A 56,823-nucleotide genomic window follows, 5' to 3' on the forward strand; every position below is an offset into this window, starting at 1 on the left:
GTCGATGACGGCAGATTTACAGTCTGCTCCCTTTGGCCGCTCGGGAACCCCACCACGGGGTAATGCTATTTACTGGCCTGCTTCCTGCTGGAAGCGGGGCGCATCATATCAAATGAGACGCCCCTGTAAAGCATTCCTTTAGGGAAATGAAGCTGTTTGCCTGCTTTTTATCCGTAAAGGTGCAAAGCTAATCAATTCATTTCCCTGAGATTAAAGAATAATCGTCCGGTTACCGTAAACAAATACCCGCTGAGCAAGAACCTGATACAGCGCGCGGCTCAGAACGTTTTTTTCGACGTCGCGGCCAGCGCGCATCATATCTTCCGCGGTGTAGGTATGATCGACGTGAATGACGTCCTGCATAATGATTGGGCCTTCATCCAGATTATCGTTCACGTAGTGTGCGGTGGCGCCAATAATCTTCACCCCGCGGTCATAGGCCTGGTGATACGGACGCGCGCCGATAAAAGCCGGCAGGAATGAGTGATGAATATTAATAATTTTATTCGGGAAACGAGAGACAAACTCTGGGGTCAACACCCGCATGTATTTCGCCAGCACAACGTAATCCGGCTCAAGGGCGGCGATCGCGTCGCCCATCTGTTTATCATGCTCTTCGCGAGTTAAACCCTCATGGCTCACCAGCTGGAAGGGGATATCAAACCGTTCAACCAGCGAGCGCAGCGTTTCGTGATTGCCGATGACGGCGGCGATTTCTACGTCCAGGCCGCCGTAGTTAGCTTTCATCAGCAGATCGCCGAGGCAGTGCGCCTCTTTGGTGACCAGAATGACGACCCTGCGGCGCCCTGCTGGATTGAGTTCACGAATTGAACCTTCCGGCAGCGCGCTGTCGAGGTCTGCCAGCAGGATTGAATCATTGAAAATACCCTCGAGCTCGGTGCGCATAAAGAAGCGGCCGGTTCGGTGGTCAACAAACTCATTGTTCTGCACGATATTCAGTTCGTGCTTGTAGCAGATATTAGTGATACGCGCGATGAGGCCTTTCTGATCAGGGCAAATAGTGCGCAGTACTTTACGTTGTTGTGAATGCATCGCGGGGAAAATCCTGTAGTGTTTGCTATTTCTGCTGCTGGCTTACTGACCGCAGCATTTTTTAAATTTTTTACCTGAACCGCAAGGGCAGGGATCGTTACGACCGATTAGCGGTCGCGTGCCGTCAATATAATACCACTGTCCGTTTTCTTTTAAGAATCGGGATCGTTCAATAATGGCTCCGGAGCGGTTATCGTCAGCGTAACGAGCGATAAAGCTGACAAAGCCTTCATCCGGGTTCTTGCCCGTCTCGGCGGCAAAGACGGTGAGACCCTGCCACTGTGTGCGGGTAAAACCGTTTTCCAGGTCTGCGCGAAACTGCTGCGCTTGACAGGAGGGGTGCCAGGTTTTAATCAGATAGTCGGCGTCTTTCATAACAAACGCGCTATAGCGGGAGCGCATCAGCTGTGACGGATCTGGCGCCAGCTGCGCGCCAGCCAGATAAGGCTGACAACATGAGCTATACTCCAGAGCGCTGCCACAGGGGCATAATGGCGACAAAACGGCCTCCACAGGAAAAAGAAAGACGGCGCTACGCCGCCAAAGCGCATTATGTTAACTGAGGTATGGCGATGATGCCATGCCCGGAGGGGAAGGATATGTTTCGGTACTCATGAGAAAGCTTAAAATTGGCCTGGCGTTAGGGGCTGGCGCCGCTCGCGGGTGGTCGCATATCGGCGTGATTAATGCCTTACGGCGGACGGGTATCGACGTCGATGTTATCGCAGGGTGCTCCATTGGCTCGCTGGTCGGAGCGGCGTACGCCTGCAATCGGCTTCCGGCCCTGGAGAAATGGGTATGCTCCTTTAGTAACTGGGACGTACTGAAGTTAATGGATCTCTCCTGGCAACGGGGTGGCCTGCTGCGGGGGGAGCGCGTGTTTAGTCAATACCGCAAACTCATGCCCGTCAGCGAGATCGAGCGCTGCGAACGTCCGTTCGCGGCGGTCACAACGAATTTAAGCACCGGTCGTGAACTGTGGTTTACGGAAGGGGATCTGCATCTGGCGATCCGTGCGTCCTGCAGTATGCCGGGTTTGATGGCGCCGGTGATGCATAATGGCTACTGGCTGGTGGATGGCGCGGTGGTTAACCCCGTGCCGGTGTCTCTGGCTCGCGCCATGGGCGCGGATATCGTCATTGCCGTTGATTTGCAGCACGATGCGCATCTGATGCAGCAGGATTTGCTGTCAATGGAGGTGCCTCGTCCGGAGAGCGAGGAAGATTTTTCGTGGCATTCACGGCTGCGCACGCGCCTGGCGCGTATGACGTCACGTCGGGCGACGAGGGCGCCAACGGCGATGGAAATCATGTCGACGTCAATTCAGGTTCTGGAGAATCGCCTCAAGCGAAATCGTATGGCGGGCGACCCGCCTGATATCCTGATTCAGCCCTTTTGCCCGCAAATCTCCACGCTTGATTTCCACCGGGCCGGCGAAGCTATCGCCGCCGGACATCTGGCAGTGGAAAAGAAAATGGATGAACTATTACCTTTAGTGCGTACCCCCGTGGAGCGCATTTGATGCATACTTAAGTAAATTCTGACAGGCGGTAGCGTGAATATCATGCCACTATTAAATTATCGTCAGTCAGGGGAGAGATCATGACGCAGCCATTGGCGGGAAAACAGATTCTGATAGTTGAAGACGAACCCGTTTTCCGCTCTCTTATGCACACCTGGTTAGCTTCACTTGGTGCGACCATCGTACAGGCGGAAGATGGTATAGATGCACTGCAAAAAATGGCGGAGTCAAAACCTGATTTGATGATTTGCGATATCTCCATGCCGCGAATGAACGGCCTGCAGCTGGTAGAACATGTGCGTAACCAGGGCGAGCAGTTGCCGATTCTGATGATTTCAGCGACGGAAAACATGGCGGACATCGCCAAAGCGTTGCGCCTGGGCGTTCAGGATATCCTGCTCAAACCGGTTAAGGATTTCGATCGCCTGCGAGAAACCGTGTATGCCTGCCTCTATCCCAATATGTTTAATTCGCGTGTCGAAGAAGAAGAGCGCCTGTTTGAGGACTGGGATGCGCTGGTAAGCGATCCTAGCGCGGCGTCGAGGCTGCTTCAGGAGCTCCAGCCGCCGGTGCAGCAGGAGATGTCGCGTTGCCGTATTCACTATCGCCAGCTTGTCTCTGTCGATAAGCCAGGGCTCGTGCTCGATATTGCGCCGCTATCAGAAAACGATCTGGCGTTTTATTGTCTGGATGTCACACGAGCAGGTGATAATGGCGTTCTGGCGGCCCTATTGCTGCGCGCGCTGTTTAATGGGCTACTGCAGGAGCAGCTCGCTCATCAGGGGCAGCGTTTGCCGGAGATGGGCAGTCTGCTAAAACAGGTTAACCAATTGCTGCGGCAGGCAAACTTACCCGGGCAATTCCCATTATTGGTAGGGTATTACCACAGCGGCTTGAAGAATTTAATTTTAGTCTCCGCGGGTTTGAATGGCACCTTGAATACGGGAGAACATCAAATTCAGATTAGTAATGGCGTTCCGTTAGGCACTTTAGGTAATGCATACCTCAACCAAATTAGTCAACGCTGCGCATCATGGCAGTGCCAAATTTGGGGGGCTGGCGGACGTTTACGCCTGATGTTGACCACGGAGTGAACAATTGTGCTTATTTTTAGGCTCGTGGGATTACCACGCGATCTTTTGTGGTGGTACTATCGCCGGGTTTAATGCGTAAAATTCCTAATTCGAAGATATCTAATCCTTTTCGGAACAGCTTTGACTGAGCAGGCTGATATACTCGATACCATATTATTAACGAGAAGTTTAAAAAACGAACAGTCCAGGAGATTTCAATGGCTGCGCTTAATTCAAAAGTAAGAAAAGCTGTCATCCCGGTTGCGGGATTAGGCACCAGGATGTTGCCCGCTACTAAGGCTATTCCGAAAGAAATGCTGCCGCTGGTAGATAAGCCATTAATTCAATATGTTGTTAACGAATGTATTGCCGCCGGGATTACTGAAATTGTTCTGGTTACGCACTCTTCGAAAAACTCGATTGAAAACCATTTCGATACCAGTTTTGAACTGGAAGCGATGCTGGAAAAACGCGTAAAACGCCAGCTGCTGGAAGAAGTCCAATCTATTTGTCCGCCGCACGTGACTATTATGCAAGTCCGTCAGGGGCTGGCTAAAGGTCTGGGCCACGCTGTGCTTTGCGCGCACCCGGTAGTGGGTGATGAGCCGGTCGCGGTTATTTTACCGGACGTTATCCTTGATGAATATGAATCCGATCTGTCTCGCGACAACCTGGCCGAAATGATCGCTCGTTTCGATGAGACCGGCGCAAGCCAGATCATGGTTGAACCGGTTGCTGACGTTACCGCATACGGCGTTGTCGATTGCAAGGGCCTGGCCCTGCAGCCGGGTGAGAGCGTACCGATGGTTGGTGTCGTCGAGAAACCGAAAGCGGACGTAGCGCCTTCTAATCTGGCGGTTGTCGGTCGTTACGTGCTGAGCGCGGATATTTGGCCACTGCTGGCGAAAACCCCTCCGGGAGCCGGCGATGAGATTCAGCTGACCGACGCTATCGATATGCTGATCGAAAAAGAAACGGTAGAAGCCTATCATATGAAAGGCAAGAGCCACGACTGCGGTAATAAGCTGGGTTATATGCAGGCTTTTGTTGAATATGGCGTACGCCACAAGTCCCTGGGCGCTGAATTTAAAGCCTGGCTGGATAAAGCCGTAGCGAAGTAATCGTTCGCGGCAGAATGCGAAACCGGGAGCGAGATTCGTTTCCCGGTTTTTTTATGCCCGCCCGGAACCGGTCCCGAATAACGGATAAAAAAAATCCCGCCGCAGCGGGATTTTTAAACGAACAGGATGGCTTATTACAGCAGGAAATCGTCCAGGGATTTACCTTGCTCATCCATCGCTTTCTTGATCACTGCCGGAGTACGACCCTGACCAGTCCAGGTTTTAGTTTCGCCATTTTCGTCAACGTAGCTGTATTTAGCCGGACGTGCAGCGCGCTTGGTTTTAGTTCCCGCTTTAACTGCCGCCATGGTGCTCAGCAGTTCATTAGGATCAATACCGTCAGCGATCAGCATTTCACGGTATTGCTGCAGTTTACGAGTGCGTTCTTCAATTTCCGCAGCCGCAGCGCTTTCTTCTTCGCGACGTTCGTTAACGACAACTTCTAATTTTTCCAGCATTTCTTCGAGCGTTTCAAGGGTGCATTCTCTTGCCTGCGCACGAAGAGTACGGATGTTGTTCAAAATTTTAAGTGCTTCGCTCATTGTAGTAATCTCAAACTTATATTGTGGGGTGGTTTGTTGGACTAATAATAGAGCGATAAATTCAGATGTGCAATAGGGGAGAATGTAAGGAAGTCAAAATAACTTGTTATTTGTCTCGGGAATTAATTCATTTAACTTAAATTTTATGTGCGGGTTCACATCTTTTTCGCTTATAGGATGATGGAGAGGATAAGCTAAAACCCTGAGATAGTATGCTTTTTCCGATGCGCGGTGGGAAAAATTATACTTTGCATGGATAAATATCATTGTGGGTATTAGCGCAGCAGCGACGATGATGTTTAATATAAAACACTTGTCCAGGGTGGTTATAGCTATCCGAAAAATGGCAGATAAGCACAAAAGGGCAATAGTGGCGCCTGCGTGGCCGCCTGGGTCGTACGAATAGCAGGCATTACCATTCAATTAACAGGCTTAATCTTTCAGGTCTCCGCCGAGTGAGCGTTCCCGACAATACCCACACGGCGAGGGCTGATAGCGCGTGAATATATGATACAATTTTACTGCTAAAAAACACATTGATTGGGGTTACGCGGCCGATGGCACAACTTTATTTCTACTATTCAGCAATGAATGCAGGCAAGTCCACCGCTCTGTTGCAGTCATCATACAATTACCAGGAGCGAGGGATGCGCACGGTGGTTTATACGGCAGAGATTGATGACCGCTTTGGTTCCGGGAAAGTGAGTTCAAGGATCGGTCTCTCATCGCCGGCGCGGTTGTATAATACCCAAACTGCCTTATTTGCCGACATTGCAGACGAACATAAGCGTCAACCCATCCACTGCGTATTAGTTGATGAGAGCCAGTTCTTAACGCGGGAACAGGTGCGCGAGCTGTCTGAGGTGGTGGACCAGCTCGATATTCCCGTATTGTGCTATGGATTGCGGACAGATTTTCGCGGCGAACTATTTACGGGCAGTCAATATTTGCTCGCGTGGTCCGATAAGCTGGTTGAATTAAAAACTATCTGTTTCTGCGGCCGTAAGGCGAGTATGGTTTTGCGCCTCGATCAGGAAGGTAGGCCGTACAATGAGGGGGAACAGGTGGTGATTGGCGGCAATGAGCGCTATGTATCCGTATGCCGTAAACATTATAAAGAGGCGCTGAGCGAAGGCTCTCTGACCGCGGTGCAGAACAAACAGCGCAGCTGCTAATACCCACCCTTTAAATCGTCTCAGGCGCTTTTACAGCGCCTTTTTTCATTTACTAAGCCTTTGCACATGATTATACGTTTCGGCTGTCTGAGGCGTTTTGTCGGCTGCTGAACGACAGAGACAAAAAAGCCCCATCAAAAGATGGGGCTCAGCGTTACTGACTTTACGGCTGTGGAATTAAGCGGATTTTTTCGCTTTCTTCTCAGCTTTAGCCGGCGCGGCTTCTTTTTTCTCTTCCACGCCGCCTTCAACGTAATTACGTCCGTAGAAGGTATCCAGCAGAATCTGCTTCAGCTCGGCGATCAGCGGGTAGCGCGGGTTAGCGCCGGTGCACTGGTCGTCAAATGCGTCTTCAGACAGCTTGTCAACATGGGCCAGGAAGTCAGCTTCCTGCACGCCAGCTTCGCGGATAGACTTAGGAATACCCAGCTCAGCTTTGATTTCGTCCAACCAGCCAAGCAGTTTTTCGATTTTCGCTGCGGTGCGGTCACCCGGTGCAGTCAGACCCAGATGGTCCGCGATTTCAGCGTAGCGACGACGTGCCTGCGGGCGGTCGTACTGGCTGAATGCTGTCTGTTTAGTCGGGTTGTCGTTCGCGTTATAGCGAATAACGTTGCTGATCAGCAGGGCGTTCGCCAGACCGTGAGGAATGTGGAACTGAGAGCCCAGCTTGTGCGCCATTGAGTGACATACCCCGAGGAAGGCGTTCGCAAACGCGATACCGGCGATGGTCGCAGCACTGTGCACACGCTCACGCGCTACCGGGTTCTTAGAACCTTCGTGGTAGGACGCTGGCAGGTTTTCTTTCAGCAGTTTCAGAGCCTGCAGCGCCTGGCCGTCAGAGAACTCGGAAGCCAGTACGGAAACGTAAGCTTCCAGGGCATGAGTCACCGCATCCAGACCACCGAAAGCACACAGTGACTTCGGCATTTCCATGACCAGGTTGGCATCAACAATCGCCATATCCGGAGTCAGGGCATAGTCTGCCAGCGGGTATTTCTGACCGGTTGCGTCATCGGTAACAACGGCGAACGGCGTAACTTCAGAACCGGTACCGGAAGTCGTGGTGATGGCGACCATTTTGGCTTTCACGCCCATTTTCGGGAACTTGTAGATACGTTTACGGATATCCATAAAGCGCAGCGCCAGTTCTTCGAAGTGGGTTTCCGGGTGCTCGTACATAACCCACATGATTTTCGCCGCATCCATCGGGGAACCGCCGCCCAGCGCGATAATCACGTCTGGTTTGAACGAGTTCGCCAGCTCAGCGCCTTTACGGACGATGGTCAGCGTCGGGTCAGCTTCTACTTCAAAGAAAACTTCAGTTTCAACGCCAGCCGCTTTCAGCACAGAGGTGATCTGGTCAGCATAGCCGTTGTTGAACAGGAAGCGGTCGGTCACGATCAGCGCGCGTTTGTGACCATCAGTAATCACTTCATCCAGCGCGATTGGCAGTGAGCCACGACGGAAGTAGATAGATTTCGGAAGTTTGTGCCACAACATGTTTTCAGCTCGCTTAGCAACGGTTTTCTTGTTGATCAGGTGCTTAGGACCAACGTTTTCAGAGATGGAGTTACCACCCCATGAACCACAACCCAGAGTCAGGGAAGGTGCGAGTTTGAAGTTATACAGGTCACCGATACCACCCTGAGAAGCAGGGGTGTTGATCAGGATACGTGCGGTTTTCATCAGCTGACCGAAGTAAGCAACGCGTTCTGGCTGGTTGTCCTGGTCGGTATACAGGCAAGAGGTATGACCGATACCGCCCATTGCCACCAGTTTTTCAGCTTTATCAACCGCGTCTTCGAAGTTCTTCGCACGGTACATTGCCAGCGTCGGAGACAGTTTTTCGTGGGCAAATGGTTCGCTTTCATCAACGTCGGTGACTTCACCAATCAGAATTTTGGTGGAAACAGGGACGGTGAAGCCGGCCAGTTCAGCGATTTTATACGCCGGTTGACCTACGATCGCGGCGTTCAGGGCGCCGTTTTTCAGGATGATATTCTGAACAGCCTTCAGCTCCTGGCCCTGCAGCAGATAGCCGCCGTGGCTGGAGAAACGTTCGCGAACGGCATCGTATACGGAATCCACAACCACAACGGATTGCTCAGAAGCACAGATAACGCCGTTATCGAAGGTTTTAGACATCAGGACGGAAGCAACGGCACGCTTGATATCAGCCGTTTCATCGATAACAACAGGCGTGTTACCTGCGCCTACGCCGATGGCAGGTTTACCGGAGCTGTACGCCGCTTTAACCATGCCCGGACCGCCGGTCGCAAGGATCAGGTTGATATCCGGATGGTGCATCAGCGCATTTGACAGTTCAACGGAAGGCTGGTCAATCCAACCAATCAGATCTTTCGGCGCACCGGCTGCGATAGCTGCCTGCAGTACGATATCAGCCGCTTTGTTGGTCGCATCTTTAGCACGCGGATGCGGAGAGAAGATGATGGCGTTACGGGTCTTCAGGCTAATCAGAGATTTAAAGATAGCGGTTGAAGTTGGGTTAGTGGTCGGGACGATACCGCAGATAATACCAATCGGCTCAGCGATGGTGATGGTACCGAAGGTGTCATCTTCAGACAGGACGCCGCAGGTCTTTTCATCTTTATAGGCGTTATAAATGTATTCGGAAGCAAAGTGGTTTTTGATCACTTTATCTTCGACGATGCCCATGCCGGATTCGGCAACGGCCATCTTGGCGAGAGGGATTCGAGCATCTGCAGCGGCCAGAGCGGCGGCGCGGAAGATTTTGTCTACTTGTTCTTGAGTGAAACTGGCATATTCACGCTGGGCTTTTTTTACGCGCTCGACGAGTGCGTTAAGTTCAGCGACATTAGTAACAGCCATAATGCTCTCCTGATAATGTTAAACTTTTTTAGTGAATCAGTAGCTCGATTCGACAGTATAGACAGTGTGTTAACGGCTTGCATTTAAATGTTAACGTAAAGAATTTTGTGCTTCTGACTTCACCGATTGACTAAAAAAGCTTTTGTTTTTTCTTTCAGGTACCGCTGCTTTGCCTCCTCTTCTGGGTGTAAACAAGGTTACTCACTTCTGAGTACAATTTATGTGATCTAAATCAATAATCAGCCAAGCTGATACCTTTCAGCAGTTCATTTTTTGACCTGTTCGATCAAGTGTAATGATACGGTATGCTAATTAAAGACTTAAATAGCATTGCAGAAACAAATAACTAACATCCGAGCTTAAATTATGCACTTATGCGTCAACAGGGATGAATTATGCTTTCAAACAGCGTATCTTCTCGCGGATATTTTATGCTGGTAACTGTCAACAGCCATTTTTAATGATGCTGCGGAGCACCCTGTGATTCAATCATTGTTTGATTTTTCAGCCTACTTTAAATTTTTCATTGGGCTATTTGCGCTGGTAAACCCGGTTGGCATTATCCCGGTTTTTATCAGTATGACCAGCTACCAGACGGCGGCGGTGCGTAATAAAACCAATCTGACAGCCAACCTGTCGGTCGCCATCATCTTGCTCACGTCGCTGTTTTTAGGCGATGCGATCCTCCAGATCTTCGGTATTTCCATTGACTCCTTCCGTATTGCGGGTGGGATTCTGGTGGTCACCATCGCCATGTCGATGATCAGCGGCAAGCTCGGCGAGGATAAACAGAACAAGCAAGAAAAATCAGAAACGGCCATTCGTGAAAGTATCGGCGTCGTGCCGCTGGCGCTGCCCCTGATGGCGGGACCCGGGGCCATCAGTTCAACCATTGTCTGGGGCACGCGTTACCATAGCATCGCCCATTTTGTGGGATTTTCAGTTGCGATTGCGCTTTTCGCGCTGTGCTGCTGGGGCATTTTCCGTATGGCCCCCTGGCTGGTTCGCCTGCTTGGGCAAACCGGCATTAACGTGATTACCCGTATTATGGGGCTGTTGCTGATGGCTCTCGGCATCGAGTTCATCGTTACCGGAATAAAGGCGCTCTTTCCTGGCCTTGTGAATTAACCTGTGTTGCCGCGCGGAACAACGTGTTCCGCGTTTGCGCATTATCAGCAAAACATATCAATAAAAGTGATTTATCGACCTGCAATACTATTTTCTAATGTTTTGATATTGTTATTTATTATCAATAAGTTATCCATTTCATTTGCCACGAGTGCGGCCTTTTACCCACATTAATCACTGTTATTTTCCTCACACCATTCTCTGGTGCTTGCCGTCTGATAATCGAAATGATATTAGTAATTTCACTCATGAAGCAGATGAATGTGCTAAATAATAAGCGATTGTTAATTTTTCGTACAAAAAAGCATCTATTCGGCGATGCAGGGCACATAGTGCGAGACATTTATACTAATTGATTGATAAATAGAATATTAATCATTTTTGGCATGCGCGAGGGGTGATAAATATTCGCCGCCAGAAGGCCACAAAAGAGAATCCGGTAACATATTTGCAAATTGCATTGGCGGACAATAAAGCGTTTTGGTACTTTCCGGCGTGATCTTTAGCGGAATATGTACGCAAATGAGAATTTTTATTATATAGCCCATCGGGACTACATCGCCCCCGGACAGGGGGGCAAGAATCGACGTCAAGACTGCCGTTTGAGCGGTCGTAATAAATAAGTCGGTGATAGCAAGCAGTACTCTCTGACAGCAGCATAAACTCCTGCACTGTTCAGAATCCAGAAAAGAGAAAACAGGCTGGTTAAATAGCCAGTAATTATAATGATTGGAGTAACAAACACATGACCATCATCACGAAAAAAAGCCTGGTTGCCGCAGGAGTCCTCTCTGCGTTAATGACCATCAACGCCGCCGTTGCGGCAGATGTACCGGCAGGGGTACAGCTGGCGGACAAACAAACGCTGGTACGTAACAATGGCTCCGAAGTGCAGTCTCTCGATCCGCACAAAATTGAAGGCGTGCCGGAGTCCAATATTAACCGCGATTTGTTTGAAGGGCTGCTGGTGAGCGACCTGGACGGCCATCCGGTCGCGGGCGTTGCGGAAAAATGGGACAACAAAGATTTTAAAGTCTGGACCTTCCATCTGCGTAAAGATGCAAAGTGGTCCGACGGCACGCCGGTCACGGCACAAGATTTCGTTTATAGCTGGCAGCGTCTGGCGGATCCGAAAACCGCGTCTCCTTATGCAAGCTATCTGCAGTATGGCCATTTAGCCAACGTTGATGACATTATCGCCGGGAAAAAACCCGCGACCGATCTGGGCGTAAAAGCGCTGGACGATCATACCTTTGAAGTGACCCTCAGCGAGCCGGTGCCGTATTTCTACAAACTGCTCGTTCACCCATCCGTTTCACCCGTACCTAAATCCGCTATTGAGAAATTTGGTGACAAATGGACCCAGCCGGCCAATATCGTCAGCAATGGTGCGTATAAATTAAAAGATTGGGTTGTTAACGAACGCATTGTTCTGGAGCGTAATACCAACTACTGGGATAACGCCAAAACCGTGATTAATCAGGTCACCTTCCTGCCGATTTCTTCTGAAGTCACCGACGTCAACCGCTACCGCAGCGGCGAAATCGATATGACCTATAACAACATGCCGATCGAACTGTTCCAGAAACTGAAAAAAGAGATCCCGAAAGAAGTTCACGTCGATCCGTATCTGTGCACTTATTATTACGAAATCAATAACCAGAAAGCGCCATTTACCGACGTTCGCGTGCGTACTGCGCTGAAGATGGCGCTGGATCGCGACATTATTGTCAATAAAGTGAAGAATCAGGGCGACCTGCCAGCCTACAGCTATACGCCGCCGTACACCGATGGCATGAAGCTGATTGAGCCTGAATGGTTCAAGTGGTCGCAGGAAAAACGTAATGAAGAAGCGAAAAAATTGCTGACCGAAGCTGGCTATAGCGCTGATAAGCCGCTGACTTTCAATCTGCTCTATAACACGTCCGATCTGCACAAAAAACTGGCTATCGCGGTGGCGTCTATCTGGAAGAAAAACCTCGGCGTAAACGTGAAGCTGGAAAATCAGGAATGGAAAACCTTCCTCGATAATCGCCATCAGGGCACCTTTGATGTTGCGCGCGCCGGCTGGTGTGCGGACTACAACGAACCGACCTCCTTCCTTAATACGATGCTGAGCGACAGCTCAAACAATACCTCGCATTATAAGAGCCCGGCTTTCGACAAGATTATCGCTGAAACGCTGAAAACCAGCGATGACGCGAAACGCGCGGACCTTTACGCGCAATCTGAGCAGCAGCTGGATAAAGACTCCGTCATCGTACCGGTCTTCTATTATGTCAACGCCCGTTTGGTTAAACCGTGGGTCGGTGGCTATACCGGCAAAGATCCGCTGGATAATACGTATACAAGAAATATGTACATTGTGAAGCACTAATGGCAATACGTGGGGCAGGCGTTACCGCTTGCCTCACGGTGTCTTATTTCATCGCACTATTGAAGGCACACGCCAGAAGGTACGGGCAATGTTAAAATTTATCTTACGTCGCTGTCTGGAAGCGATTCCGACGCTATTTATTCTTATTACTATCTCTTTCTTCATGATGCGTCTTGCGCCCGGAAGCCCCTTTACCGGTGAACGCACGCTGCCGCCAGAAGTCATGGCGAATATTGAAGCAAAATACCATTTAAATGACCCCATCATGACCCAGTACTTCAATTATCTGAAGCAGCTGGCGCACGGTGATTTCGGTCCTTCCTTTAAATATAAAGATTACTCGGTCAACGATCTGGTGGCGTCCAGCTTCCCGGTGTCCGCCAAATTAGGCTTCGCCGCGTTTTTTCTCGCGGTGGTGCTTGGCGTGAGTGCCGGGGTGATTGCGGCATTGAAGCAAAATACGAAATGGGACTTTGCCGTAATGGGGGTGGCAATGACCGGGGTTGTGATACCGAGTTTCGTGGTCGCGCCCTTACTGGTCATGATATTTGCCATTACGCTGCACTGGCTGCCGGGCGGCGGATGGAACGGCGGGGCGCTGCAATATATGATTTTGCCTATGGTGGCTCTGTCCCTGGCCTATATCGCCAGTATCGCGCGTATTACCCGCGGCTCGATGATCGAAGTGCTGCACTCTAACTTCATTCGCACCGCCCGGGCAAAAGGCTTACCGATGCGCCGCATTATTCTGCGTCACGCGTTAAAGCCCGCGCTGCTGCCGGTGCTCTCCTATATGGGACCCGCGTTTGTCGGCATTATTACCGGCTCGATGGTCATTGAAACCATTTATGGCCTGCCGGGAATTGGTCAACTGTTCGTCAACGGCGCGCTGAACCGCGACTACTCGCTGGTACTTAGTCTGACCATTCTGGTTGGCGCATTGACCATTCTTTTTAATGCGATTGTTGACGTGCTGTATGCCGTTATCGATCCGAAGATCCGTTACTAACGCTGGGGTTCGCCATGATGTTAAGTAAGAAAAACAACGAGGCGCTGGAAAACTTCAGTGAAAAGCTGGAAGTCGAGGGGCGCAGCCTCTGGCAGGACGCCCGCCGCCGCTTTATGCATAACCGTGCTGCGGTTGCCAGCCTGATTGTGCTGGTGATCATTGCGCTCTTTGTCACCATCGCGCCGATGGTATCGCAGTTTTCCTATTACGATACCGACTGGGGCATGATGTCCAGCGCCCCGGATATGGAGTCCGGACACTACTTTGGGACCGACTCTTCGGGTCGCGACCTGCTGGTGCGGGTGGCGATCGGCGGACGTATCTCGCTGATGGTCGGCGTGGCTGCAGCGCTGGTGGCGGTGATTCTGGGGACGCTTTACGGGTCGCTTTCCGGCTATCTGGGCGGCAAGGTGGATTCAGTGATGATGCGCCTGCTGGAAATCCTCAACTCCTTTCCGTTTATGTTCTTCGTCATCCTGCTGGTGACCTTCTTTGGCCAGAATATCCTGCTGATTTTCGTTGCCATTGGGATGGTCTCCTGGCTGGATATGGCGCGTATCGTTCGCGGTCAGACCCTAAGCCTGAAGCGAAAAGAGTTTATTGAAGCCGCGCAGGTCGGCGGCGTTTCAACCGGCAATATCGTTATCCGCCATATCGTGCCTAACGTGCTTGGCGTGGTCGTGGTGTACGCCTCCCTGCTGGTCCCGAGCATGATTCTGTTTGAATCCTTCTTAAGCTTCCTCGGCCTGGGTACCCAGGAGCCGTTAAGTAGCTGGGGCGCGCTGCTCAGCGATGGCGCGAACTCAATGGAAGTGTCGCCGTGGCTGCTGCTGTTTCCTGCCGGTTTTCTGGTGGTAACGCTGTTTTGTTTTAACTTTATCGGCGATGGCCTGCGTGATGCCCTCGACCCGAAAGACCGCTAAGGAGCGCCGACATGAGTACGATGGAAACGGCGAAAGCGCCGCAGGCAGCACAACAATCCGGATTGCTTCTGGATGTGAAAGATCTCCGCGTCACCTTTGCGACTCCCGATGGTGATGTGACTGCGGTCAACGATCTCAATTTTAATCTACGGGCCGGGGAAACCTTAGGCATCGTAGGCGAGTCCGGTTCCGGTAAGTCGCAAACCGCTTTTGCGCTGATGGGCCTGCTGGCCGCCAACGGCCGTATTGGGGGGTCAGCGACCTTTAACGGGAAGCAGATCCTTAACCTCCCGGAGCGCGAGCTGAATAAGCTGCGCGCCGAGCAGATCTCAATGATTTTTCAGGACCCGATGACGTCGCTTAATCCGTATATGCGGGTAGGCGAACAGCTGATGGAAGTCCTGATGCTGCATAAAGCGCTGAGCAAAGCCGAAGCCTTTGAAGAGTCGGTGAAAATGCTGGATGCGGTCAAAATGCCCGAGGCGCGCAAACGGATGAAAATGTATCCGCACGAGTTTTCCGGCGGGATGCGCCAGCGCGTCATGATTGCGATGGCGCTGCTGTGCCGGCCTAAGCTGCTGATTGCCGATGAGCCGACAACGGCGCTGGACGTAACCGTGCAGGCGCAAATAATGACATTGCTTAATGAGCTCAAGCGCGAGTTCAATACGGCGATCATTATGATTACCCACGATCTCGGCGTCGTCGCCGGGATCTGCGATAAGGTGCTGGTGATGTACGCCGGACGCACGATGGAATATGGTCAGGCGCGCGACGTCTTCTACCATCCCTCTCATCCTTATTCTATTGGCCTGCTCAATGCGGTCCCGCGCCTGGACGCAGAAGGCGACGCCCTGTTAACGATTCCGGGCAACCCGCCGAACCTGCTGCGTCTGCCGAAAGGCTGTCCATTCCAGCCGCGTTGCCCGCACGCGATGGAGATTTGCAACAGCGCTCCGCCTCTGGAGGAGTTTGCGCCGGGCCGCCTGCGCGCCTGCTTTCAACCGGTGGGGGATTTGCTATGAACGCCGTAACGGAACAAAGAAAAGTCCTGCTCGAAATCGCCGATCTGAAAGTACACTTTGATATTAAAGACGGCAAACAGTGGTTCTGGCAGCCGTCGAAAACGCTGAAAGCGGTAGATGGCGTAACGCTGCGTCTGTATGAAGGGGAAACGCTGGGCGTGGTCGGGGAGTCCGGATGCGGAAAATCGACCTTCGCGCGCGCCATCATCGGTCTGGTGAAGGCCACCGACGGTAAAGTCGCCTGGTTAGGTAGAGATTTGCTGGGGATGAAGGCCGACGAGTGGCGCGACGTACGCAGCGATATTCAGATGATCTTTCAGGATCCGCTGGCGTCGCTAAACCCGCGCATGACTATCGGGGAAATCATCGCCGAGCCGCTGCGCACCTATCATCCCAAAATGCCGCGCCAGGAAGTTCGCGATCGCGTTAAGGCGATGATGATGAAAGTGGGGCTGCTGCCGAACCTGATTAACCGCTATCCGCATGAATTCTCCGGCGGCCAGTGCCAGCGTATCGGTATCGCCCGCGCGCTAATTCTTGAACCGAAGCTCATTATCTGCGATGAGCCGGTGTCAGCGCTGGACGTGTCGATTCAGGCGCAGGTAGTGAATCTGCTGCAGCAGCTGCAGCGGGAAATGGGACTGTCGCTGATTTTTATCGCCCACGATCTGGCGGTCGTGAAGCATATCTCCGATCGCGTGCTGGTGATGTATCTTGGCCATGCCGTGGAGCTCGGCACCTATGATGAGGTGTATCATAATCCGCTGCATCCCTATACCAAAGCGCTGATGTCGGCGGTGCCGGTTCCGGACCCTGATAAGGAAAAGAATAAAACGATCCAGCTTCTGGAGGGGGAATTGCCATCGCCGATTAACCCGCCGTCGGGATGCGTATTCCGCACCAGATGCCCGATTGCCGGGCCGGAATGCGCTAAGACGCGACCGGTGCTGGAGGGCAGTTTCCGCCATGCGGTTTCCTGCCTGAAGGTGGACCCGTTATAATCTCAGGGGCTGACGTTAGTCAGCCCTTTTTTTAGCGAGGTTAACGTGGCTTTTCATATTCATGCCGCTCGTCTGCGGCTGTATCATTTACTCTTCGATCAAAACCGACGATCCGGTCGGCATTTCGAGGGACTTTGCGGCGTATTTGCCCTGCTTAGCGTGCTGGTGATATTTATCGAGTCCGGGCTCGGAACGCAATATCATCTGACCTTAGACGAATGGCATATTTTCGTCTGGCTCGAACTTGTCGTGACGGCGGTTTTTACCTTTGAGTATTTTCTGCGCATTATCAGCTGGCCGAATCCGCTAAAGTATATTTTCAGCTTCTGGGGCATTATTGACCTGGCCACCATTTTACCGCTTTACGTTATGTGGCTATGGCCCGAGATCAGTATTGAGTATGTGTTTGCCTGGCGGGCCATGCGCGCTATTCGCGCGTTGCGTATCCTTAAGCTGCTGCGCTTTATGCCGTCGTTGAATATTTTCTGGGCTGCTATCGTCAGCGCTCGCCACCAGCTGATCCTGTTCTATTCTTTTATTGCCATCGTAATGGTGATCTTTGGCTCCCTGATGTATCTGGTTGAGGGGCCGCGATACGGTTTCACTACGCTGAACGCGTCGGTTTACTGGGCGATAGTGACGATAACCACGGTAGGGTATGGCGATATTACGCCGCATACGCCGCTGGGGCGAATTTTGGCCTCCATTCTTATCTTGATTGGCTACTCGATTATTGCGATCCCCACCGGCTTAATTACCAGCCATATGACCACCGCATTTCAGAATCGCCGGACTCAGCGCCAGTGTCCGCATTGTCAGCATAACGTTCATGAAAAAGACGCTCGCTACTGCAACGCTTGCGGCAGCGAACTGCCTGAATAACTAAAAAAGCCTGCCCTGGTTAACTCAGGCAGGCTTCTTCTTTTATATATAAGCTATTTGCTTAAGAAAGAGCTTATTCGCGCCACAGGATATGACAGAGCTTGTGGTCTTTATCACGGCACAGCAGCACGCGCGCAAAAATATCGTTAATTTCGCCGCCATCTTCATCGGCCAGACCAATGACCACTTCAGCAAAGAAGTCAGGGTTGAGGTCAAAATCGACGTGCTCTTCCCAGTCAGGCGCCGGATCGAAGAGCTCGGCGCCGCCGCGTTCTTCAAACTGCAGGTTGAACAGAATGACATCCGCCGGATCGAGGTTGTCGACGGCCAGTTCGAGGAAAATGTCGTAAGCCTGTTCAAGCGTTTCGTCTTCGGTCAGGCGATTGTTTAAATCCATATCCATGATTGCTACCCATTAAACATCTGATTGGCACGTTTTACAGCAACGGACTGAAGAAGTAAAACAGTCGCTCGGCGATCCGCTGCCACAGCGGACGTTTTAACCACAGCCTGGCGTCCAGCAGGCGCGAGCGGGAGATGTAATCGTCCTGCACCGCGGCCAGATCGCTGCCAAATCCGGCATCGTCAATCACCAGCGTAATCTCGAAGTTGAGCCACAGGCTGCGCATATCGAGGTTAACGGTGCCCACAAGGCTAAGTTCGCCGTCAACCAGCACGCTCTTAGTATGCAGCAGACCGCCTTCAAACTGATAAATCTTCACCCCGGCAGCCAGCAGCTCGGTAAAGAAGGCGCGACTGGCCCAGCCCACCAGCAGCGAATCGTTTTTGCGCGGCAGGATGATGCTGACATCGACGCCGCGCTGGGCGGCGGTACAGATGGCATGCAAAAGGTCGTCGCTGGGCACAAAGTAGGGGGTCGTCATGATCAAATGCTCTTTGGCCGCGTAGGCGGCAGTTAGCAGAGCCTGATGGATCAAATCTTCCGGAAAACCCGGACCCGAGGCGATAGTGTGAATTGTGTGCCCGCTGGCCTCTTCGAACGGCATAATATTCGCGTCCGGCGGCGGCGGTAAAATACGTTTGCCGGTTTCAATCTCCCAGTCGCAGGAGTAGACAATGCCCATCGCTGTCGCTACCGGACCTTCCATTCGCGCCATCAGATCGATCCACTGGCCAACGCCGGAGTCCTGCTTAAAGAAACGCGGGTCGACCAGGTTCATACTGCCGGTATAGGCAATATAGTTATCGATCATGACCATTTTACGATGCTGACGCAGGTCCATACGGCGCAAAAAGACGCGCATCAGGTTGACCTTCAGGGCTTCGACGACTTCAATGCCGGCATTACGCATCATGGCGGCCCAGGGGCTACGGAAAAACGCCACGCTCCCGGCGGAGTCGAGCATCAGCCGGCAGTGTACGCCGCGCCTTGCCGCCGCCATCAATGACTCGGCGACCTGATCGGCCATGCCGCCGGGCTGCCAGATATAGAACACCATCTCAATATTGTGACGAGCGAGCTGGATATCGCGGATGAGCGCCTGCATGACGTCATCGGATTCGGTGAGCAGCTGGAGCTGATTGCCTTTGACGCCGCCAATGCCCTGCCGACGTTCGCAGAGCTTGAACAAGGATTCCGCGACCGGACTATTCTCCTCGGCAAAGATATGCTTGCAGGCTTTGAGGTCCTTTAACCACTTGGCCGTTGAGGGCCACATGGCCCGCGCGCGTTCGGCGCGGCGTTTACCCAGATGCAGTTCGCCAAAAGAGAGATAGGCGATAATGCCCACCAGGGGAAGAATATAAATGACAAGCAGCCATGCCATCGCTGACGGGACCGCGCGCCTTTTCATTAATATCCGTAATGTTACACCGGCGATAAGTAGCCAGTAACCGAGTATAACCAGCCAGTTCACCACCGTGTAAAAGGTTGTCATAGATGAAAAATCCTTTTGAATGACTTGATGACATGAGTTTACGCATCATCATCCATCTGGCAAATAAAAACGCAGCGAAAGCGTTGGTTAGCCAGATTCATCGGTCTATAATGCAGGCTGTTTTTACTTGTAGAGTAGTTGCAATGAAGCGTAGTAGAACGGAAGTAGGGCGCTGGCGCATGCTTCGGCAGGTGAGTCGCCGTAAAGCACGCTGGCTGGAAGGCCAGTCGCGTCGTAATATGCGCATCCTCTCCATCAGAAAGGAGCTGGTTAAACGGCAACGTCACTCTCTGCTGTTCACCTTCTCTGAATGTTGAGAGTCGAAACAAAAGGCACCGCTCGCGGTGCCTCTGTTTTATCAGCGTTTCGTTCTTAGCATACATTCTTAGACTGTCATCTCTCTTTCTTCTGCCGGCGAAACCCGGTTTCTCACAGGCTCCTGCGTTATTGTTTGCATCAGCAGCGGCGGGCAGGAAGTCGCATCGCGCCATACCTCATAAGACTGGCCCAACGCGTATAAACGCAAAAAACGGGAAGTGCCATGCATCAACACATGCTACTTATAATGTCCGTAAGGCTTCTATTATTGAGAGGTATCTATGAGTCAACTTTTTAGTCCGGTGCGAATCGGTAAGCTGGAACTTGAGAACCGTATTGTCATTGCGCCAATGTGCCAGTACTCCGCCGACAATGGCATGGCCACGGCATGGCATCGTATCCATCTTGGACAACTGGCTTTTTCCGGTGCGGGCTTACTGATTATCGAAGCCAGCGCTGTAGAGCCCGCCGGACGCATTACCCCGGCTGATCTGGGCTTATGGAATGACGAAACGGAAGCCGCATTACGCACTGTGCTGAACGATATCCGCCAATACGCTTCAATCCCCATCGGTATCCAGCTGGGCCATGCCGGACGAAAAGCCTCTTCCGCAGCCCCCTGGCTGGGGGGATACCAGCTGGCGCATGATTCTGGCGGATGGGACACGGTTGCGCCATCAGCGCTGGCCTATGGTGAAGGTGAACGACCTCCGGTTGAACTTACTCAGGACCACATGAAACGCATCAAGCAGTCATTCGTAGACAGCGCCAGACGCGCTGAGCGGATGGGTATTGAATTGATTGAACTGCATGCCGCGCATGGTTACCTGTTGCACCAGTTCCTTTCACCGCTCAGTAACCAGCGTACCGACGAATACGGCGGCTCGCTGGAGAACCGTTTGCGTTTTCCGCTCGAGATATTCCGGGCCATCCGTGAGGCCGTCAGTCAGGACATCGCGGTGGGCGTCCGACTTTCAGCAACAGACTGGGTGGATGGCGGCTGGGATAACGCACAATCGATTATCTTCAGCCAGCAGCTTGAGGCGCTTGGCTGCGACTATATTCATGTTTCCAGCGGCGGGCTGTCGCCTCATCAGGCGATTCAGGTGGGGCCCGGCTATCAGCTGCCGTTCGCGCGTGAAATCCGCGAGAAGGTGAATATCCCGGTGATCGGTGTGGGTCTGGTGACGGAAGCGCAGCAGGCGGAAGAGGCGCTACAAAATGGCGACGCCGACCTCATCGCCATTGCCCGCGCCGTGCTCTACAATCCGCACTGGCCATGGCATGCCGCGGCAGCCCTGGGCGCTCAGGTGAGCGTTCCGCCGCAGTATCTTCGCTCAGAACCGCATGGTCTTAAGGGAACGCTGAAGTCCAACAGGTAATTAACCATAGAAAGTCGGCGGTGCTGATGCACTGCCGGCAAATGGCTATCATCAGGGCGCGTCCTAAAGAGAACGGAATGCAGAACCGGGGAAGTGGAGAGACATAAGGATGGCGACCATTCCGTACTCGCGTACTTAGAAACGTCCTCTAATGAACGATCGCCATAGATTAAATTTTAACCGCGTTCTTATTGCTTAAGCATTTTATATGCTAAAAAACCTTTTTATACGGTTTCACCGAGACTTTCTGATAAACCCCTGCGGCGATATAGGGATCGTCATTGGCCCATGATTGCGCCGCTTCCAGCGATTCAAATTCCGCAATGACCGTTGAGCCGGTGAAGCCCGCCGCGCCGGGTTCATTACTGTCTACGGCAGGCATTGGGCCGGCGGTCAGTAAACGACCTTCATCATGTAATAATTGCAAACGCGCCAGATGGGCGGGACGTACCGATGTCCGTTTTTCCAGAGAGTCGGCGATATCTTCAGCGTAGATAACGTAAAGCACGGCATGGCTCCTTATCAATAAATTGGCGAATCACGTTAAGTGAAACCGTCGTTGACTGCAATGCAAAGATGATCACGATCCCCAGAATGCCACGTCCCGGGGGCTTTTTGTCAGAAAACAGGGCAAATTTTGATACAAGCCAACAACCCTAGTTGAATATGATTGCTATTTGCATTTAAAATCGGGGCATCATTTTTCAACAGAAACGACTATGAGCGCAATGACCTTTGATTTACCTCGCCGCTTTCCGTGGCCTACGCTACTGTCTGTGGTTATCCACGGCGGTGTTATCGCGGGGTTGCTCTATACTTCGGTACATCAGGTTATTGAACGGCCGGCACCCTCACAGCCCATTGAAATCACTATGGTGGCCCCGGCAGATCTGGAACCGCCTCAGGCGGCTCAGCCGGTCGTTGAGCCCGTTGTTGAACCGGAGCCAGAACCGGAACCGGAAGTGATGCCTGAACCGCCAAAAGAGGCGCCGGTTGTTATCCATAAACCAAAGCCAAAACCGAAGCCAAAGCCTAAACCGAAGCCGGAAAAAAAGGTCGAACAACCGAAGCGTGATGTAAAACCGGCGGAAACGCGCCCGGCCTCGCCGTTTGAAAATACAAATACGGCGCCGGCGCGCACCGCGCCGAGCACCTCAGCCGCGACCGCTAAACCCACCGTGACGGCGCCTTCCGGGCCGCGGGCGCTAAGCCGCGGAGAGCCGAGCTATCCGGCTCGTGCCCAGGCGCTGCGTATTGAAGGAAACGTGCGGGTTAAGTTTGACGTCACGCCGGACGGGCGCGTGGACAACGTGCAGATCCTCTCCGCCCAGCCTGCCAATATGTTTGAGCGTGAAGTGAAAAACGCTTTACGTAAATGGCGCTATGAACCGGGTAAACCGGGAACCGGCATTACCATGACCATTCAGTTCCGTCTGAAAGGCGTACAAATTAGCTAATCCTCAAAAACAAGGCCCCTTAAGGGGCCTTATCCATGAACACCTCATCAAGCGCTTTCTGCGCCGTCACCAGATGCTGTCCGCCAAACAGAATCGCCCGATTCAGCAGCGTATAGAGCTGGTAGATGGGCTGCCGCTCGAGAAAGCCGGACGGCAGAGGTGATACGGACTGATAGCCGTCATAGATTTGCGGCGGCTGTTCCGGATGCAGCGGGAGCATTGCCAAATCGCATTCACGATCGCCCCAGTAGCAGGCGGGGTCGAAAATATAGGGCCCGTTTGGCCCGAGTGCGCAGTTACCGGACCATAAGTCACCGTGAAGCAGCGACGGCTGCGGCTGATGACTGCTCAGCCGTTGCTGAACAATATCAACAAGATGATCGATATCACCAAAATGCAGGCCTTTCTCGGCGGCGAGTTCCAGCTGCCAGCCGATGCGCTGTTCGGCAAAGAAAGTTGACCAGCGACGCTGCCAGGCGTTCGGCTGGGGGGTGGTGGAGAGGTCGTTGTCAAAATCCAGACCAAACTGAGGTTGGTCGCTCCACTGATGTAAATGGGCAATTTGCTGGCCTAACAGGAAAGCGTTGTGCGCATCCAGCGGGCGAGGAGGGAGGTATTCCATCACCAGAAAGCTGTAATCTCGATCGCTGCCCACGGCAAAAACCTGCGGTACGTTCACCGTTTTACTGCGCGACAGTAGTTCAAGCTGGTCTGCCTCGGCCGTGAAGATGGGTAACAGCTCGCGTTCGTCGCATTTTACGAAGTAATCTCGCCCGCCATAGCGTAAATGCCAGGCAGCGTGTATCTCTCCACCGGGTAGTTCGTTTCGCAGTTCGATTTCAGCTGCTTCGGTATGCAAATCGCGTAACAAATTGCTGATAGCTTGCCACATGCCGTCTCTCCCCATGTTTTCCAACATTTCATAAGGTTAGCGCATAAACCCGGCGTAAAACTCGAACTGACGCACAACTGGACGTTTTCCGTTGCGTCAATCGCACTTATTGAGCTTTTAACCACTCGCTGAATGTGACCACGGTGACGTCGACGGGTCTTCCCAGCGCGGTTTCGGCTAAACCTGCGCTTAAGGCGTTGACTTCCTCGGCATTCTGCATAGAAAGCAGGCCGAAGGTGTTGGTGCCGAGCTCGTGGACGTTCCCTTCATCATCGTTTAAGACGAGGGTAAATCCGGCGCGGGTGAGGTGATTACTGAGTTCGTTAATTTCGGTTAACGTCTCTTCGTGAAAACGAACCGTGACGACCCAGGCAATAATTTCGCTACTCATTTTTCACCCCGTTGTTATCCATGGCATTTTTAGCATAGACCATCATGCTGATTTGGCGACTCCCTCTGTCTTCCCAGAGGGAGCGAAAGCGTTATCAACCGCGCAGATAGGTGTAGATTTTTTGCGTATTATCCAGCGAGCAAAGGCGGGTGCCCTGATTGATGGTTGCCGCACTACCCGCCGCAACGCCAAAGCGAACCATATCTTCAAGCGAGGCGTTTTCCGCCAGCCTTAAGGTCATTGCGCCGACCATACTGTCACCGGCGCCGACGGTGCTCTGGCTTTTCATCGGCGGCGGTACTACCTGAACGCTACCCTGGGCATCAACGCCGAGCGCACCCTGGGCGCCGAGGGAGACGACGACACGCTGGACTTTGCCCGACCGAATGAGCTCCTGCGCCGCAAGACGCACATCATCCGGCTGGCTCAGATCCCGCTGTACCAGAGCGCTAAGCTCTTTCTGGTTCGGCTTAACCAGCTCGATATTACCGACATCAAGCGCTGCGGCGAGCGCGTCACCGGAACTATCAACAATACAGCGCAATCCATGCTGCTGAGCGTTTTTGACCAGCTGCGTCAGATTATCGACGCTGATGCCGGGCGGGAGACTTCCGCTAATCACCAGCAGGGAACCCGGGGCGATGGCGAGGACTTTTTCCTCAAGGAGCAGGAGCTCCTCCTTAGTTAACGCTGCGCCCGGCATCACGAAACGATATTGCTCGCCGCTGGCGTTCACATGCACGTGAAGATTCTGCCGCGTCCAGTCATGGGTCTCTACCGTATCGACGGGAACATGTTCATCCGTCAGCAGCGCCGTCAGGTGTTCGCCTGTCGCCCCGCCGACGGGAAAGATGGCTGTGGCGCTGCCGCCAAGAAAAGTGATGGCTCGCGCAACGTTAATTCCGCCGCCGCCAGGTTCAAACACGGGAGCGCTACAGCGCAGTTTGCCTTCCGGGTAAATTTGCGGGGTCTGGGTTGCGCTATCGAGCGAGGGGGCTAACGTGAGCGTATAGATTTTGGTCATCCAGTTTCCTCCATAATACGAATTTAGCTGCTCTGGTTTTAAGCATGGCACTTAAAGGAGGGAAGGGGAAGCGACGCGCCACTTATACAACGCAACCTCTTTTTATCTTTATGAAATAAAAATTGTTTTGAGAAGCGTCTTATACAAAAAATGAAAGAGTAATTGATTGCTAAGTTAATCGTGCTTTTTTATAATTTACTCCCTTTCTTAGGACCGGCTATCCGCGATCCTCGCGAAAGCTCCCGGGACCCTCCAGGTCTCCTTATAGGTTGTACGGACTTAAAATTAAATGAAGCTTTTGAAGACAGTACCCGCAGCGGCGTTGCTCGCGGGAGGGCTTTTTGCGTCTGCGTGCGCAATGGCCGATGATTCCGTTTTTACTGTCATGGATGACCCATCTTCTGCTAAAAAACCTTTCGAAGGTACTGTTAACGCCGGTTATCTGGCGCAGTCCGGCAATACGAAAAGTTCCTCAATGACCGCCGACTCCACGTTGACCTGGTATGGCAATACCACCGCATGGTCGCTGTGGGGGAATGCCAGCAATACGTCGTCAAACGATCAGCGCTCTTCGGAAAGGTACGCGGTGGGGGGACGTAGTCGTTACAACCTGACTGACCAGAACTATATATTTGGCCAGGCCAGCTGGCTGACGGATCGTTACAATGGTTATCAGCAGCGGGATGTGTTTACCGCAGGTTATGGTCGACAGATTATGAACGGACCGGTACACAGCCTGCGTTTTGAATTTGGTCCTGGCGTACGCTACGACGAGTATACCGACGGCGATACTGATACTCAGCCGTTGGGCTATGCTTCCGGCACTTACGCCTGGCAGATGACCGATAACGCCAAATTTACGCAAGGTGTTTCGGTATTCGGCGCTGAAGATACGACGCTGAACTCCGAAAGCGCGCTGAACGTTGCCATTAATGCTCACTTTGCTCTCAAGGTCGCCTATAACCTGACGTGGAACTCTGAGCCGCCGTCATCGGCGCCGGAACACACCGATCGCCGTACCACGCTATCGCTCGGTTATAAAATGTAATATTTCAGGCCAGATATTCTGGCCTGATTGTTTTAAATTTGGCAATAAGTGGCATTATTATTTTTGGTCTCTCGTTTTGTTTTTTATAAAAAGAAATCGTCTTCATAATTTCCCCACAATTGCTATTTTGCTGGCAAATATGCAGTTAATTTGACACGAAAAGATAAATATTGGGTCGGACAAAAATGTGATCTGGATCTATACTGTTGCACACAGGCGGCGATAACGACGCCGTTCTATTTATCTGAAACAAATAAGAGAATGACTATCATGAGAAATAGCAAAATCGCACTCGCGGCCGTGATGCTGTGCACGCTGTCTTTTGGCGCATTTGCCGCCGCTCCCGCACCGCAGCCGGGTAATAACGAGCATACCCAAGTTGGTATCGCCAAAGCTACCGATGTCGAAGCAGGCTCCAACATAGCGCCAGGCTCACAGTCTACCGGGCAGTCAATGAATGATGCTTTTGATGTTCATAAACTTGTCGCCGGCGAATGGTCCTGATATTTCATTGTACTTGAACATCATCCTTTAATTATTTCGTGAAGCAGCAAACCGGGTAATGCCGTACCGGTTTTGCTTTCCGTACTTTGTGTTAAACATGCATAATTGATGTGAAAGCATAAATATTCTTTATGCGTCATATCGTCCTGCCGCGCTCTTTTGCCGCACGGTTCCGCAGCAATTACGCTGTGTTTGTTGCGCCGCGACCTTTTTTTTCCATCAACAATAACCATTTAGTCTCATGTGACTTTTATCACGCACTAATGATGTGTAAACTAACCGTCGGTGTTATCAACAGGCGGCTGCAGGTGGGTACGCGTCGGTGAACGAGCGTGCACATATTTTCGCAGAGTGAAGCGGGAACTGGGCCTGAACGTGTTGATAATTATGATTATATTGTTTTGTATGTGCTCTTTCGTGTGGGGCACCACTGCAAATAAGGACATGAAATGCCTGTAATTACGCTTCCTGATGGCAGCCAACGCCATTTTGATCACGCTGTGAGCCCGATGGACGTCGCTCTGGATATTGGCCCTGGTCTGGCGAAAGCCACCATCGCCGGCCGCGTCAACGGCGAGCTGGTTGACGCCTGCGACTTAATTGAAAACGACGCGACGCTCTCTATCATCACCGCGAAAGATGAAGATGGACTTGAGATTATTCGTCACTCCTGTGCGCACCTTTTGGGGCACGCGATTAAACAGCTGTGGCCAAATACCAAGATGGCGATCGGCCCGGTTGTCGACAACGGTTTCTACTATGATGTCGATCTGGACCATACCCTGACCCAGGAAGATATCGACGCGCTCGAAAAACGTATGCACGAGCTCGCCGAGAAAAACTACGACGTCATTAAGAAGAAAGTCAGCTGGCACGAAGCGCGTGAAACCTTCGTGAAGCGCGGCGAGAGCTATAAAGTCTCCATTCTTGATGAAAACATTGCGCATGATGACAAACCCGGTTTGTATCATCATGAAGAGTATGTCGACATGTGCCGTGGGCCGCACGTGCCGAATATGCGTTTCTGTCATCATTTCAAACTGATGAAGACCGCTGGCGCCTACTGGCGCGGCGATAGCAACAATAAAATGCTGCAGCGCATCTACGGAACCGCATGGGCAGATAAAAAAGCCTTAAATGCCTATCTGCAGCGTCTGGAAGAAGCCGCTAAGCGCGATCACCGTAAAATCGGTAAGCAGCTCGACCTGTATCATATGCAGGAAGAGGCGCCGGGCATGGTGTTCTGGCATAACGACGGCTGGACTATCTTCCGCGAACTGGAAACTTTTGTGCGTTCTAAGCTGAAAGAGTACCAGTATCAGGAAGTTAAAGGCCCGTTTATGATGGACCGCGTGCTGTGGGAAAAAACCGGCCACTGGGACAACTATAAAGATGCGATGTTCACCACCTCTTCCGAGAACCGTGAATACTGCATCAAGCCGATGAACTGCCCGGGCCACGTGCAGATCTTCAACCAGGGGCTGAAATCCTACCGCGATCTGCCGCTGCGTATGGCTGAATTCGGTAGCTGCCATCGTAATGAGCCGTCAGGCGCGCTGCATGGCCTGATGCGCGTACGTGGCTTTACTCAGGACGACGCCCATATCTTCTGTACTGAAGATCAGGTTCGCGATGAAGTGAACGCCTGTATTCGCATGGTCTACGATATGTACAGCACCTTTGGCTTCGAGAAAATCGTCGTCAAGCTGTCGACTCGCCCGGAAAAACGCATCGGTAGCGATGAGACATGGGATCGTGCTGAAGCGGATCTGGCCGTGGCGCTGGAAGAGAACAACATCCCGTTTGAGTATCAACTGGGTGAAGGCGCGTTCTACGGTCCGAAAATTGAATTTACCCTGTATGACTGCCTCGATCGTGCATGGCAGTGCGGTACTGTACAGCTGGACTTCTCCCTGCCGCAGCGTTTAAGCGCCTCTTATGTGGGTGAAAATAACGAACGACAGGTACCGGTAATGATTCACCGCGCGATTCTTGGTTCGCTGGAGCGCTTTATTGGCATCCTGACCGAAGAGTTTGCGGGCTTCTTCCCGAGCTGGCTGGCGCCGGTGCAGGTTGTGGTCATGAATATTACTGATTCTCAGGCTGAATACGTTAACGAATTGACGCGTAAACTACAAAATGCGGGCATTCGCGTAAAAGCAGACTTGAGAAATGAGAAGATAGGCTTTAAAATCCGCGAGCACACTTTACGTCGTGTCCCTTACATGTTGGTCTGTGGCGACAAAGAGGTAGAAGCCGGCAAAGTTGCCGTGCGTACCCGTCGTGGCAAAGACTTGGGCAGCCTGGACGTAAATGAAGTTATCGAGAAGCTGCAACAAGAGATTCGCAGCCGCAGTCTAAAACAACTGGAGGAATAAGGTATTAAAGGCGGAAAACGAGTTCAAACGGCACGTCCGAATCGTATTAATGGCGAGATTCGCGCCCTGGAAGTTCGCTTAACTGGTCTGGAAGGCGAAGCTTTGGGTATTGTGAGTCTGAGAGAAGCGATCGAAAAAGCTGAAGAAGCTGGAGTAGATTTAGTTGAAATCAGCCCTAACGCCGAACCGCCAGTTTGTCGTATCATGGACTACGGCAAGTTCCTTTATGAAAAGAGCAAGTCTTCTAAGGAACAGAAGAAAAAGCAAAAAGTTATCCAGGTTAAGGAAATTAAGTTCCGTCCTGGCACCGACGATGGCGATTATCAGGTAAAACTCCGCAGCCTGATTCGCTTTCTGGAAGATGGCGATAAGGCCAAGATCACGCTGCGTTTTCGCGGCCGTGAGATGGCCCACCAACAGATCGGTATGGAAGTGCTTACCCGCGTCCGTGACGATCTGAGTGAACTGGCAGTAGTCGAATCCTTCCCAACGAAGATCGAAGGCCGCCAGATGATCATGGTGCTCGCTCCTAAGAAGAAACAGTAAGGCCTTCAAGTAGCAATGTCTGTGGAGCCTGCGGGTTCCGCAGCCGTTGTTCGCCTATGTTTCGTTTATTAACAATGCGAAGTGGAAGTTATTAAAATGCCAAAAATTAAGACCGTACGCGGTGCTGCTAAGCGCTTCAAAAAAACCGGTAAAGGTGGTTTTAAGCACAAGCACGCTAACCTGCGTCACATTCTGACCAAAAAAGCTACCAAGCGTAAACGTCACCTGCGTCCGAAAGCCATGGTTTCTAAAGGCGATCTGGGCCTGGTCATCGCGTGCCTGCCGTACGCATAAGTCGTTAACCCTTTTAACTTTTTAATTAGAATAGATACAGGAGAGCACATATGGCTCGCGTAAAACGTGGTGTAGTTGCCCGTGCACGTCACAAGAAAATTTTGAAACAAGCTAAAGGCTACTACGGTGCGCGTTCTCGCGTATACCGCGTTGCCTTCCAGGCTGTTATCAAAGCTGGTCAGTACGCTTATCGTGACCGTCGTCAGAAAAAGCGTCAGTTCCGTCAACTGTGGATTGCGCGTATCAACGCAGCAGCACGTCAGAACGGTATTTCTTACAGCAAATTCATCAATGGCCTGAAAAAAGCCTCTGTTGAAATCGACCGTAAGATCCTGGCTGACATCGCCGTATTCGACAAATTAGCGTTCACCGCGCTGGTCGAAAAAGCGAAAGCAGCTCTGGCATAAGCCAGTTGAAAGAGGGAGCTTGTCTCCCTCTTTTCGTTTCAAGACTATCAATACATTGACTTTTATCCGCGTAAGCTTTTCAATATCGATCTTACGTTTTTTACCAGACAAGGTAATGCAAGCATGAATGCTGCTATTTTCCGCTTCTTTTTTTACTTTAGCACCTGAACTCAGGAGGCTAGCGCGTGAAAGAAGAAACGGAAAACAGCGCCAAAAAGCCTCCCACTGTGGAGGCTTTTTTTGTATCTGAACTGGCTTGTTCTATTTCAAGCTCCAGACGTGTGGATTGACCGGGTCATTCGGTCAAATGGCGAATGATCCGCCGTCTGCGGCTCGAAATAGTGAAAGCAAAATAATAACCATAACCGGTGTCTGCACCGACATAATGAGGAAAACCATGTCACATCTCGCAGAGCTGGTTGCCAGTGCGAAGGCAGCCATTAACGAGGCATCAGATGTTGCTGCGCTGGACAATGTCCGCGTGGAATACCTGGGTAAAAAAGGGCTCCTGACCCTTCAGATGACGACCCTGCGTGAGCTGCCTGCTGAAGAGCGCCCGGCAGCCGGCGCGGTTATCAACGAAGCGAAAGAGCAGGTCCAGCAGGCGCTTAACGCGCGTAAGTCAGATCTTGAAAGCGCCGCTCTTAACGCACGCCTGGCCTCGGAGACCATCGATGTCTCTCTGCCGGGGCGTCGTATTGAGAACGGTGGCCTGCATCCGGTGACCCGTACCATCGATCGTATTGAAAGTTTCTTCGGTGAGCTCGGCTTTACCGTCGCGACTGGCCCGGAAATCGAAGATGACTACCATAACTTCGATGCGCTGAATATTCCTGGCCACCATCCGGCACGCGCTGACCACGACACTTTCTGGTTTGATGCCACGCGCCTGCTGCGTACGCAAACCTCAGGCGTGCAGATCCGCACCATGGCTAACCAGCAGCCGCCGATCCGCATTATTGCGCCAGGCCGCGTCTATCGTAACGACTACGATCAGACCCACACCCCAATGTTCCATCAGATGGAAGGCCTGATCGTTGATACCAACATCAGCTTTACCAACCTGAAGGGAACGCTGCACGATTTCCTGCGTAACTTCTTTGAAGAAGATCTGCAGATTCGTTTTCGTCCGTCCTATTTCCCGTTCACCGAGCCGTCGGCCGAAGTCGACGTTATGGGGAAAAACGGGAAATGGCTGGAAGTGCTCGGCTGCGGGATGGTGCATCCAAACGTACTGCGCAACGTGGGTATCGATCCGGAAATCTATTCCGGCTTTGCCTTCGGCATGGGTATGGAGCGTCTGACCATGCTGCGCTACGGCGTGACCGACTTACGCGCGTTCTTCGAAAACGATCTGCGTTTCCTCAAACAGTTTAAATAAGGGCAGGACAGAACAATGAAATTCAGTGAACTGTGGTTACGCGAGTGGGTTAACCCAGCTATCGATAGCGAAGCGCTGTCGGACCAGATAACGATGGCCGGCCTTGAGGTTGACGGCGTTGAGCCGGTTGCGGGCAGCTTCAACGGCGTTGTCGTTGGGGAAGTGGTTGAGTGCGCTCAGCACCCTAATGCTGACAAACTGCGCGTCACAAAAATTAACGTCGGCGGCGAACGCCTGCTGGATATCGTCTGCGGTGCGCCAAACTGCCGTCAGGGCCTGAAGGTTGCCGTTGCAACCATCGGTGCCGTACTGCCGGGCGATTTTAAAATTAAAGCGGCAAAGCTGCGCGGCGAGCCGTCGGAAGGCATGCTGTGCTCCTTCTCCGAACTGGGGATCTCCGACGATCACAGCGGTATTATTGAACTGCCCGCCGACGCGCCGCTGGGTACCGATATCCGCGAATACCTGAAGCTCGACGATAACACTATCGAAATCAGCGTCACGCCGAACCGTGCCGACTGCCTGGGTATTATCGGCATTGCCCGCGATGTCGCCGTGCTCAACAAGGCGCCATTGAATGTCCCGGAAATGGCCCCGGTGGCCGCGACCATCGACGACGTTCTGCCAATTCAGGTCGATGCGCCGGAAGCATGCCCGCGCTACCTGGGCCGTGTGGTAAAAGGCATTAATGTCAAAGCGCCGACGCCGTTATGGATGAAAGAGAAGCTGCGCCGCTGCGGCATTCGCTCCATCGATGCCGTGGTTGACGTGACCAACTACGTTCTGCTCGAGCTCGGTCAGCCGATGCACGCCTTCGATAAAGACCGCATTGAAGGCGGAATTATCGTGCGTATGGCGCATGAAGGCGAAACCCTGGTCCTGCTCGACGGCTCCGAGGCTAAGCTGGATACCGATACTCTGGTTATTGCTGACCACCAGAAAGCCCTGGCTATGGGCGGAATTTTCGGCGGCGAGCACTCCGGCGTAAACGATGAAACGCAAAACGTTCTGCTGGAATGCGCGTTCTTCAGCCCGCTGTCCATTACCGGCCGCGCCCGCCGTCATGGTCTGCATACCGATGCTTCCCACCGCTACGAGCGCGGCGTGGACTCCGCGCTGCAGTATCAGGCAATGGAGCGCGCAACCCGCCTGCTGATGGATATTTGCGGCGGTGAAGCGGGCCCGATTATTGACGTGACCAATGAAGCGACTCTGCCGAAGCCTGCGACCATCCGCCTTCGCCGCAGCAAACTGGATCGTCTGATTGGCCATCACATTGAAGATGAGCAGGTTAGCGACATTCTGCGTCGTCTGGGCTGTGAAGTTACCGAAGGCCAGGATGAGTGGCATGCCGTGGCGCCGAGCTGGCGTTTCGACATGGAGATCGAAGAAGACCTGGTCGAAGAGGTTGCCCGCGTCTATGGCTATAACAATATTCCTGACGAACCGGTGCAAGCGGGCCTGATCATGGGCAGCCACCGCGAAGCGGATCTGTCGCTTAAGCGCGTGAAAACGCTGCTCAACGACAAAGGCTATCAGGAAGTGATTACCTACAGCTTTGTTGACCCGAAAGTACAGCAGTGGATCCACGCCGGTGAAGAAGCGCTGATTCTGCCGAGCCCGATCTCCAGCGAAATGTCGGCGATGCGTCTGTCATTGTGGACTGGTCTGCTCGGGACTGTGGTCTACAACCAAAATCGCCAGCAGAGTCGCGTCCGCATCTTTGAGAGCGGCTTACGCTTTGTTCCCGATACGCAGGCCCCTCTGGGTATTCGCCAGGACGTGATGCTGGCTGGCGTCATCTGCGGTAACCGCTATGAAGAACACTGGAACCTGGCAAAAGAAACCGTCGATTTCTATGATTTAAAAGGCGATCTGGAGTCCGTTCTCGACCTCACGGGTAAACTGTCCGACATCGAATTCCGCATCGAAGCCAATAATGCGCTTCATCCGGGCCAGTCGGCGGCGATTTATCTGAAAGGTGAACGTATTGGTTTTATTGGGGTTGTTCATCCCGAGCTGGAACGTAAACTGGATCTGAACGGCCGCACGTTGGTGTTCGAGCTGGAGTGGAACAAGCTTGCAGACCGCGTGGTGCCTCAGGCGCGTGAAGTTTCTCGCTTCCCGGCGAACCGTCGCGACATCGCCGTCGTTGTGGCAGAAAACGTTCCCGCAGCCGATGTTTTAGCCGAGTGTAAGAAAGTTGGCGTAAATCAGGTAGTTGGCGTAAACTTATTTGACGTGTACCGCGGCAAGGGCGTAGCGGAAGGTTTCAAAAGCCTCGCTATCAGCCTTATCCTCCAGGATACCAGCCGTACACTCGAAGAAGAGGAGATTGCCGCTACCGTCGCCAAATGTGTAGAGGCATTGAAAGAGCGATTCCAGGCATCATTGAGGGATTGAACCTATGGCGCTTACAAAAGCTGAAATGTCAGAATATCTGTTTGATAAGCTTGGGCTTAGCAAGCGGGATGCCAAAGAGCTGGTAGAGTTGTTTTTCGAAGAAGTCCGTCGCGCTCTGGAAAACGGAGAGCAGGTAAAACTCTCCGGGTTCGGCAACTTCGATTTGCGAGATAAGAACCAACGCCCGGGCCGTAACCCGAAAACGGGAGAGGATATTCCTATTACAGCCCGGCGTGTGGTGACCTTCAGACCCGGACAGAAGTTAAAAAGCCGTGTCGAAAACGCTTCACCCAGAGAGAAATGATCTGGACTGACTAATCAAAAAGGCCGCTATGCGGCCTTTTTTCTTTTCCTGGCCGAATACCGTAAAATCAATCACATCCTTTTTCTCAACTCAGAAATCTATGCTGACCTTTGCTCAAACTCAACGGCGCCGCAACCGGCGCTGGCTTGCGGTATTAACGTTGCTGCTGCTGGTTACGTCGACCATCAGCCTGTGCGCGGGCGACCAGTGGATTGGCCCCGGTGAATGGTTTAGCGCCAAAGGCGAGCTGTTTATCTGGCAGATTCGTTTGCCGCGCACCCTGGCCGTCCTGCTGGTGGGCGCGGCGCTGGCGCTGTCCGGCGCGATTATGCAGGCGCTGTTTGAAAACCCGCTGGCGGAGCCCGGGCTGCTGGGGGTATCAAACGGCGCTGGGGTTGGCCTGATAGCCGCCGTGTTGCTGGGAAAAGGGCTGCTTCCGGGCTGGGCGCTGGGGCTGTGCGCCATCGCTGGCGCGCTGGTCATTACCTTTATTTTACTGCGTTTTGCCAGGCGGCATCTCTCGACCAGCCGCCTGCTGCTGGCGGGTGTGGCGCTCGGTATCATATGCAGCGCGCTGATGACCTGGGCGGTCTACTTCTCAACCTCTTTCGATCTCCGCCAGCTGATGTACTGGATGATGGGCGGCTTTGGCGGCGTGGACTGGCAGCAGCTGTGGCTGATGCTGGCCCTGCTGCCGGTGCTGGCCTGGGTGTGCCTGCAATCGCAGCCTCTTAATCTGTTAGCGCTGGGGGAGGTTTCCGCACGCCAGCTGGGGCTGCCGCTGTGGCTATGGCGTAAAGTGCTGGTGGTGGCGACCGGCTGGCTGGTGGGCGTCAGCGTGGCGCTGGCCGGCGCGATCGGCTTTATTGGTCTGGTTATCCCGCATATTCTGCGCTTATGTGGTTTAAGCGATCACCGCGCGCTGCTTCCGGCCTGTTTGTTAGCGGGGGCCAGCGCGCTGCTGGGCGCGGATATTATCGCGCGTCTGGCGCTTTCGGCGGCGGAATTGCCGATTGGCGTGGTCACCGCCACTCTGGGCGCGCCGGTGTTTATCTGGTTATTGCTGAAATCAGGCCGCCCGCAGTGAGGGGCGGCCGTAAGCGGTTGATAGTATTACCAGCCCTTAATCGCATCGCCTTTGTAGACTTCCGCTGCCTTGTCGGCAACCTGCTGAGTCTGGAAGGCCTCTTTCAGCTCCTGGACTTTTTTGCTGTCTTTATTATCTTCGCGCGCAACAATGGCGTTGACGTACGGCGAGTCCGGGCCTTCCATAAATAGCCCATCGCGGGCAGCCGAGAGACCGGCCTGAGCGGAGAAGTTGGTGTTGATGATCGACAGGGCGACGTTCGGGTCATCAAGCGTGCGGGTCAGCTGCGGCGTGTCGACTTCCACGATTTTCAGCTGCTTAGGATTATCGATAATGTCCAGCGTCGTCGGCAGGTAGCCTGTACCCTCTTTCAGCTTGATTAAACCTTGCGCCTGCAGCAGCAGCAGGCTGCGGCCCAGGGTTGTGGTTTCGTTAGAGATGGAAATCGTCGCGCCGTCAGGCAGTTCGCTGATATTTTTGATTTTCTTCGAGTAGGCGGCGATGGGGAAGACGAAGGTTTTACCAACAATGGCAAACTTATAGCCGCGCTCTTTTGATTGTGCCTCAAGGTAAGGCAGCGTCTGGAAGGCGTTAGCATCGACGTCTTTATTGTTCAGGGCTTCGTTCGGCAGAACGTAATCATTAAATGAGATTACCTCGACGTCGAGGTTGTATTTCTCTTTGGCCACCTGTTCTACGACTTTCCAGATAGCCTCATCCGGCCCGGTATTAATGGCGACTTTAATCTTATTATCTTCATCCGGCGAGCAGGCCGAAAGCAGCGTAACGGAGGCCGCGATTAACACCGCGCTAAACATCTTCTTCATCAATAAAACTCTCTTAAATTAACAATTAACGAAATGCTATTACATCCATCCACCACTGTACACTGAATTGCGCGCTCCCGGTGTTGAGATGAATTCATGTTGTGCTGCCTGTTACATCAAGAGACACTCCCGGGGGATTCAAAGTAGAATGACCCAGTCTGAATCCGCTACAGTAGATAGGGATCACCTGAAGCAGTTACCGGTATATTCACTGAGGGAAGGCTATGCAACACGATATTCTCAATACTGAAGTCACCACCATCGATGGTGAGAAAACAACGCTCACCCCGTGGGCAGGCAAAGTCCTGTTGATTGTCAACGTCGCGTCAAAATGCGGCCTGACGCCGCAGTATGAGCAGCTGGAAGCGCTGCAAAAAGATTTAGAAAGCGAAGGTTTTAGCGTACTGGGCTTTCCGTGCAACCAGTTTCTGGGTCAGGAGCCGGGTAGCGAAGAAGAGATTAAAACGTTCTGTAGCACGACTTACGGCGTGACTTTCCCGATGTTCAGCAAAATTGACGTCAACGGCGAACATCGCGCGCCTCTGTACCAGAAGCTGGTTGAGGCCGCCCCGCAGGCTATCGCCCCGGAAGGCAGCGGTTTTTATGAGCGCATGGCCAGCAAAGGCAGAGCGCCGCTGTACGTGGATGATATTCTGTGGAATTTTGAAAAATTCCTCATCGGCCGCGATGGTCAGGTCATCGGCCGTTTCTCACCGGATATGACGCCGGATGATCCGCAGCTGGTGGCCGCTATTAAAGGAGCTTTAGCCAAATAATGCCGTTTTTGATGCAGCTACAGGATGTAGAAGAGGCGGGGCGGCTGGCGCCGTTTTCAGCCGATATCCGGCCGGGAGAGATCGTTCATCTGGTGGGGCCAAACGGGGCGGGGAAAAGCACCTTGCTGGCGCGTATGGCGGGGCTCTCTACCGGCCCGGGCCAGGTAAAACTGAATGGACGCCCGCTGAATGACTGGCTGGCGCAGGAGCTGGCGCGTCATCGGGCCTATTTAAGCCAGCACCAGATGCCGCCTTTCGCCATGCCGGTCTGGCATTATCTGTCGCTGCATCTCCAGGACGACGCGCACAACGGGCTACTGACGACCATCGCGGAGAAGCTGGGCTTAGGCGACAAGCTTGGGCGCCAGGTGAATCACATCTCCGGCGGGGAGTGGCAGCGCGTGCGCCTGGCGGCGGTAATACTGCAGATTCATCGTCAGGCTAACGCGTCCGGACAGTTGCTATTGCTGGATGAACCGATGAACAGCCTGGACGTGGCGCAGCAGGCCGCGCTGGACCGACTGTTAAGCGAACTCTGCGCCTCGGGGATTGCCGTCGTGATGAGCAGCCACGACCTGAATCATACCCTCCGACACGCCCATCGCTCCTGGCTTATCTGCCGGGGGGAGACGATCGCCTGCGGCAGCACCGCCGAGGTATTAAGCGAAGAGAATTTAACCGCCGCCTATGCCATGGACTTCCAGCGGGTCGAGGTTGCGGGCCATCTTATGCTCGTTGCGTCACAGTAGCACGCAGTCAGCTTGCCAGCGAATTGATAAACAAGGTAAATTATCCTGCTATCAGGATAGGGAACAGAGGATTCGTCTGAGATGCGTTTTTGGCTCGTTTTGTGTGTTGCGTTATTTCTGGCGGGTTGTAGCAGCCATCGGGCGCCGCCGCCCAATCCACGGCTTGCTGATTCGATTACCGTTGTTGCTAACCTGAATGAGCAGCTAAGGAACTGGCGGGGAGCGCCGTATCGCTACGGCGGCATGTCGCCGCGCGGCGTTGATTGCTCCGGGTTTGTGCTGATGACCTTCCGCGATAAGTTCGCGTTGCAGCTGCCGCGCGAAACGCGTGAGCAGGCGGAGATCGGCACGAAAATCGATAAGAGCGAACTGCTGCCCGGCGATCTGGTCTTCTTCAAGACCGGTTCCGGAGAGAGCGGTCTGCACGTCGGTATTTACGACACGGATAACCAGTTTATCCACGCCTCCACCAGCCAGGGCGTGACGCGCTCGTCGCTGGATAATGTCTACTGGCATAAAAAATTCTGGCAGGCGCGAAGGATCTAGCCTCGATACGTCAAAGCGTAGCGTGGCGTTTTCTTGCCCGGCGGCGGTAACGCCTTACCGGGCAGCGCCACAACGCTCATCTTGTCTTTTATCGCAATAACCCATCCATTCCTCCGTGTTAATAATTTGTTGAAAGCACTACACTGAAGGCAGGAGGAACCATGACCCTGTCTTTTACTACCCACTGGCGTGATGAACTGCCGGATTTTTACACCTCTTTAACCCCTACGCCGCTGGAGAATGCGCGGCTTGTCTGGCACAACGCTCCGCTGGCGCGAACGCTGGGCGTTGACGCGTCGTTATTCAGCCCGCAGAAAGGCGCTGGCGTATGGGGCGGCGAAACGCTGCTGCCGGGAATGTCGCCGCTGGCGCAGGTTTACAGCGGCCACCAGTTCGGCGCCTGGGCCGGGCAGCTCGGCGACGGGCGCGGTATTCTGCTCGGCGAACAGCAGCTCGCTGATGGTCGTCGCTTTGACTGGCACCTTAAAGGCGCCGGGCTCACTCCCTATTCGCGAATGGGCGACGGGCGGGCGGTGCTGCGCTCGACGATCCGCGAGGCGCTGGCCTCGGAAGCGATGCATGCGTTGGGCATTCCCACCACCCGCGCGCTGGCGATAGTGGCCAGCGATACGCCGGTATACCGCGAAACCGTCGAGCGCGGGGCAATGCTGATGCGGCTGGCGGAAAGCCACGTTCGTTTCGGCCATTTTGAGCATTTTTACTACCGTCGCGAGCCTCTGAAAGTGCAGCAGCTGGCGGATTACGTGATTCGTCACCACTGGCCGCATCTGCAAAATGAAGCGGATAAGTACCTTCTGTGGTTCAGTGACGTTGTCACTCGAACCGCGGAGATGATTGCCTGCTGGCAAACGGTGGGCTTTGCCCACGGGGTGATGAATACCGACAATATGTCAATTCTCGGCCTGACGATGGACTACGGTCCGTACGGTTTCCTTGATGATTTCCAGCCTGGCTTTATCTGTAACCACTCCGATTATCAAGGGCGCTACAGCTTTGATAATCAGCCGGCGGTAGGGCTATGGAACCTGCAACGTCTGGCGCAGACGCTCTCGCCGTTTATCAGCGCTGAGGCGCTGAACGGCGCGCTGGATAGTTACCAGCAAGCCCTGCTGACGGCGTATGGCCGCCGCATGCGCGACAAGCTCGGATTGTTTACCCAGCAAAAAGGGGATAACGAACTGCTGGACGGCCTGTTTACGCTGATGGAACGCGAGGGCAGCGACTATACGCGGACCTTCCGGATGCTCAGCGCCAGCGAGCAGGAGAGCGCCGCCTCGCCGCTACGCGATGAGTTTATCGACCGCGAGACGTTCGATACCTGGTTTACCGCTTATCGCGCGCGCCTGCGTGATGAACAGGTTGACGATGCGCAACGGCAGGCGCGGATGCGCAGCGTGAACCCGGCGATCGTGCTGCGTAACTGGCTGGCTCAGCGGGCCATTGAACAGGCGGAGCAGGGGGATATGAGCGAGCTGGAGCGCCTGCATAGCGCACTCTCTCACCCCTTTGCCGATCGGACGGATGAGTATATTCAGCGTCCACCGGACTGGGGAAGGCGTCTGGAAGTAAGCTGTTCCAGCTAGCGATCGTTATCCCTGCCTTTATCGGCGGGGATAATTATTTGGTCAGGATCAGCTTACCCGAATGGGTCTGACGCAGCAGGTAGCGCTGACCGCGATGTTCAATCACCACCCGTCCCTCGCTGCCTAATAATGTCCGGCTGCTTATCTCTTTGTCCGTCGGAACCGGATACGGGGCATTGTCTGTTGTTTTTTCTGCTGTGGCAGTGTTATCCATACGCGTCATAGCACTAAAAATAAAAATCAAGGCAACAATGATAATCATTATCAATAATGTTGTTTTTCACGCAAGCTTTATTTAGCGGATTACCAGATTTAGCAGGTGTCGGGCCGGTCGGTGGCGGAAAATCGCTCCCCACCGCGCGTACGGTGGGGAGGGGAACTACAGGCGGGTGGCGGTGGCGGCGGCTAATTCATCCAGCAGCCGTTCGCTATCGTCCCAGCTCAGGCAGGGATCGGTAATCGATTGTCCCCAGGTCAGCGGCTGGCCCGCGACGACCTTCTGCGTGCCTTCCTGAAGGAAACTCTCGGCCATGATCCCGGCGATGGCGGTCGAGCCGGCGCGGATCTGCTGGCAGATGTCGGCGCAAACGTCCAGCTGACGGCGGTGCTGTTTCTGGCAATTGCCGTGGCTAAAATCCACCACCAGCTGTTCCGGCAGGTCGAACTCCGCCAGCGCTTCCCCGGCGGCGGCGATATCGGCGGCGTGGTAATTCGGCTTTTTACCGCCGCGCATAATGATATGGCCGTACGGATTGCCGCTGGTCTGGTAGATGGTCATCTGTCCCTGCTTATCCGGCGACAGGAACATATGGCTGGCGCGGGAAGCGCGGATCGCATCAACGGCGATACGGGTATTGCCATCGGTACCGTTCTTAAAGCCTACCGGGCACGAGAGCGCCGAGGCCATTTCGCGGTGGATCTGGCTCTCGGTCGTACGCGCGCCGATAGCGCCCCAGCTTATCAGGTCGGCAATAAACTGCCCGGTCACCATATCGAGAAACTCGGTGGCGGTCGGCACGCCCAGTTCATTGATCTGCAGCAGCAAGCTACGCGCCAGCTCAAGGCCGTGATTCACCCGATAGCTGCCGTTCAGGTCGGGGTCGGAGATCAGCCCCTTCCAGCCAACCACCGTACGCGGCTTCTCAAAATAGGTACGCATCACGATTTCCAGCTGCGGCTGGTAACGTTCGCGCATACCCTGCAGGCGGCGCGCATACTCCATCGCCGCATCAATATCGTGAATGGAACAGGGGCCGATCACCACCAGCAGGCGGCGATCTTCACCGTTGAGGATTTTCTCGATTCGGCGGCGTGAGGCGGAAACGTGTGCGGCAACGTCGGCAGACACTGGATGCCGCTGAGCCAGTTCCGCAGGCGTTACCAGGCTTTCAATGCGCGCGGTACGCAATTCGTCTGTTTTATTCATTGGGGTCTCAAAATCTGTTTCTTCCGCGGCGAAAATGCCGGGAAGTGATGCGCATCACGATAAACCAATCCCCGCTTATTGCAAGAGCAGGGCATGATCCTGTATAGGGCTCAGGTGATAGCATAAACAAATTTTTAATAATGTACTAGTCTGTTAGTACATTCTGCGGCTTAACCCCATAATATCCATGATTTTGGTAGCGATCTCTTCCACGGAATAGTTGGTACTGTTCAGGCAAGGTATCTTGTTTTTGCGGTAAAGCGCCTCGACTTCGGTCACTTCCATCCGGCACTGGCGCATGGAAGCATAGCGGCTGTTTTCCCGCCGCTCTTCGCGGATGGCCGCCAGGCGCTCCGGATTGATCGTTAAGCCGAAGAGTTTGTGCTGTAGCGGCTTAAGCGAAGCCGGAAGAATCAGGTTGTCCATATCATCGGCGATAAACGGGTAGTTAGCGGCGCGGATACCGTACTGCATCGCCAGATACAGACTGGTGGGGGTTTTCCCGCAGCGCGAAACGCCGAGGAGGATCACCTGGGCCTGATCGAGATTACGCAGAGAAATTCCGTCATCGTGGGCAAGGGTGTAGTCGATAGCGGCGATACGCGCGTCGTATTTGTTCAGGTTACCGGGCGTCAGGCCGTGGGTGCGGTGAGCGATTGGCGTCGGATCGAGGCGCAGCTCCTGCTGCAGGGGGGCCACCAGCGCCTGGACGATATCCTGACAAAAGCCTTCGCTTTGTAGGATGATGTCGCGGATTTCCGGCAGCACGATGGAATAGAACACCAGCGGTCGAATGCCGGTCTGCTGGAAAATCGCGTCGATTTGTTCCTTCACGGCGCGCGCGCGGCTAATATTTTCGACAAACGGCAGGGTTACGCTGCTGGTGGCGACCGGGAATTGCGACATGACCGCATGACCCAGAACTTCCGCTGTAATAGCGGTACCGTCGGAAATATAAAATACGTGGCGATCTACAGCACTTTCCATTTTGACCATCCGGTATAATGAGTTTAATTGTCTGAAAGCTGATATTAAATTTAAGCATAACGCTCCAGGCTTTGTCTCATATTTAAAAAATGAAACGCTATTTTTATTTTTAATGAAAAGGTGAGTTCATTTTTCGCAACTGCGTATCTTTTGTATCAAATTTCATCAGATTTCTGAAGAATCATTAGCTTAGCTATATCTGGCAAAGAATCCTAAAAACGAAAAAATAATTTGCTTGAACGATTCACCGTTTCTTTCAGCTGGATAAATATGTCAGGATAAATCTCGTAGTCGATCGTGAATTATTTATCACTGGTATTAAATCACAAAAGGATTGTCTCGATGTCCAACAATGGCTCGTCACCGCTGGTGCTTTGGTATAACCAACTCGGCATGAATGATGTAGACAGGGTTGGGGGCAAAAATGCCTCCCTTGGTGAAATGATTACAAATCTGTCGGGTATGGGCGTGTCCGTACCGAACGGGTTTGCCACCACCGCTGATGCCTTTAATCAGTTTTTGGACCAAAGCGGTGTTAACCAGCGCATTTATGAACTGCTGGATGAAACCGACATTGACGACGTTTCCGCATTAGCGAAAGCGGGCGCACAGATCCGTCAGTGGATCATTGATACGCCGTTCCAGAGCGAACTGGAAAATGCGATTCGCGATGCCTATACCCAGCTGTCCGCCGATGACGCTGAGGCCTCCTTTGCCGTGCGCTCCTCCGCGACGGCGGAAGATATGCCGGACGCCTCCTTCGCCGGTCAGCAGGAGACATTCCTTAACGTGCAGGGCTTTGACGCCGTGCTCGTCGCGGTGAAGCACGTGTTTGCTTCGCTGTTTAACGATCGCGCCATTTCCTACCGCGTGCATCAGGGATACGATCACCGCGGGGTGGCGCTCTCCGCCGGGGTGCAGAGGATGGTGCGCTCCGATCTGGCCTCGTCCGGCGTGATGTTCTCCATCGATACCGAATCCGGTTTTGATCAGGTGGTGTTTATCACCTCCGCCTGGGGGCTCGGCGAGATGGTGGTGCAGGGGGCGGTGAACCCCGATGAGTTCTACGTCCATAAACCCACGCTGGAAGCGGGCCGGCCGGCAATCGTACGCCGCACCATGGGGTCGAAAAAGATCCGCATGGTTTACGCCCCTACCCAGGAGCACGGCAAGCAGGTGCGTATCGAAGACGTGCCGCAGGCGCAGCGCGACGTCTTCTCGTTAACCGACGCGGAAGTGCAGGAGCTGGCGCAGCAAGCGGTTCAAATCGAGAAGCACTACAACCGTCCGATGGATATCGAATGGGCGAAAGATGGGCATACCGGTAAGCTGTTTATCGTGCAGGCGCGTCCGGAGACCGTCCGTTCCCGCGGCCAGGTGATGGAGCGCTATACCCTCCATGCGCAAGGACAGATTATTTCGGAAGGGCGCGCGATCGGCCATCGTATCGGCGCGGGTCCGGTGAAGGTCATTCACGATATCAGCGAAATGAACCGCATCGAGCCCGGCGACGTGCTGGTGACCGACATGACCGACCCGGACTGGGAGCCGATCATGAAAAAGGCGGCGGCGATCGTCACCAACCGCGGCGGGCGTACCTGTCATGCGGCGATTATCGCGCGTGAGCTGGGGATCCCTGCGGTAGTGGGCTGCGGTAACGCCACCGATCGCATCCAGGAAAACCAGAATGTGACCGTCTCCTGCGCCGAGGGCGATACCGGCTACGTGTATGCCGAAATCCTCGACTTCAGCGTCAAGAGCTCCACCGTTGGCGATATGCCGGATCTGCCGCTGAAGATCATGATGAACGTCGGTAACCCGGACCGCGCCTTCGACTTTGCCTGCCTGCCGAACGAAGGCGTGGGCCTGGCGCGTCTGGAGTTCATCATCAACCGTATGATTGGCGTCCACCCGCGCGCGCTGCTGGAGTTCGACGATCAGGAGCCGGGGCTGCAGAATGAAATCCGCGAGCTGATGAAAGGCTACGACTCGCCGAAAGAGTTCTACGTCGGTCGCCTGACCGAAGGGATCTCCACCCTTGGTGCGGCATTTTTCCCGAAACGGGTGATTGTGCGTCTTTCCGACTTTAAGTCTAACGAATACGCCAACCTGGTCGGCGGCGAACGTTACGAGCCAGAAGAAGAGAACCCGATGCTGGGCTTCCGCGGGGCCGGCCGCTATGTGTCAGAAAGCTTCCGCGACTGCTTCGCGCTGGAGTGTGAAGCGGTTAAGCGGGTGCGTAACGACATGGGCCTGACCAACGTCGAAATCATGGTGCCGTTTGTCCGGACCGTCGCGCAGGCAAAAGCGGTGGTTGAAGAGCTGGAACGCCAGGGCCTCAAGCGCGGCGAAAACGGCCTGAAGCTGATTATGATGTGTGAAATCCCATCGAATGCGCTGCTGGCTGAACAGTTCCTCGAATACTTCGACGGCTTCTCTATTGGTTCTAACGACATGACGCAGCTGGCGCTGGGGCTGGATCGCGACTCCGGCGTGGTCTCCGAGCTGTTCGATGAGCGTAACGACGCGGTGAAAGCGCTGCTGTCGATGGCCATCCGCGCGGCGAAGAAGCAGGGCAAGTACGTCGGTATCTGCGGACAGGGTCCGTCTGACCATGAAGATTTTGCCGCCTGGCTGATGGAAGAGGGGATCGATAGCCTTTCCCTGAACCCGGACACGGTCGTGCAAACCTGGCTCGGCCTGGCGGAGCTGAATAAGTAAGTTCTCGCTAAAACAGGCAACTGGATACTCCCCGTCAGCTCAGCAGTGGCGGGGATTTTTTGTTTTTGGGGAACAGAAAACGGACAAAAAAAAGCCCATCGTGGGAGATGGGCAAAGACTACACACAGCAATTCGTTGTTTCACTCAGGGGATTTCCATGCTTATAAATCAATGCGTTGATTTATAACCGTGAGCTAATACTAGGCACTGAGGCTTTTTGCGTCGATCGGATTCCTCTCAATAGTTAAATTAAGGTAAAGAATCTGCGAAGCAAATGCGGTTAGCAGGCAGCGGGTGGTGGAATGACGTGAAAGATAGATTAGGATTTCTTAAGCTTTAAGGCTGTCGTGCCCGACATTGATAGGGACAGAGGGGCAAAAGGCGGGTTTCCCCGCCTTTTCACTTACTTATCCTGAGCGGCTCGGGTATTGAGCTCGCTCAGCTCCTCAAGCACCAGGTCGGGGTCCTTCGGCGGCGGCGGCGCTTCGTTAACCCACGCATCGTACAGTCGCCAGGAGACCGCCAGCAGCACCGGACCGATAAACAGCCCAATCATGCCGAACGCCACCAGGCCGCCGATAACGCCGGAAAGGATCAGAATCATCGGCAGGTCGGCGCCCATACGAATCAACAGCGGACGGATAAAGTTATCCATGGTGCCGACAACGCAGCTCCAGACCAGCAGTACGGTGCCCCATGTGGTATCACCGCTCCAGTACAGCCAGATAATTGACGGTACCAGAACCAGCAAAGGACCCAGCTGCACAAGGCAGGTAAAGATCATCACCACGGTGAGCAGCGCGGCGTAAGGCACGCCGCTGACCGCAAGGCCAATACCGCCAAGCACCGCCTGGGCCAGGGCGGTGACGACCACCCCCAGCGCCACGGCGCGAATCGCCTGGCCGGCGAGGATCACCGCCGCATCGCCGCGTTTGGCCGCCAGACGGGTGGCAAAGTGGCGGAACCCATACGCAACCTGTTCGCCTCGCCAGTACAGCAAGGCGCTAAACAGCAGCATGAGTCCGCAGTAGACCAGCAGCTTGCCGATGTGCGCCGCCTGGCCAACAAACCATGTGGTGGTGGTGCCGAGATAGGGGCGAATTTTGACCATAATCGCCGTTCCCCCCATCTCCAGTAAATTGTGCCAGCCGGTATACAGCTTATCGCCAATCAGCGGAACGCTATTTAGCCACGCCAGATCCGGCGGCGTAAAGTTACCGCTGGTAATCACTTTTATTAATGGCGTGCTGTTATCCACCAGGCTGTTGACCAGCAGCGCAATAGGGATAACGAACAGTAAAAAGAGCAGCAGCGTCATCACCAGCACCGCCAGCGCGCGCTTGCCGAACAGCAGGCGCTGCAGGCGCAAAAGCACCGGCCAGGTGGCGATAACCACGGTACCGGCCCAGGCAAATGACAGGATAAATGGCTGAACGACCCACAGGCAGGAAATAATAATCAGGGACAAAAACAGCACCGACAGCAGAACTTGCGGTATGTCCCGGGGCTGATTGGGGTTAATCATGATAAAGTTTTACCTTTGCAGTCGCGTCACAAGGCTGACGCAGCGTAATTCCATGTACTGATAATAATATCAATATCTTCGCGCGCCTGATTTTGCCCTTAATTCTGGCGGGCGCATATGAAAAAAATGTGATAAAAAGTTGTGTGCACTACGCAAACGTTTAATCACTTACAACACAACATAGTCAGGCAGGGTCGAGCGTCATGATCCCACAGATTTCTCAAGCGCCAGGTGTCGTTCAGCTGGTGCTGAATTTTTTGCAGGTACTGGAGCAACAAGGTTTTACCGGTGATACCGCCACCAGCTACGCCGACAGGCTAACGATGGCGACTGATAACAGTGTATATCAACTGTTGCCGGATGCGGTTTTATTCCCCCGCTCCACGGCAGACGTCGCTCTGCTGGCAAGACTGGCTGCGGAAGAACGTTTTAAATCACTGATCTTTACCCCGCGCGGGGGCGGTACCGGCACCAACGGTCAGGCGCTCAACGCCGGGATCATCGTCGATATGTCCCGCTATATGAACCGCATTATTGAAATCAACCCCGAAGAAGGGTGGGTGCGGGTGGAAGCCGGGGTCATTAAAGATCAGCTCAATCAGTTCCTTAAACCGTACGGCTACTTTTTTGCGCCGGAACTGTCGACCAGCAACCGCGCCACGCTTGGCGGGATGATCAACACCGATGCTTCCGGGCAGGGCTCGCTGGTCTACGGGAAAACCTCCGATCACGTGCTCGGCGTGCGCTCGGTGCTGATCGGCGGCGACATTCTGGATACGCAGCCGATTCCGGCGGCGCTGGCGGAAACGCTGGGCGCAGAACAGTCGGCGATCGGGCGTATTTACCGCACGGTCTATCAGCGCTGCAAAGCGCAGCGGCAGCTGGTTATCGATAAATTCCCCAAACTTAACCGCTTCCTGACGGGCTACGATTTACGCCACGTCTTTAATGACGAGATGAGCGAATTCGATCTGACCCGCATACTGACCGGTTCAGAAGGGACGCTGGCGTTTATTACCGAAGCGCGGCTGGATATTACCCGCTTACCGAAAGTACGCCGCCTGGTTAACGTTAAGTACGATTCCTTTAACTCCGCGCTGCGCAACGCGCCGTTTATGGTCGAAGCGAAGGCGCTGTCGGTCGAAACCGTCGACTCAAAAGTGCTGAATCTGGCACGGGAAGATATTGTCTGGCATTCGGTCAGCGAGCTCATTACCGACGTTGCGGATAAAGAGATGCTGGGGCTGAATATCGTTGAGTTCGCCGGTGATGACGCCGAACTGATCGACGGCCAGGTGACAACCCTGTGCCAGCGCCTGGATGAGCTGATGGCGCGCGGCGAAGCGGGCGTTATCGGCTGGCAGGTTTGCCACGATCTGGACGGCGTTGAGCGCATCTACGCGATGCGGAAAAAAGCCGTTGGCCTGCTGGGGAATGCCAAAGGGGCCGCTAAACCGATACCCTTCGCCGAAGATACCTGCGTGCCGCCGGAGCATCTGGCCGACTATATTGTGGAATTTCGCGCGCTGCTTGACGGTCATGGCCTGAGCTACGGCATGTTTGGCCATGTGGATGCCGGCGTGCTGCACGTGCGGCCGGCGCTGGATATGTGCGATCCGCAGCAAGAGATGCTGATGAAGCGCATCTCCGATGACGTCGTAGCCTTAACCGCCAAGTATGGCGGCCTTCTGTGGGGGGAACACGGGAAAGGCTTCCGCGCCGAATATAGCCCAGCGTTCTTTGGGGCAGAACTGTTTGGCGAGCTGCGCAAGATTAAAGCCGCGTTTGACCCGGATAACCGTCTGAACCCCGGTAAAATATGCCCGCCGGAAGGCGTGGATGCGCCGATGATGAAGGTGGATGCGGTTAAGCGCGGGACCTTCGATCGGCAGATCCCCATTGCCGTGCGCAGCTCGTGGCGCGGCGCGATGGAGTGTAATGGCAACGGTCTGTGCTTCAACTTTGATGCCAAAAGCCCGATGTGTCCGTCGATGAAGGTCAGCAACCACCGTATTCACTCGCCGAAGGGGCGGGCCACGCTGGTGCGAGAATGGCTGCGCCTGCTGGCGGATCGCGGCGTCGACCCCAATCAGCTGGAAAAAGATCTGCCGGAAAAACGCGCCAGCCTGCGTACCCTGGTGGAGCGCACCCGCAATAGCTGGCACGCGCGTAAGGGAGAGTACGATTTCTCGCATGAGGTCAAGGAGGCGATGTCCGGCTGTCTGGCCTGTAAAGCCTGCTCGACCCAGTGCCCGATTAAGATCGACGTTCCGGAGTTCCGGTCGCGTTTCCTCCAGCTTTACCACAGCCGCTACCTGCGGCCGGTCCGCGATCATCTGGTGGCGGCGGTTGAATCCTACGCGCCGCTGATGGCGCATGCGCCGAAGACGTTCAACTTCTTTATTAATCAGCCGTGGATGCGCAAGCTATCGGAAAAGCATATCGGTATGGTCGATCTCCCGCTGCTCTCCGTCCCGTCGCTGAAGCAGCAGATGGTCGGTCATCGTTCGGCGAATACCACGCTGGAGCAGCTGGAAGCGCTGAGCGCAGAGCAGAAAGCGAAAAGGGTGCTGGTGGTTCAGGATCCGTTTACCAGCTATTACGATGCGCAGGTGGTTGCCGATTTTGTTCAACTGGTCGAAAAGCTAGGCTACCAGCCGGTGCTGCTGCCGTTTTCGCCAAACGGTAAAGCCCAGCATATTAAGGGCTTCCTGACGCGATTCGCGCGCACCGCGCAGAAAACCGCCGATTTCCTGAACCGGGTGGCCCAGCTCGGCATGCCGATGGTGGGGGTCGATCCGGCGCTGGTGCTCTGCTATCGCGATGAATACAACCAGGTGCTCGGCGACAAGCGCGGCGATTTCCGCGTGATGCTGGTGCATGAGTGGCTGCCGCAGGCGCTGTCGGCAACCGCTGCGCAGGAGCAGGGCGGCGAGTCGTGGTATCTGTTTGGCCATTGTACCGAGGTCACGGCGCTTCCCGCTTCCACCAAACAGTGGGCGGATATCTTCGCGCGTTTTGGCGCGAAGCTGGAAAACGTTAACGTGGGCTGCTGCGGCATGGCCGGTACCTACGGTCATGAAGTGAAGAACCACGCCAACTCGCTGGCTATCTACGCGCTCTCCTGGCAGCAGGCGATGCAGCGCCTGCCGCGTAATCGTTGTCTGGTCACCGGCTACTCCTGTCGTAGCCAGGTGAAGCGTATTGAAGGCAGCGGCGTACGCCATCCGCTGCAGGCGCTACTGGAGATTATGGGATGATTTGGAAACGTCAGAGCACCCTGGAACAGCTGAACGCCATGGGCGACGGGAATATGGTCGGCCTGCTGGATATTCGCTTCGAGGCCCTTACCGATGACGCCATCGAGGCCACCATGCCGGTAGATAGCCGCACCCATCAGCCGTTTGGGCTGCTGCACGGCGGCGCGTCGGTGGTATTAGCGGAAACTTTAGGCTCGGTGGCCGGCTATCTGTGCAGCGAAGGCGAGCAGAAGGTGGTGGGGCTGGAGGTCAATGCTAACCATATCCGTTCGGTTCGCAGCGGAAGGGTTCGCGGCGTGTGCCGCGCGCTGCACGTCGGCTCCCGTCATCAGGTGTGGCAAATCGACATCTCTGATGAACAAGGGCGCCTTTGCTGTTCGTCGCGGCTGACAACCGCAGTCATCTAAGTTAGCAAGGGGGAAATTTCCCCCTTGCTGCTTTTGTATTCCGCTTCCAGTTGCACTTTTAATAAGAAAAATCCTGGCTTATTGCTGCCTCTCCCGAGGTTTTAATTATTCACGATGCGATACTTCCGCTTGCTGATTATTTGCCCGGTACGCGTTCAGGGCGTAGACCATTATCCCCGTGCTGACAAGTCTATGTATGCTAAATATAATTTTATGAAACATCATTAATATTTATGCTAATCTTTCTATACCAGATATTTACAAGGTAACAAGAGGACGGAGTTAGCTATGGGTATCATTTCATGGATCATTTTTGGGCTTATTGCCGGTATTTTAGCCAAGTGGATTATGCCGGGGAAAGACGGCGGCGGATTTATCGTTACCGTAATTCTGGGTGTCATCGGTGCAGTTGTCGGGGGTTGGATTAGTACTTTCTTCGGCTTTGGCCGTGTAGATGGTTTTAATTTCGGCAGCTTTGTCGTGGCGGTGATTGGTGCGCTGGTTGTCCTGTTTATCTACAGGAAGATCAGGAGCTAATTCGCTCTTCGTATCAGTAACGCCATAAAGTGAAGAGGCTGCCACCATCGTTGGCAGCCTTTTTAATATTCGCACCATGCCCGACAGGGCAATATCCCCTCTCTGAACGCTTATCCCGGAATACGCTGGCAGGTCAGGCCGCGCGGGGGAACGGTACGATTTCGATTTGGATCGGGTTCGTAGCGAATAGACTGGCCTGTCCGGCGACGGCGAGTCGTACTGATTTTACGGGGGGGAAGAGGTTAATCGAGCAACACGCTAATAATTAACAACACGACCATACACATCGACATGACATCTGTTTCTATATCCATAATTCAGTACTACACAGGTTCCCGAACGGTCGCCAGGGCGACATTGCGTAAAAGATGAAGGAAATTTAGCAGCGCATTCTACATGAGCCAGTCAGCAGTGAATAAATCTTTATTTCTGTGAAATGACAATACTTATAATGAAAACGAATAGAATTTGTTGCATGAATGCATTTCGGCGCGCAGGCCGGATCGCGAGAGGGCCGAAAGCCCAATCCGCATAATCAGTACTTAGCAGGAAGTTTGTTGATTTTTATGAGTTTCCCCTCTTCCATTTCGATAAAACCACCGGTTTTCAGCGCCGCCAGAATGCGCATTACGCCGCTGCGGGAAAGCCGGGTTTTCTCTCTGATATATCTTTCAGCCGTCACGCTGTAGCGATAACCCTCCTCTTCCTCCATGAGCTTGATCAGCTGCTGGCGAATCATCTCGTACGCCGTTGGCGTGCCCTGGGGCATAACGTTATGATAGAGGCGGTTATAGACAAACATCAGCTGTTTAGAGAGCAGTCCCCATAGCGCCTTCTCTCTAATGATTTCCTCGACGCGACGGGTTGTGAGTACGCCAATCTGGCACGGCGTGACGGTTTTAAAATAGTCATCAAAGTAAATGTCCGTCAGGTTAGCGAGGCCGAAAAGGGCGGGACTGAGCGCCGTGGAAAGCATCATATTGTCACTTCTTCGGTATATCGCTATCGTCCCCTCCAGAAGGAGATAACACATCCCCTGACCGTTAACCTGAAGATCAAACTGCTCGCCGCGGCCCGTTCGGTACGTCGTGCAGTAGGGCTGCAAATGAGAAATAAATTCCTGTGCGTAAGGGGAGCCGCGGAAGGGGTGATTTGCAGATGGCATAGTCAGAAAATCCTGAAGGAGATCGGACTTATTATAACCTCGCGCGTATCTCTTGCCACTCCGAAGATACATGAACAATCAATACTTTCGCGGCAGGTGGTGGATGTCAATCAGCACTCCGCGCTCCATGGTAATGTATTTACCCGTTCGTAGCTCTGCGAGGATGCGCATAACGCCGCTGCGGGAAAGATAGGTTCGACTTTTGATATAGGCCGCCGCGGTGATACTTTGCCGGATAGCTTCGGGCTCTTGCATTAATTCAACAAGTTGAAAACGAATGATGTCATAGGCTGACATTTGCGATATTTGCGCGCAGTGCTCATAAACCCGCGATGCGGTATAGATCAGCAGCTTTGAAAAATGCTCCCATAAGTTCTGTTGCGCCACTACGCGATTAAACGTTTCCAGCGAAACGGCCGCAATTTCCGATGTTTCCAGTACCCTGACGTAAAGTCGTTCAGAGGAAAACTGGCTACACACGCCGAGAAGAAATGGCGATGACTCAGAATTTAAAACAATCCCGTCTCCGCGCCGATGCAGCGCGACGCTGCCCTGGATAAGTAAAAAACACTGACGAACGTTATTATCGTAATAATGGACGATCTCCCCTTTCGAGACTATTCGTCTCTCGGCGTACGGCAGGACATTATCAATTAATTTCTCAATGTGCTTAAAGGGTTTTATCTCAAGTACTTCCGCTGGTTCGTTGCCGAATTCAGGAATAATTCTCGTGTTCATAAGATACCTCACTAACTTATGCGATCGTTTTTTGATCGATGTTGGGAATTATCTTAAAAAACAGCATCTCAGGGAATATTGGCGCCGGGTCTAATAATAGACTCGGGTGGATTATGGTTATAATCAATTGATTTTATTGATTTTGTCTCGCCAGTCCAAAAGTAGACCGGGGTCAGTGTGATTAAGTAATTTCTTAATTTGAATGTTTTATTTTTGTTAATTTCGAGTCTACATTTAGACCGCGAAATAGATTGTGCGCTGAAAAAATGTTGTATAAATTTTGTCTCGTCGGCAGGGGTAATCCGGTTTTAATAAAATGAAATAGTGGTGTGATATATACCACTGTTTCCCGGCAATATATTAAAGCAATGGCAAAATGCGTTTATTAAATATTTTGCCTGAATGTAAATAAAGTAAAACAGGATGTGTCGTTATGAAAAAGAAAATTGTTATTGCGATACTTGCAGCAGGTTCTGCATTATCAATGACTCAGGCTTTCGCAGCAGCGGGTACCGTTAATTTTAATGGCAATATTTTGGATGCCGCCTGCGACATCGATGTCGCGTCAAAGGACCAGGTGGTTGTTTTGGGCGATTATTATAAAACTGAATTTCCGGTAGCCGGTTCGAGAACCGCCGCGACGAAATTCGATATTATTTTGAAGAACTGTCCGGTGACGGTTAACAATGCCAAAGTCCGCTTTGATGGCACGCCTGATTTAAGTAACTCCAGCCTGCTGGCTATTGACTCGTCGGTCGCTGGCGCAGCCTCCGGTGTCGCGATTAATCTGATGACGGCGGATAAAGCCGATCTGCCTCTGCACGGCAGCAACGGTTACTCCTACCCGCTCACCAGCACCGCTGATAATACGCTGAATTTCTATGCTCAGTATGTGTCGACCACTGCGACGGTGGTTGCCGGCCCAGCTAACTCGGTCGCGAACTTCTCAGTGGTTTACAACTAAGTTTCTGCAGTAATCAGTAGGGGGCCGGCCCGGCCCCTTTGTTTTAAGAGGTATTAAATGCGTTTTATCAGAACAATTGGCCTGGCGATAACAATGTTAACGCTGGTGCAGGCAACCGCCACTGCCGGGGTAATTATTGGCGGCACGCGGATCATTTTCGATGGTGCAAAAAAAGAAGCGTCAATCAGCGTTAATAATCCTGATGCGACGCCTTATTTAATTCAGTCATGGATAGATGAGCAGGAAGGTGGTTCTGGTAAAGCGCCTTTTATTATTACACCGCCGATGTATCGCCTCGACAGCGGACAAAAAAATATTGAGCGAATTGTCGCGACAGGTTCACTGCCTCAGGCCAAAGAAAGTTTATTCTGGATAAATATTAAAGCGATTCCCTCGGCATCAAAGCAGATGAACTCCCTGCAAATTGCCGTAAAAACGCGTATCAAGCTGATTTATCGTCCCGTTACGCTTCGCGCCTCAACGCCGGAGGAACAGGCAAATAAACTCACCTGGCAAAGAAGCGGCAATGAACTTCAGGTTAATAACCCAACGCCTTACGTCATTAATTTCAATGAAATTACCGTGGGCGGAAAAATGCTTGCCCAGGTGACCTACGTCATGCCGGGTTCGACCACCCGGTTCCGCTTGCCGGACGGGGCCTCCGGCAATGCCCTGACATTTAAAGTTATTAATGACTACGGCAGCCCCGGTCCGTCACATCAAGCCAGTTTGTAATCCCTGAACAAATGGCAAGCCCAGCGTTAAATAGGTAATAGCGATGACAATAAAAAATAATAAGTTGCGACCTGCTCGTCTGGCTACGCTTATCGCCATAGTGTTGACCGGTTTCTCTCCGGAACTGTATGCCAGTGATTCGTTTAATACGGCCCTGGTAGAGCTGGATAATCCCGGCGTGGGCAAAGCGGATTTATCGGCTTTTGAATCGGGCTCTCAGGCGCCGGGAACATACCATGTGGATATTATTCTTGATGACCAGTTAATGGACACCCGGGATATTCCTTTTTCGATGGCAAAGACCGGGGGCGGTAATGAGGTATTGCAGCCCTGTCTGAGCGTGGAACAATTAAAACAGTGGGGAGTGAAAACCGAACTTTTTCCCCAGCTGTCGGTAGAAAATAGTGATTGCGCCAATCTCCAGGCTATTCCGCAAGCCAGCGCTGATTTTCAGTTTGGCGCCCAGCGGCTGGTTATCAGCATTCCCCAGGCGGCGATCGACCTGCCGGCCAGGGGCTATGTACCGCCGGAAATGTGGGATGAGGGGATTACTGCGGCATTGCTCAATTACAGCCTGAGCGGAGCGAACACTCGGGCGAAAACGGGCCAGGGCGGCAGAAGCGACACCCAGTATGCGAACCTGCGTCCGGGGATCAATATAGGGCCGTGGCGTTTTCGCAACTATACCACCTGGTCACGGGAGTCCTCCGGCCAGGATAAATGGGATACCGTTTATACCTACGCGCAGCGGGCCATTATTCCTCTGAAAGCCCAGCTTACCGTTGGTGACAGCTCTGCGCCTGCCGACGTGTTCGACAGTATGCCGTTTCGCGGCGGCCAGCTGGCATCCGATGACGACATGCTGCCGGATTCTCTTAAGGGCTATGCGCCCGTAGTACGTGGCATTGCCCGAACCAATGCGCAGGTCGTGGTGCGCCAGAACGGCTACCAGATCTACCAAAGCTACGTTGCGCCGGGCGCCTTTGAAATCACGGATATGTATCCTACCGGCGGGGCAGGCGATCTCGACGTGACGATTAAGGAAGCCGATGGCAGCGAACAGCACTTCACGCTGCCCTACGCCTCGCTGCCGGTACTGCAGCGGGAAGGCCGGTTCAAATACGCCATCACCGGCGGGCAGTATCGTTCATATAACAGCAGCGTGGATAAAACCCCTTTCGGGCAGGCAACGGCAATTTATGGCCTGCAGCATGGCTTTACCCTCTATGGCGGCCTGCAGGAGTCAAGCAAATATCAGTCGCTGGCATTCGGCGTGGGTAAAAATATGGGGGCGTTAGGCGCTATCTCCACGGATGTCACGCAGGCCTGGTCAACGCCGGATAAAACGGAAAAATCGCGCGGCCAATCCTGGCGAGCGCGATACAGCAAAAACTTCATCGATACCGGGACCAACTTTTCCATTGCGGGATACCGCTATTCCACCAGCGGCTATTACGGGATGCAGGAAGTTCTGGACTCATATGGAGACAGCAGCGCGCTGCAGGACCGCAGGCGTAACCGCGCGGAGCTGACGATGAGCCAGACGCTGAGCCGCGAACTGGGATCGCTAACCCTCAGCGCGGCGAGGGAAGATTACTGGAACTCCGCCAGGTCGATGGCTTCGTGGAGCGTCGGATACAACAACTACTGGCGCAATATCAGCTACGGCCTGACCTGGACATACAGCAAAAATGGCAGCGCGACGTCAAACGACAGCGCGAATAACAGCGCCCACGACCAGCTGCTGGCGTTTAACGTCAGCGTACCGTTGGATAAATTCCTCCCGCAAACGTGGGCCAGCTATGGCATGAACGCCAGCAAGAATGGTGGAACGACGCATAATATCGGCATGAACGGGGTCGCGCTGGAGAACAACTCGCTGAACTGGAACGTCCAGCAGGGTTACGGTACGGATGGCGTGGGTTACACCGGCAATATGAACGGTGACTATAAAGGGACGTACGGCGAAGTGACGGCGGGGTATAGCTACGACAAAAACAGCGAGCGGCTTAATTATGGTCTGCAGGGGGGCGTTATCGCCCACGCCGATGGTATCACGCTTTCCCAACCGCTCGGTGAAACCAATGCCCTGATAAAAGCCCCCGGCGCACACGGCGTGAATATTCGCAACCAACCCGGCGCGCGCACGGACTACCGGGGATATACGGTAGTCAGCAATATTTCCGTCTATCGAAAAAACGACCTGACGCTCGATCCGCAAAATATGCCTGAGGATGTAGAGCTGGAGATAAACACCGACACGGTTACCCCGACGCGAGGCGCGGTGGTGCGCGCCGATTATCTTTCCAAAGTGGGGCGCAGGGTCCTGATGACCTTAACCGACAATAACCGCTTCGTGCCGTTCGGGGCGGTGGTGACGCTTGCGGATGATAATAAGAGCAGCTTTATCGTTGGCGATCGCGGCCAGGTTTTTTTAAGCGGAATGCGCGAGCAGGGG

Annotated in this window: 54 protein-coding genes, 1 other RNA gene and 1 other annotated feature (1 of these 56 only partly in view); of the genes, 36 read left to right on the forward strand and 19 right to left on the reverse strand. The window is 53.4% G+C overall.

The annotated features are described in order from the left end of the window. Nucleotides 1-210 precede the first annotated feature (210 nt). Entirely contained in the window at nt 211-1,053 is an 843-nt protein-coding gene (purU, locus tag ABLU67_RS21935) for a formyltetrahydrofolate deformylase (protein ID WP_004121732.1), read from the reverse strand. A gap of 42 nt (nt 1,054-1,095) precedes the next feature. After that, nucleotides 1,096-1,554, reverse strand: a complete 459-nt coding sequence (locus ABLU67_RS21940) for a YchJ family protein (RefSeq protein ID WP_014229741.1) — start codon at nt 1,552-1,554, stop codon at nt 1,096-1,098. A gap of 112 nt (nt 1,555-1,666) precedes the next feature. On the opposite strand from ABLU67_RS21940, the gene rssA reads away from it, so the two are divergent. From rssA to galU, 3 genes are all read left to right on the forward strand, one after another. Continuing rightward, a complete protein-coding gene (gene rssA, locus ABLU67_RS21945) occupies nt 1,667-2,575 on the forward strand; it encodes a patatin-like phospholipase RssA (RefSeq protein WP_025108236.1) in 909 nt (302 codons plus the stop codon). 80 nt (nt 2,576-2,655) lie between these two features. Further along, nucleotides 2,656-3,669: a two-component system response regulator RssB gene (gene rssB, locus ABLU67_RS21950; protein WP_025108235.1), complete on the forward strand. Its 1,014-nt coding sequence runs from the start codon at nt 2,656-2,658 to the stop codon at nt 3,667-3,669. Between the two features lie 197 nt (nt 3,670-3,866). Beyond that, nucleotides 3,867-4,769 carry a UTP--glucose-1-phosphate uridylyltransferase GalU gene (gene galU, locus ABLU67_RS21955; protein ID WP_004851836.1) on the forward strand — a complete coding sequence of 301 codons (903 nt, stop codon included), beginning with the start codon at nt 3,867-3,869 and terminating at the stop codon, nt 4,767-4,769. 134 nt (nt 4,770-4,903) lie between these two features. Here galU and hns read toward each other — a convergent pair whose 3' ends face one another. Beyond that, nucleotides 4,904-5,311, reverse strand: coding sequence for a histone-like nucleoid-structuring protein H-NS (hns, locus tag ABLU67_RS21960; protein ID WP_004121719.1), 408 nt, complete (start codon nt 5,309-5,311; stop codon nt 4,904-4,906). A gap of 557 nt (nt 5,312-5,868) precedes the next feature. Here hns and tdk point away from each other — a divergent pair. Further along, nucleotides 5,869-6,486, forward strand: coding sequence for a thymidine kinase (gene tdk, locus ABLU67_RS21965; protein WP_014229739.1), 618 nt, complete (start codon nt 5,869-5,871; stop codon nt 6,484-6,486). Nucleotides 6,487-6,663: 177 nt separating this feature from the next. On the opposite strand, the gene adhE is transcribed toward tdk, so the two are convergent. Then, nucleotides 6,664-9,339: a bifunctional acetaldehyde-CoA/alcohol dehydrogenase gene (gene adhE / locus ABLU67_RS21970; protein WP_004132197.1), complete on the reverse strand. Its 2,676-nt coding sequence runs from the start codon at nt 9,337-9,339 to the stop codon at nt 6,664-6,666. A gap of 480 nt (nt 9,340-9,819) precedes the next feature. Here adhE and ABLU67_RS21975 point away from each other — a divergent pair, with 480 nt between their 5' ends. From ABLU67_RS21975 to ABLU67_RS22005, 7 genes are all read left to right on the forward strand, one after another. Continuing rightward, the gene (locus tag ABLU67_RS21975) at nt 9,820-10,467 is read left to right on the forward strand and encodes a YchE family NAAT transporter (protein WP_004851832.1); all 648 of its coding nucleotides are present in this window, start codon (nt 9,820-9,822) and stop codon (nt 10,465-10,467) included. A gap of 745 nt (nt 10,468-11,212) precedes the next feature. Beyond that, nucleotides 11,213-12,844, forward strand: coding sequence for an oligopeptide ABC transporter substrate-binding protein OppA (oppA, locus tag ABLU67_RS21980; protein WP_025108232.1), 1,632 nt, complete (start codon nt 11,213-11,215; stop codon nt 12,842-12,844). A gap of 88 nt (nt 12,845-12,932) precedes the next feature. Next, the gene (gene oppB, locus ABLU67_RS21985) at nt 12,933-13,853 is read left to right on the forward strand and encodes an oligopeptide ABC transporter permease OppB (protein ID WP_004851825.1); all 921 of its coding nucleotides are present in this window, start codon (nt 12,933-12,935) and stop codon (nt 13,851-13,853) included. A gap of 14 nt (nt 13,854-13,867) precedes the next feature. Then, nucleotides 13,868-14,776 carry an oligopeptide ABC transporter permease OppC gene (gene oppC / locus ABLU67_RS21990; RefSeq protein ID WP_004121697.1) on the forward strand — a complete coding sequence of 303 codons (909 nt, stop codon included), beginning with the start codon at nt 13,868-13,870 and terminating at the stop codon, nt 14,774-14,776. Between the two features lie 11 nt (nt 14,777-14,787). Next, nucleotides 14,788-15,801: an ABC transporter ATP-binding protein gene (locus ABLU67_RS21995; RefSeq protein WP_004851823.1), complete on the forward strand. Its 1,014-nt coding sequence runs from the start codon at nt 14,788-14,790 to the stop codon at nt 15,799-15,801. After that, nucleotides 15,798-16,802: a murein tripeptide/oligopeptide ABC transporter ATP-binding protein OppF gene (oppF, locus tag ABLU67_RS22000; RefSeq protein ID WP_004851821.1), complete on the forward strand. Its 1,005-nt coding sequence runs from the start codon at nt 15,798-15,800 to the stop codon at nt 16,800-16,802. Before ABLU67_RS21995 ends, oppF begins: the two co-directional genes overlap by 4 nt. Nucleotides 16,803-16,847: 45 nt before the next feature. Further along, entirely contained in the window at nt 16,848-17,684 is an 837-nt protein-coding gene (locus ABLU67_RS22005) for an ion transporter (protein WP_029946974.1), read from the forward strand. Between the two features lie 73 nt (nt 17,685-17,757). Here the strand turns inward: ABLU67_RS22005 and ABLU67_RS22010 are convergent, their stop codons facing one another. Then, the gene (locus ABLU67_RS22010) at nt 17,758-18,087 is read right to left on the reverse strand and encodes an HI1450 family dsDNA-mimic protein (protein ID WP_048262496.1); all 330 of its coding nucleotides are present in this window, start codon (nt 18,085-18,087) and stop codon (nt 17,758-17,760) included. 34 nt (nt 18,088-18,121) lie between these two features. Beyond that, the gene (gene cls, locus ABLU67_RS22015) at nt 18,122-19,582 is read right to left on the reverse strand and encodes a cardiolipin synthase (protein WP_009653730.1); all 1,461 of its coding nucleotides are present in this window, start codon (nt 19,580-19,582) and stop codon (nt 18,122-18,124) included. A 143-nt stretch (nt 19,583-19,725) separates the two neighbouring features. On the opposite strand from cls, the gene ABLU67_RS22020 reads away from it, so the two are divergent. Together ABLU67_RS22020 and ABLU67_RS22025 are read left to right on the forward strand one after the other, a co-directional pair. Beyond that, entirely contained in the window at nt 19,726-19,899 is a 174-nt protein-coding gene (locus ABLU67_RS22020) for a YciY family protein (RefSeq protein WP_004851815.1), read from the forward strand. 282 nt (nt 19,900-20,181) lie between these two features. Continuing rightward, on the forward strand, nt 20,182-21,282 hold the full coding sequence (locus ABLU67_RS22025; RefSeq protein ID WP_064358136.1) for an NADH:flavin oxidoreductase/NADH oxidase: 1,101 nt from the start codon (nt 20,182-20,184) through the stop codon (nt 21,280-21,282). A 211-nt stretch (nt 21,283-21,493) separates the two neighbouring features. On the opposite strand, the gene ABLU67_RS22030 is transcribed toward ABLU67_RS22025, so the two are convergent. Next, a complete protein-coding gene (locus tag ABLU67_RS22030) occupies nt 21,494-21,790 on the reverse strand; it encodes a YciI family protein (protein WP_004103089.1) in 297 nt (98 codons plus the stop codon). A gap of 211 nt (nt 21,791-22,001) precedes the next feature. Here ABLU67_RS22030 and tonB point away from each other — a divergent pair, with 211 nt between their 5' ends. Continuing rightward, nucleotides 22,002-22,739 (forward strand): TonB system transport protein TonB, encoded by a 738-nt coding sequence (tonB, locus tag ABLU67_RS22035; RefSeq protein ID WP_196096551.1) that lies wholly within the window; start codon nt 22,002-22,004, stop codon nt 22,737-22,739. 19 nt (nt 22,740-22,758) lie between these two features. On the opposite strand, the gene ABLU67_RS22040 is transcribed toward tonB, so the two are convergent. The 3 genes from ABLU67_RS22040 to pfkB form a co-directional block, all read right to left on the reverse strand. Beyond that, nucleotides 22,759-23,631: a fructosamine kinase family protein gene (locus ABLU67_RS22040; protein ID WP_004851808.1), complete on the reverse strand. Its 873-nt coding sequence runs from the start codon at nt 23,629-23,631 to the stop codon at nt 22,759-22,761. 106 nt (nt 23,632-23,737) lie between these two features. Continuing rightward, nucleotides 23,738-24,022 carry a type V toxin-antitoxin system endoribonuclease antitoxin GhoS gene (gene ghoS, locus ABLU67_RS22045; RefSeq protein ID WP_009653733.1) on the reverse strand — a complete coding sequence of 95 codons (285 nt, stop codon included), beginning with the start codon at nt 24,020-24,022 and terminating at the stop codon, nt 23,738-23,740. Nucleotides 24,023-24,116: 94 nt separating this feature from the next. Then, a complete protein-coding gene (gene pfkB, locus ABLU67_RS22050) occupies nt 24,117-25,046 on the reverse strand; it encodes a 6-phosphofructokinase II (protein WP_185220048.1) in 930 nt (309 codons plus the stop codon). 289 nt (nt 25,047-25,335) lie between these two features. On the opposite strand from pfkB, the gene ABLU67_RS22055 reads away from it, so the two are divergent. Both ABLU67_RS22055 and ABLU67_RS22060 read left to right on the forward strand, forming a co-directional pair. Further along, nucleotides 25,336-26,094 carry a YdiY family protein gene (locus ABLU67_RS22055; RefSeq protein WP_004851801.1) on the forward strand — a complete coding sequence of 253 codons (759 nt, stop codon included), beginning with the start codon at nt 25,336-25,338 and terminating at the stop codon, nt 26,092-26,094. 270 nt (nt 26,095-26,364) lie between these two features. After that, complete coding sequence (locus ABLU67_RS22060) at nt 26,365-26,598, forward strand: hypothetical protein (protein WP_004851800.1); 234 nt, start codon at nt 26,365-26,367, stop codon at nt 26,596-26,598. 20 nt (nt 26,599-26,618) lie between these two features. Here ABLU67_RS22060 and ABLU67_RS22065 read toward each other — a convergent pair whose 3' ends face one another. After that, nucleotides 26,619-26,831 (reverse strand): hypothetical protein, encoded by a 213-nt coding sequence (locus ABLU67_RS22065; protein WP_185220222.1) that lies wholly within the window; start codon nt 26,829-26,831, stop codon nt 26,619-26,621. Nucleotides 26,832-27,047: 216 nt separating this feature from the next. Here ABLU67_RS22065 and thrS point away from each other — a divergent pair, with 216 nt between their 5' ends. The 9 genes from thrS (at nt 27,048) to btuC (ending at nt 35,398) form a co-directional block, all read left to right on the forward strand. Then, the gene (thrS, locus tag ABLU67_RS22070) at nt 27,048-28,976 is read left to right on the forward strand and encodes a threonine--tRNA ligase (protein ID WP_004102966.1); all 1,929 of its coding nucleotides are present in this window, start codon (nt 27,048-27,050) and stop codon (nt 28,974-28,976) included. 3 nt (nt 28,977-28,979) lie between these two features. Then, nucleotides 28,980-29,522, forward strand: a complete 543-nt coding sequence (gene infC / locus ABLU67_RS22075; RefSeq protein ID WP_052746887.1) for a translation initiation factor IF-3 — start codon at nt 28,980-28,982, stop codon at nt 29,520-29,522. A 96-nt stretch (nt 29,523-29,618) separates the two neighbouring features. Further along, the gene (rpmI, locus tag ABLU67_RS22080; RefSeq protein WP_001124225.1) at nt 29,619-29,816 is read left to right on the forward strand and encodes a 50S ribosomal protein L35; all 198 of its coding nucleotides are present in this window, start codon (nt 29,619-29,621) and stop codon (nt 29,814-29,816) included. Nucleotides 29,817-29,866: 50 nt separating this feature from the next. Next, entirely contained in the window at nt 29,867-30,223 is a 357-nt protein-coding gene (gene rplT, locus ABLU67_RS22085; protein ID WP_004102963.1) for a 50S ribosomal protein L20, read from the forward strand. A 118-nt stretch (nt 30,224-30,341) separates the two neighbouring features. Next, nucleotides 30,342-30,467, forward strand: a sequence feature (Phe leader region). Further along, entirely contained in the window at nt 30,347-30,391 is a 45-nt protein-coding gene (gene pheM / locus ABLU67_RS22090; RefSeq protein ID WP_001386830.1) for a pheST operon leader peptide PheM, read from the forward strand. Its footprint overlaps the feature before it by 45 nt. A gap of 153 nt (nt 30,468-30,620) precedes the next feature. After that, on the forward strand, nt 30,621-31,604 hold the full coding sequence (gene pheS / locus ABLU67_RS22095; protein WP_004851795.1) for a phenylalanine--tRNA ligase subunit alpha: 984 nt from the start codon (nt 30,621-30,623) through the stop codon (nt 31,602-31,604). 15 nt (nt 31,605-31,619) lie between these two features. Then, nucleotides 31,620-34,007, forward strand: coding sequence for a phenylalanine--tRNA ligase subunit beta (gene pheT / locus ABLU67_RS22100; protein ID WP_046877616.1), 2,388 nt, complete (start codon nt 31,620-31,622; stop codon nt 34,005-34,007). Between the two features lie 4 nt (nt 34,008-34,011). After that, nucleotides 34,012-34,311, forward strand: coding sequence for an integration host factor subunit alpha (ihfA, locus tag ABLU67_RS22105; RefSeq protein WP_004851790.1), 300 nt, complete (start codon nt 34,012-34,014; stop codon nt 34,309-34,311). A 100-nt stretch (nt 34,312-34,411) separates the two neighbouring features. Beyond that, complete coding sequence (btuC, locus tag ABLU67_RS22110) at nt 34,412-35,398, forward strand: vitamin B12 ABC transporter permease BtuC (RefSeq protein ID WP_009653750.1); 987 nt, start codon at nt 34,412-34,414, stop codon at nt 35,396-35,398. A gap of 26 nt (nt 35,399-35,424) precedes the next feature. Here btuC and ABLU67_RS22115 read toward each other — a convergent pair whose 3' ends face one another. Next, nucleotides 35,425-36,225, reverse strand: a complete 801-nt coding sequence (locus ABLU67_RS22115; RefSeq protein ID WP_014229729.1) for a MetQ/NlpA family lipoprotein — start codon at nt 36,223-36,225, stop codon at nt 35,425-35,427. Nucleotides 36,226-36,449: 224 nt separating this feature from the next. Here ABLU67_RS22115 and ABLU67_RS22120 point away from each other — a divergent pair, with 224 nt between their 5' ends. The 4 genes from ABLU67_RS22120 (at nt 36,450) to selO (ending at nt 39,900) form a co-directional block, all read left to right on the forward strand. Then, a complete protein-coding gene (locus tag ABLU67_RS22120) occupies nt 36,450-37,001 on the forward strand; it encodes a glutathione peroxidase (protein WP_025108225.1) in 552 nt (183 codons plus the stop codon). Beyond that, nucleotides 37,001-37,750, forward strand: a complete 750-nt coding sequence (gene btuD, locus ABLU67_RS22125) for a vitamin B12 ABC transporter ATP-binding protein BtuD (RefSeq protein ID WP_014229727.1) — start codon at nt 37,001-37,003, stop codon at nt 37,748-37,750. Before ABLU67_RS22120 ends, btuD begins: the two co-directional genes overlap by 1 nt. Before the next feature lie 81 nt (nt 37,751-37,831). Beyond that, nucleotides 37,832-38,296 (forward strand): NlpC/P60 family protein, encoded by a 465-nt coding sequence (locus ABLU67_RS22130; RefSeq protein WP_004134084.1) that lies wholly within the window; start codon nt 37,832-37,834, stop codon nt 38,294-38,296. Nucleotides 38,297-38,457: 161 nt separating this feature from the next. After that, nucleotides 38,458-39,900 (forward strand): protein adenylyltransferase SelO, encoded by a 1,443-nt coding sequence (gene selO / locus ABLU67_RS22135; protein WP_143444424.1) that lies wholly within the window; start codon nt 38,458-38,460, stop codon nt 39,898-39,900. 34 nt (nt 39,901-39,934) lie between these two features. On the opposite strand, the gene hemP is transcribed toward selO, so the two are convergent. The 3 genes from hemP to ABLU67_RS22150 form a co-directional block, all read right to left on the reverse strand. Next, complete coding sequence (gene hemP, locus ABLU67_RS22140; RefSeq protein WP_160741222.1) at nt 39,935-40,114, reverse strand: hemin uptake protein HemP; 180 nt, start codon at nt 40,112-40,114, stop codon at nt 39,935-39,937. A 165-nt stretch (nt 40,115-40,279) separates the two neighbouring features. Beyond that, nucleotides 40,280-41,326, reverse strand: a complete 1,047-nt coding sequence (aroH, locus tag ABLU67_RS22145; RefSeq protein WP_185220051.1) for a 3-deoxy-7-phosphoheptulonate synthase AroH — start codon at nt 41,324-41,326, stop codon at nt 40,280-40,282. A 153-nt stretch (nt 41,327-41,479) separates the two neighbouring features. Then, nucleotides 41,480-42,313 carry a pyruvate, water dikinase regulatory protein gene (locus ABLU67_RS22150; protein ID WP_004851771.1) on the reverse strand — a complete coding sequence of 278 codons (834 nt, stop codon included), beginning with the start codon at nt 42,311-42,313 and terminating at the stop codon, nt 41,480-41,482. Nucleotides 42,314-42,655: 342 nt separating this feature from the next. Here ABLU67_RS22150 and ppsA point away from each other — a divergent pair, with 342 nt between their 5' ends. Beyond that, nucleotides 42,656-45,034 carry a phosphoenolpyruvate synthase gene (gene ppsA / locus ABLU67_RS22155; protein WP_014229722.1) on the forward strand — a complete coding sequence of 793 codons (2,379 nt, stop codon included), beginning with the start codon at nt 42,656-42,658 and terminating at the stop codon, nt 45,032-45,034. Between the two features lie 83 nt (nt 45,035-45,117). Here ppsA and rprA read toward each other — a convergent pair. Together rprA and ydiK are read right to left on the reverse strand one after the other, a co-directional pair. Continuing rightward, nucleotides 45,118-45,225: antisense sRNA RprA (rprA, locus tag ABLU67_RS22160), an RNA gene on the reverse strand. A gap of 212 nt (nt 45,226-45,437) precedes the next feature. Beyond that, nucleotides 45,438-46,559, reverse strand: coding sequence for an AI-2E family transporter YdiK (gene ydiK / locus ABLU67_RS22165; protein ID WP_032749896.1), 1,122 nt, complete (start codon nt 46,557-46,559; stop codon nt 45,438-45,440). Between the two features lie 203 nt (nt 46,560-46,762). Between ydiK and ABLU67_RS22170 the strand changes: the two genes are divergently transcribed. The 3 genes from ABLU67_RS22170 to ABLU67_RS22180 all read left to right on the forward strand — a co-directional run bounded on the left by ABLU67_RS22170 (nt 46,763) and on the right by ABLU67_RS22180 (nt 50,763). Next, nucleotides 46,763-49,819 (forward strand): FAD-binding and (Fe-S)-binding domain-containing protein, encoded by a 3,057-nt coding sequence (locus ABLU67_RS22170; protein ID WP_200914218.1) that lies wholly within the window; start codon nt 46,763-46,765, stop codon nt 49,817-49,819. Beyond that, nucleotides 49,816-50,226 (forward strand): 1,4-dihydroxy-2-naphthoyl-CoA hydrolase, encoded by a 411-nt coding sequence (gene menI, locus ABLU67_RS22175; RefSeq protein WP_032749885.1) that lies wholly within the window; start codon nt 49,816-49,818, stop codon nt 50,224-50,226. The genes ABLU67_RS22170 and menI overlap by 4 nt, the downstream gene beginning before the upstream one ends. 288 nt (nt 50,227-50,514) lie before the next feature. Further along, nucleotides 50,515-50,763: a GlsB/YeaQ/YmgE family stress response membrane protein gene (locus ABLU67_RS22180; protein WP_004102935.1), complete on the forward strand. Its 249-nt coding sequence runs from the start codon at nt 50,515-50,517 to the stop codon at nt 50,761-50,763. 535 nt (nt 50,764-51,298) lie between these two features. On the opposite strand, the gene ABLU67_RS22185 is transcribed toward ABLU67_RS22180, so the two are convergent. After that, complete coding sequence (locus ABLU67_RS22185) at nt 51,299-51,928, reverse strand: helix-turn-helix domain-containing protein (RefSeq protein ID WP_064405830.1); 630 nt, start codon at nt 51,926-51,928, stop codon at nt 51,299-51,301. Between the two features lie 78 nt (nt 51,929-52,006). Further along, nucleotides 52,007-52,666 carry a winged helix-turn-helix transcriptional regulator gene (locus tag ABLU67_RS22190; protein WP_025108217.1) on the reverse strand — a complete coding sequence of 220 codons (660 nt, stop codon included), beginning with the start codon at nt 52,664-52,666 and terminating at the stop codon, nt 52,007-52,009. Between the two features lie 433 nt (nt 52,667-53,099). Between ABLU67_RS22190 and ABLU67_RS22195 the strand changes: the two genes are divergently transcribed. The 3 genes in view from ABLU67_RS22195 to ABLU67_RS22205 are tightly spaced (at most 57 nt apart) and all read left to right on the forward strand, a layout consistent with a single transcriptional unit that may run on beyond the window. After that, on the forward strand, nt 53,100-53,630 hold the full coding sequence (locus ABLU67_RS22195) for a fimbrial protein (RefSeq protein WP_025108216.1): 531 nt from the start codon (nt 53,100-53,102) through the stop codon (nt 53,628-53,630). Between the two features lie 57 nt (nt 53,631-53,687). Continuing rightward, nucleotides 53,688-54,365, forward strand: coding sequence for a molecular chaperone (locus ABLU67_RS22200; RefSeq protein WP_025108215.1), 678 nt, complete (start codon nt 53,688-53,690; stop codon nt 54,363-54,365). A gap of 43 nt (nt 54,366-54,408) precedes the next feature. After that, nucleotides 54,409-56,823, forward strand: partial view of a fimbria/pilus outer membrane usher protein gene (locus tag ABLU67_RS22205; RefSeq protein WP_148851218.1) — the 5' portion only. It continues 123 nt past the right edge of the window; only the first 2,415 of its 2,538 coding nucleotides appear in the window; it begins with the start codon at nt 54,409-54,411; its stop codon lies off the right edge, out of view.

The organism is Klebsiella sp. GN_Kp190, from assembly GCF_040061795.1.
In the GTDB taxonomy this organism is placed as follows: Bacteria; Pseudomonadota; Gammaproteobacteria; order Enterobacterales; family Enterobacteriaceae; genus Klebsiella; species Klebsiella michiganensis.

Bases quoted from the DNA above. Each gene is read 5' to 3' on its own strand.
- purU (WP_004121732.1), bottom strand. From the start codon at position 1,053: ATGCATTCACAACAACGTAAAGTACTGCGCACTATTTGCCCTGATCAG.
- rssA (WP_025108236.1), top strand. From the start codon at position 1,667: ATGAGAAAGCTTAAAATTGGCCTGGCGTTAGGGGCTGGCGCCGCTCGC.
- rssB (WP_025108235.1), top strand. From the start codon at position 2,656: ATGACGCAGCCATTGGCGGGAAAACAGATTCTGATAGTTGAAGACGAA.
- galU (WP_004851836.1), top strand. From the start codon at position 3,867: ATGGCTGCGCTTAATTCAAAAGTAAGAAAAGCTGTCATCCCGGTTGCG.
- hns (WP_004121719.1), bottom strand. From the start codon at position 5,311: ATGAGCGAAGCACTTAAAATTTTGAACAACATCCGTACTCTTCGTGCG.
- tdk (WP_014229739.1), top strand. From the start codon at position 5,869: ATGGCACAACTTTATTTCTACTATTCAGCAATGAATGCAGGCAAGTCC.
- adhE (WP_004132197.1), bottom strand. From the start codon at position 9,339: ATGGCTGTTACTAATGTCGCTGAACTTAACGCACTCGTCGAGCGCGTA.
- oppA (WP_025108232.1), top strand. From the start codon at position 11,213: ATGACCATCATCACGAAAAAAAGCCTGGTTGCCGCAGGAGTCCTCTCT.
- oppB (WP_004851825.1), top strand. From the start codon at position 12,933: ATGTTAAAATTTATCTTACGTCGCTGTCTGGAAGCGATTCCGACGCTA.
- oppC (WP_004121697.1), top strand. From the start codon at position 13,868: ATGATGTTAAGTAAGAAAAACAACGAGGCGCTGGAAAACTTCAGTGAA.
- ABLU67_RS21995 (WP_004851823.1), top strand. From the start codon at position 14,788: ATGAGTACGATGGAAACGGCGAAAGCGCCGCAGGCAGCACAACAATCC.
- oppF (WP_004851821.1), top strand. From the start codon at position 15,798: ATGAACGCCGTAACGGAACAAAGAAAAGTCCTGCTCGAAATCGCCGAT.
- ABLU67_RS22010 (WP_048262496.1), bottom strand. From the start codon at position 18,087: ATGGATATGGATTTAAACAATCGCCTGACCGAAGACGAAACGCTTGAA.
- cls (WP_009653730.1), bottom strand. From the start codon at position 19,582: ATGACAACCTTTTACACGGTGGTGAACTGGCTGGTTATACTCGGTTAC.
- ABLU67_RS22020 (WP_004851815.1), top strand. From the start codon at position 19,726: ATGAAGCGTAGTAGAACGGAAGTAGGGCGCTGGCGCATGCTTCGGCAG.
- ABLU67_RS22025 (WP_064358136.1), top strand. From the start codon at position 20,182: ATGAGTCAACTTTTTAGTCCGGTGCGAATCGGTAAGCTGGAACTTGAG.
- tonB (WP_196096551.1), top strand. From the start codon at position 22,002: ATGAGCGCAATGACCTTTGATTTACCTCGCCGCTTTCCGTGGCCTACG.
- ABLU67_RS22040 (WP_004851808.1), bottom strand. From the start codon at position 23,631: ATGTGGCAAGCTATCAGCAATTTGTTACGCGATTTGCATACCGAAGCA.
- ghoS (WP_009653733.1), bottom strand. From the start codon at position 24,022: ATGAGTAGCGAAATTATTGCCTGGGTCGTCACGGTTCGTTTTCACGAA.
- pfkB (WP_185220048.1), bottom strand. From the start codon at position 25,046: ATGACCAAAATCTATACGCTCACGTTAGCCCCCTCGCTCGATAGCGCA.
- ABLU67_RS22055 (WP_004851801.1), top strand. From the start codon at position 25,336: ATGAAGCTTTTGAAGACAGTACCCGCAGCGGCGTTGCTCGCGGGAGGG.
- ABLU67_RS22060 (WP_004851800.1), top strand. From the start codon at position 26,365: ATGAGAAATAGCAAAATCGCACTCGCGGCCGTGATGCTGTGCACGCTG.
- ABLU67_RS22065 (WP_185220222.1), bottom strand. From the start codon at position 26,831: ATGGTTATTGTTGATGGAAAAAAAAGGTCGCGGCGCAACAAACACAGC.
- thrS (WP_004102966.1), top strand. From the start codon at position 27,048: ATGCCTGTAATTACGCTTCCTGATGGCAGCCAACGCCATTTTGATCAC.
- rpmI (WP_001124225.1), top strand. From the start codon at position 29,619: ATGCCAAAAATTAAGACCGTACGCGGTGCTGCTAAGCGCTTCAAAAAA.
- rplT (WP_004102963.1), top strand. From the start codon at position 29,867: ATGGCTCGCGTAAAACGTGGTGTAGTTGCCCGTGCACGTCACAAGAAA.
- pheS (WP_004851795.1), top strand. From the start codon at position 30,621: ATGTCACATCTCGCAGAGCTGGTTGCCAGTGCGAAGGCAGCCATTAAC.
- pheT (WP_046877616.1), top strand. From the start codon at position 31,620: ATGAAATTCAGTGAACTGTGGTTACGCGAGTGGGTTAACCCAGCTATC.
- ihfA (WP_004851790.1), top strand. From the start codon at position 34,012: ATGGCGCTTACAAAAGCTGAAATGTCAGAATATCTGTTTGATAAGCTT.
- btuC (WP_009653750.1), top strand. From the start codon at position 34,412: ATGCTGACCTTTGCTCAAACTCAACGGCGCCGCAACCGGCGCTGGCTT.
- ABLU67_RS22115 (WP_014229729.1), bottom strand. From the start codon at position 36,225: ATGAAGAAGATGTTTAGCGCGGTGTTAATCGCGGCCTCCGTTACGCTG.
- ABLU67_RS22120 (WP_025108225.1), top strand. From the start codon at position 36,450: ATGCAACACGATATTCTCAATACTGAAGTCACCACCATCGATGGTGAG.
- btuD (WP_014229727.1), top strand. From the start codon at position 37,001: ATGCCGTTTTTGATGCAGCTACAGGATGTAGAAGAGGCGGGGCGGCTG.
- ABLU67_RS22130 (WP_004134084.1), top strand. From the start codon at position 37,832: ATGCGTTTTTGGCTCGTTTTGTGTGTTGCGTTATTTCTGGCGGGTTGT.
- selO (WP_143444424.1), top strand. From the start codon at position 38,458: ATGACCCTGTCTTTTACTACCCACTGGCGTGATGAACTGCCGGATTTT.
- hemP (WP_160741222.1), bottom strand. From the start codon at position 40,114: ATGGATAACACTGCCACAGCAGAAAAAACAACAGACAATGCCCCGTAT.
- aroH (WP_185220051.1), bottom strand. From the start codon at position 41,326: ATGAATAAAACAGACGAATTGCGTACCGCGCGCATTGAAAGCCTGGTA.
- ABLU67_RS22150 (WP_004851771.1), bottom strand. From the start codon at position 42,313: ATGGAAAGTGCTGTAGATCGCCACGTATTTTATATTTCCGACGGTACC.
- ppsA (WP_014229722.1), top strand. From the start codon at position 42,656: ATGTCCAACAATGGCTCGTCACCGCTGGTGCTTTGGTATAACCAACTC.
- ydiK (WP_032749896.1), bottom strand. From the start codon at position 46,559: ATGATTAACCCCAATCAGCCCCGGGACATACCGCAAGTTCTGCTGTCG.
- ABLU67_RS22170 (WP_200914218.1), top strand. From the start codon at position 46,763: ATGATCCCACAGATTTCTCAAGCGCCAGGTGTCGTTCAGCTGGTGCTG.
- menI (WP_032749885.1), top strand. From the start codon at position 49,816: ATGATTTGGAAACGTCAGAGCACCCTGGAACAGCTGAACGCCATGGGC.
- ABLU67_RS22180 (WP_004102935.1), top strand. From the start codon at position 50,515: ATGGGTATCATTTCATGGATCATTTTTGGGCTTATTGCCGGTATTTTA.
- ABLU67_RS22185 (WP_064405830.1), bottom strand. From the start codon at position 51,928: ATGCCATCTGCAAATCACCCCTTCCGCGGCTCCCCTTACGCACAGGAA.
- ABLU67_RS22190 (WP_025108217.1), bottom strand. From the start codon at position 52,666: ATGAACACGAGAATTATTCCTGAATTCGGCAACGAACCAGCGGAAGTA.
- ABLU67_RS22195 (WP_025108216.1), top strand. From the start codon at position 53,100: ATGAAAAAGAAAATTGTTATTGCGATACTTGCAGCAGGTTCTGCATTA.
- ABLU67_RS22200 (WP_025108215.1), top strand. From the start codon at position 53,688: ATGCGTTTTATCAGAACAATTGGCCTGGCGATAACAATGTTAACGCTG.